Origin of the sequence: Oceaniradius stylonematis (assembly GCF_965223445.1) — a bacterium.
Classification (GTDB): domain Bacteria; phylum Pseudomonadota; class Alphaproteobacteria; order Rhizobiales; family Rhizobiaceae; genus Roseitalea; species Roseitalea stylonematis.
The window spans coordinates 2,176,330-2,231,965 of sequence record NZ_OZ244994.1 but is presented as its reverse complement, the minus strand read 5'-3'; the positions used below and the strand labels follow the sequence as shown (position 1 = coordinate 2,231,965).

General features: G+C 63.0%; 54 protein-coding genes and 1 tRNA gene (2 of these 55 running past the window's edge). 27 read left to right on the top strand and 28 right to left on the bottom strand.

What is annotated here, in order from left to right:
• The 6 genes from phoU to ACOQOU_RS10990 all read right to left on the bottom strand — a co-directional run.
• Positions 1-361, bottom strand: the 5' portion of a protein-coding gene (phoU, locus tag ACOQOU_RS11015; RefSeq protein ID WP_109766910.1) for a phosphate signaling complex protein PhoU. It extends 359 nt beyond the left edge of the window; 361 of the gene's 720 nt are visible here — the first part of the coding sequence; it begins with the start codon at positions 359-361; its stop codon lies beyond the left edge, outside the window.
• A 41-nt stretch (positions 362-402) separates the two neighbouring features.
• Positions 403-1,149, bottom strand: coding sequence for a phosphate ABC transporter ATP-binding protein PstB (gene pstB / locus ACOQOU_RS11010; protein ID WP_306026500.1), 747 nt, complete (start codon positions 1,147-1,149; stop codon positions 403-405).
• Between the two features lie 98 nt (positions 1,150-1,247).
• Entirely contained in the window at positions 1,248-2,570 is a 1,323-nt protein-coding gene (gene pstA / locus ACOQOU_RS11005) for a phosphate ABC transporter permease PstA (protein ID WP_306026491.1), read from the bottom strand.
• On the bottom strand, positions 2,567-4,054 hold the full coding sequence (gene pstC / locus ACOQOU_RS11000; RefSeq protein ID WP_109766912.1) for a phosphate ABC transporter permease subunit PstC: 1,488 nt from the start codon (positions 4,052-4,054) through the stop codon (positions 2,567-2,569). The genes pstA and pstC overlap by 4 nt, the downstream gene beginning before the upstream one ends.
• 165 nt (positions 4,055-4,219) lie before the next feature.
• A complete protein-coding gene (locus ACOQOU_RS10995; protein WP_109766914.1) occupies positions 4,220-5,254 on the bottom strand; it encodes a substrate-binding domain-containing protein in 1,035 nt (344 codons plus the stop codon).
• Between the two features lie 134 nt (positions 5,255-5,388).
• The gene (locus ACOQOU_RS10990; protein ID WP_306026492.1) at positions 5,389-6,765 is read right to left on the bottom strand and encodes an ATP-binding protein; all 1,377 of its coding nucleotides are present in this window, start codon (positions 6,763-6,765) and stop codon (positions 5,389-5,391) included.
• Positions 6,766-6,932: 167 nt separating this feature from the next.
• Here ACOQOU_RS10990 and ppk2 point away from each other — a divergent pair, with 167 nt between their 5' ends.
• On the top strand, positions 6,933-7,823 hold the full coding sequence (ppk2, locus tag ACOQOU_RS10985) for a polyphosphate kinase 2 (RefSeq protein WP_109766915.1): 891 nt from the start codon (positions 6,933-6,935) through the stop codon (positions 7,821-7,823).
• A gap of 10 nt (positions 7,824-7,833) precedes the next feature.
• On the opposite strand, the gene ACOQOU_RS10980 is transcribed toward ppk2, so the two are convergent.
• Complete coding sequence (locus ACOQOU_RS10980) at positions 7,834-8,943, bottom strand: hypothetical protein (protein WP_109766916.1); 1,110 nt, start codon at positions 8,941-8,943, stop codon at positions 7,834-7,836.
• Positions 8,944-9,219: 276 nt separating this feature from the next.
• On the opposite strand from ACOQOU_RS10980, the gene ACOQOU_RS10975 reads away from it, so the two are divergent.
• The 5 genes from ACOQOU_RS10975 to ACOQOU_RS10955 all read left to right on the top strand — a co-directional run bounded on the left by ACOQOU_RS10975 (position 9,220) and on the right by ACOQOU_RS10955 (position 12,356).
• Positions 9,220-10,176 carry an NAD(P)H-dependent flavin oxidoreductase gene (locus ACOQOU_RS10975; protein WP_306026493.1) on the top strand — a complete coding sequence of 319 codons (957 nt, stop codon included), beginning with the start codon at positions 9,220-9,222 and terminating at the stop codon, positions 10,174-10,176.
• A 105-nt stretch (positions 10,177-10,281) separates the two neighbouring features.
• Entirely contained in the window at positions 10,282-10,638 is a 357-nt protein-coding gene (locus tag ACOQOU_RS10970) for a hypothetical protein (RefSeq protein WP_120222634.1), read from the top strand.
• A gap of 63 nt (positions 10,639-10,701) precedes the next feature.
• Positions 10,702-11,274 carry a L,D-transpeptidase gene (locus tag ACOQOU_RS10965; RefSeq protein WP_196780271.1) on the top strand — a complete coding sequence of 191 codons (573 nt, stop codon included), beginning with the start codon at positions 10,702-10,704 and terminating at the stop codon, positions 11,272-11,274.
• Positions 11,271-11,966, top strand: a complete 696-nt coding sequence (locus ACOQOU_RS10960) for a L,D-transpeptidase (protein ID WP_109766919.1) — start codon at positions 11,271-11,273, stop codon at positions 11,964-11,966. Before ACOQOU_RS10965 ends, ACOQOU_RS10960 begins: the two co-directional genes overlap by 4 nt.
• A gap of 314 nt (positions 11,967-12,280) precedes the next feature.
• Positions 12,281-12,356, top strand: a tRNA-Thr gene (locus ACOQOU_RS10955).
• An 80-nt stretch (positions 12,357-12,436) separates the two neighbouring features.
• On the opposite strand, the gene ACOQOU_RS10950 is transcribed toward ACOQOU_RS10955, so the two are convergent.
• On the bottom strand, positions 12,437-12,691 hold the full coding sequence (locus ACOQOU_RS10950; RefSeq protein ID WP_306026494.1) for a helix-turn-helix domain-containing protein: 255 nt from the start codon (positions 12,689-12,691) through the stop codon (positions 12,437-12,439).
• Positions 12,692-12,783: 92 nt separating this feature from the next.
• Between ACOQOU_RS10950 and ACOQOU_RS10945 the strand changes: the two genes are divergently transcribed.
• Positions 12,784-13,113, top strand: coding sequence for a hypothetical protein (locus tag ACOQOU_RS10945; protein ID WP_306026495.1), 330 nt, complete (start codon positions 12,784-12,786; stop codon positions 13,111-13,113).
• 156 nt (positions 13,114-13,269) lie between these two features.
• Here the strand turns inward: ACOQOU_RS10945 and ACOQOU_RS10940 are convergent, their stop codons facing one another.
• The 4 genes from ACOQOU_RS10940 to ACOQOU_RS10925 form a co-directional block, all read right to left on the bottom strand.
• Positions 13,270-15,684, bottom strand: coding sequence for a bifunctional DNA primase/polymerase (locus tag ACOQOU_RS10940; RefSeq protein ID WP_306026496.1), 2,415 nt, complete (start codon positions 15,682-15,684; stop codon positions 13,270-13,272).
• The gene (locus ACOQOU_RS10935) at positions 15,677-15,961 is read right to left on the bottom strand and encodes a helix-turn-helix transcriptional regulator (protein ID WP_306026497.1); all 285 of its coding nucleotides are present in this window, start codon (positions 15,959-15,961) and stop codon (positions 15,677-15,679) included. Before ACOQOU_RS10935 ends, ACOQOU_RS10940 begins: the two co-directional genes overlap by 8 nt.
• A 285-nt stretch (positions 15,962-16,246) precedes the next feature.
• Positions 16,247-16,753, bottom strand: coding sequence for a hypothetical protein (locus tag ACOQOU_RS10930; protein WP_306026498.1), 507 nt, complete (start codon positions 16,751-16,753; stop codon positions 16,247-16,249).
• A complete protein-coding gene (locus ACOQOU_RS10925; protein ID WP_420578713.1) occupies positions 16,740-17,090 on the bottom strand; it encodes a hypothetical protein in 351 nt (116 codons plus the stop codon). Before ACOQOU_RS10925 ends, ACOQOU_RS10930 begins: the two co-directional genes overlap by 14 nt.
• A 59-nt stretch (positions 17,091-17,149) precedes the next feature.
• Between ACOQOU_RS10925 and ACOQOU_RS10920 the strand changes: the two genes are divergently transcribed.
• A protein-coding gene (locus tag ACOQOU_RS10920) for an IS3 family transposase (RefSeq protein ID WP_306026631.1) occupies positions 17,150-18,261 on the top strand; the annotation gives its coding sequence in 2 pieces (ribosomal slippage) (positions 17,150-17,402 and positions 17,402-18,261; 1,113 coding nt in all).
• 271 nt (positions 18,262-18,532) lie between these two features.
• Here ACOQOU_RS10920 and ACOQOU_RS10915 read toward each other — a convergent pair.
• On the bottom strand, positions 18,533-18,703 hold the full coding sequence (locus ACOQOU_RS10915; RefSeq protein ID WP_306026612.1) for a YegP family protein: 171 nt from the start codon (positions 18,701-18,703) through the stop codon (positions 18,533-18,535).
• 140 nt (positions 18,704-18,843) lie between these two features.
• Positions 18,844-19,098 (bottom strand): hypothetical protein, encoded by a 255-nt coding sequence (locus ACOQOU_RS10910; protein ID WP_306026620.1) that lies wholly within the window; start codon positions 19,096-19,098, stop codon positions 18,844-18,846.
• 160 nt (positions 19,099-19,258) lie between these two features.
• Here ACOQOU_RS10910 and ACOQOU_RS10905 point away from each other — a divergent pair, with 160 nt between their 5' ends.
• From ACOQOU_RS10905 to ACOQOU_RS10875, 7 genes are all read left to right on the top strand, one after another.
• Positions 19,259-19,891, top strand: coding sequence for a restriction endonuclease subunit S (locus ACOQOU_RS10905; protein WP_306026617.1), 633 nt, complete (start codon positions 19,259-19,261; stop codon positions 19,889-19,891).
• 7 nt (positions 19,892-19,898) lie between these two features.
• The gene (locus tag ACOQOU_RS10900; protein WP_306026618.1) at positions 19,899-21,494 is read left to right on the top strand and encodes a type I restriction-modification system subunit M; all 1,596 of its coding nucleotides are present in this window, start codon (positions 19,899-19,901) and stop codon (positions 21,492-21,494) included.
• Positions 21,484-22,725: a restriction endonuclease subunit S gene (locus ACOQOU_RS10895; RefSeq protein ID WP_346433282.1), complete on the top strand. Its 1,242-nt coding sequence runs from the start codon at positions 21,484-21,486 to the stop codon at positions 22,723-22,725. Before ACOQOU_RS10900 ends, ACOQOU_RS10895 begins: the two co-directional genes overlap by 11 nt.
• Positions 22,722-25,691 (top strand): type I restriction endonuclease subunit R, encoded by a 2,970-nt coding sequence (locus ACOQOU_RS10890; protein ID WP_306026613.1) that lies wholly within the window; start codon positions 22,722-22,724, stop codon positions 25,689-25,691. The genes ACOQOU_RS10895 and ACOQOU_RS10890 overlap by 4 nt, the downstream gene beginning before the upstream one ends.
• Entirely contained in the window at positions 25,688-26,428 is a 741-nt protein-coding gene (locus tag ACOQOU_RS10885) for a M48 family metallopeptidase (protein ID WP_306026614.1), read from the top strand. The genes ACOQOU_RS10890 and ACOQOU_RS10885 overlap by 4 nt, the downstream gene beginning before the upstream one ends.
• A gap of 7 nt (positions 26,429-26,435) precedes the next feature.
• A complete protein-coding gene (locus ACOQOU_RS10880) occupies positions 26,436-27,365 on the top strand; it encodes a DUF5655 domain-containing protein (protein WP_306026615.1) in 930 nt (309 codons plus the stop codon).
• 313 nt (positions 27,366-27,678) lie between these two features.
• Positions 27,679-28,398 carry a UvrD-helicase domain-containing protein gene (locus ACOQOU_RS10875; RefSeq protein WP_306026616.1) on the top strand — a complete coding sequence of 240 codons (720 nt, stop codon included), beginning with the start codon at positions 27,679-27,681 and terminating at the stop codon, positions 28,396-28,398.
• Positions 28,399-28,408: 10 nt separating this feature from the next.
• On the opposite strand, the gene ACOQOU_RS10870 is transcribed toward ACOQOU_RS10875, so the two are convergent.
• A protein-coding gene (locus ACOQOU_RS10870; protein WP_306026631.1) for an IS3 family transposase occupies positions 28,409-29,520 on the bottom strand; the annotation gives its coding sequence in 2 pieces (ribosomal slippage) (positions 28,409-29,268 and positions 29,268-29,520; 1,113 coding nt in all).
• A gap of 202 nt (positions 29,521-29,722) precedes the next feature.
• Here ACOQOU_RS10870 and ACOQOU_RS10865 point away from each other — a divergent pair.
• Entirely contained in the window at positions 29,723-30,814 is a 1,092-nt protein-coding gene (locus ACOQOU_RS10865) for a 3'-5' exonuclease (protein ID WP_306026301.1), read from the top strand.
• Between the two features lie 359 nt (positions 30,815-31,173).
• On the opposite strand, the gene ACOQOU_RS10860 is transcribed toward ACOQOU_RS10865, so the two are convergent.
• A complete protein-coding gene (locus ACOQOU_RS10860; RefSeq protein ID WP_109766931.1) occupies positions 31,174-31,878 on the bottom strand; it encodes a pyrimidine 5'-nucleotidase in 705 nt (234 codons plus the stop codon).
• Between the two features lie 68 nt (positions 31,879-31,946).
• Between ACOQOU_RS10860 and ACOQOU_RS10855 the strand changes: the two genes are divergently transcribed.
• The gene (locus tag ACOQOU_RS10855) at positions 31,947-32,861 is read left to right on the top strand and encodes an EamA family transporter (RefSeq protein WP_109766932.1); all 915 of its coding nucleotides are present in this window, start codon (positions 31,947-31,949) and stop codon (positions 32,859-32,861) included.
• Here ACOQOU_RS10855 and phhA read toward each other — a convergent pair.
• Entirely contained in the window at positions 32,858-33,715 is an 858-nt protein-coding gene (phhA, locus tag ACOQOU_RS10850) for a phenylalanine 4-monooxygenase (RefSeq protein WP_306026300.1), read from the bottom strand. The two genes, ACOQOU_RS10855 and phhA, sit on opposite strands and share 4 nt — an antisense overlap.
• Before the next feature lie 119 nt (positions 33,716-33,834).
• Between phhA and ACOQOU_RS10845 the strand changes: the two genes are divergently transcribed.
• Together ACOQOU_RS10845 and ACOQOU_RS10840 are read left to right on the top strand one after the other, a co-directional pair.
• Complete coding sequence (locus tag ACOQOU_RS10845) at positions 33,835-34,308, top strand: Lrp/AsnC family transcriptional regulator (RefSeq protein ID WP_109766934.1); 474 nt, start codon at positions 33,835-33,837, stop codon at positions 34,306-34,308.
• A 542-nt stretch (positions 34,309-34,850) separates the two neighbouring features.
• A complete protein-coding gene (locus ACOQOU_RS10840; protein ID WP_306026304.1) occupies positions 34,851-35,177 on the top strand; it encodes a GNAT family N-acetyltransferase in 327 nt (108 codons plus the stop codon).
• Here ACOQOU_RS10840 and ACOQOU_RS10835 read toward each other — a convergent pair.
• From ACOQOU_RS10835 to ACOQOU_RS10815, 5 genes are all read right to left on the bottom strand, one after another.
• Positions 35,140-36,540: an MmgE/PrpD family protein gene (locus tag ACOQOU_RS10835; protein ID WP_306026299.1), complete on the bottom strand. Its 1,401-nt coding sequence runs from the start codon at positions 36,538-36,540 to the stop codon at positions 35,140-35,142. The two genes, ACOQOU_RS10840 and ACOQOU_RS10835, sit on opposite strands and share 38 nt — an antisense overlap.
• Before the next feature lie 5 nt (positions 36,541-36,545).
• Positions 36,546-39,146 (bottom strand): dipeptide ABC transporter ATP-binding protein, encoded by a 2,601-nt coding sequence (locus tag ACOQOU_RS10830; protein WP_109766936.1) that lies wholly within the window; start codon positions 39,144-39,146, stop codon positions 36,546-36,548.
• An 11-nt stretch (positions 39,147-39,157) separates the two neighbouring features.
• Positions 39,158-40,369: an ABC transporter permease gene (locus tag ACOQOU_RS10825; protein WP_109766937.1), complete on the bottom strand. Its 1,212-nt coding sequence runs from the start codon at positions 40,367-40,369 to the stop codon at positions 39,158-39,160.
• Between the two features lie 18 nt (positions 40,370-40,387).
• On the bottom strand, positions 40,388-41,392 hold the full coding sequence (locus tag ACOQOU_RS10820; RefSeq protein WP_306026303.1) for an ABC transporter permease: 1,005 nt from the start codon (positions 41,390-41,392) through the stop codon (positions 40,388-40,390).
• Between the two features lie 151 nt (positions 41,393-41,543).
• On the bottom strand, positions 41,544-43,190 hold the full coding sequence (locus tag ACOQOU_RS10815; RefSeq protein WP_306026298.1) for an ABC transporter substrate-binding protein: 1,647 nt from the start codon (positions 43,188-43,190) through the stop codon (positions 41,544-41,546).
• A 259-nt stretch (positions 43,191-43,449) separates the two neighbouring features.
• On the opposite strand from ACOQOU_RS10815, the gene ACOQOU_RS10810 reads away from it, so the two are divergent.
• Positions 43,450-44,256 carry an undecaprenyl-diphosphate phosphatase gene (locus tag ACOQOU_RS10810; protein WP_109766940.1) on the top strand — a complete coding sequence of 269 codons (807 nt, stop codon included), beginning with the start codon at positions 43,450-43,452 and terminating at the stop codon, positions 44,254-44,256.
• A 3-nt stretch (positions 44,257-44,259) separates the two neighbouring features.
• Here ACOQOU_RS10810 and ACOQOU_RS10805 read toward each other — a convergent pair whose 3' ends face one another.
• From ACOQOU_RS10805 to ACOQOU_RS10780, 6 genes are all read right to left on the bottom strand, one after another.
• Entirely contained in the window at positions 44,260-45,003 is a 744-nt protein-coding gene (locus ACOQOU_RS10805; protein ID WP_245412762.1) for a sulfite exporter TauE/SafE family protein, read from the bottom strand.
• A 13-nt stretch (positions 45,004-45,016) separates the two neighbouring features.
• Positions 45,017-46,012, bottom strand: a complete 996-nt coding sequence (locus ACOQOU_RS10800) for a complex I NDUFA9 subunit family protein (protein WP_306026297.1) — start codon at positions 46,010-46,012, stop codon at positions 45,017-45,019.
• 166 nt (positions 46,013-46,178) lie between these two features.
• Positions 46,179-46,688: a peptidoglycan-binding protein LysM gene (gene lysM / locus ACOQOU_RS10795; protein WP_306026296.1), complete on the bottom strand. Its 510-nt coding sequence runs from the start codon at positions 46,686-46,688 to the stop codon at positions 46,179-46,181.
• Between the two features lie 103 nt (positions 46,689-46,791).
• Positions 46,792-47,229, bottom strand: coding sequence for an alternative ribosome rescue aminoacyl-tRNA hydrolase ArfB (gene arfB / locus ACOQOU_RS10790; RefSeq protein WP_109766944.1), 438 nt, complete (start codon positions 47,227-47,229; stop codon positions 46,792-46,794).
• A complete protein-coding gene (locus ACOQOU_RS10785) occupies positions 47,219-47,908 on the bottom strand; it encodes a nitroreductase family protein (protein ID WP_109767037.1) in 690 nt (229 codons plus the stop codon). The genes arfB and ACOQOU_RS10785 overlap by 11 nt, the downstream gene beginning before the upstream one ends.
• 100 nt (positions 47,909-48,008) lie before the next feature.
• A complete protein-coding gene (locus tag ACOQOU_RS10780; protein WP_306026295.1) occupies positions 48,009-49,619 on the bottom strand; it encodes a phosphoenolpyruvate carboxykinase in 1,611 nt (536 codons plus the stop codon).
• A 360-nt stretch (positions 49,620-49,979) separates the two neighbouring features.
• Between ACOQOU_RS10780 and ACOQOU_RS10775 the strand changes: the two genes are divergently transcribed.
• The 7 genes from ACOQOU_RS10775 to ACOQOU_RS10745 form a co-directional block, all read left to right on the top strand.
• The gene (locus ACOQOU_RS10775) at positions 49,980-50,687 is read left to right on the top strand and encodes a response regulator transcription factor (RefSeq protein ID WP_109766946.1); all 708 of its coding nucleotides are present in this window, start codon (positions 49,980-49,982) and stop codon (positions 50,685-50,687) included.
• A gap of 51 nt (positions 50,688-50,738) precedes the next feature.
• Positions 50,739-52,517 carry a sensor histidine kinase gene (locus ACOQOU_RS10770; protein ID WP_306026294.1) on the top strand — a complete coding sequence of 593 codons (1,779 nt, stop codon included), beginning with the start codon at positions 50,739-50,741 and terminating at the stop codon, positions 52,515-52,517.
• On the top strand, positions 52,514-52,978 hold the full coding sequence (locus ACOQOU_RS10765) for an HPr kinase/phosphorylase (RefSeq protein ID WP_306026293.1): 465 nt from the start codon (positions 52,514-52,516) through the stop codon (positions 52,976-52,978). The genes ACOQOU_RS10770 and ACOQOU_RS10765 overlap by 4 nt, the downstream gene beginning before the upstream one ends.
• Positions 52,979-53,118: 140 nt before the next feature.
• On the top strand, positions 53,119-53,520 hold the full coding sequence (locus ACOQOU_RS10760; protein WP_109766949.1) for a PTS sugar transporter subunit IIA: 402 nt from the start codon (positions 53,119-53,121) through the stop codon (positions 53,518-53,520).
• Positions 53,517-53,831, top strand: a complete 315-nt coding sequence (locus tag ACOQOU_RS10755; RefSeq protein WP_109766950.1) for an HPr family phosphocarrier protein — start codon at positions 53,517-53,519, stop codon at positions 53,829-53,831. Before ACOQOU_RS10760 ends, ACOQOU_RS10755 begins: the two co-directional genes overlap by 4 nt.
• 109 nt (positions 53,832-53,940) lie before the next feature.
• Positions 53,941-55,341 carry an adenosylhomocysteinase gene (gene ahcY / locus ACOQOU_RS10750; RefSeq protein WP_109766951.1) on the top strand — a complete coding sequence of 467 codons (1,401 nt, stop codon included), beginning with the start codon at positions 53,941-53,943 and terminating at the stop codon, positions 55,339-55,341.
• A 184-nt stretch (positions 55,342-55,525) separates the two neighbouring features.
• Positions 55,526-55,636, top strand: partial view of an ATP-binding protein gene (locus ACOQOU_RS10745; protein WP_306026292.1) — the 5' end (the start) only. The gene runs 2,418 nt beyond the window's last position; only the first 111 of its 2,529 coding nucleotides appear in the window; it begins with the start codon at positions 55,526-55,528; the stop codon falls past the right edge of the window.

Genomic DNA, 55,636 nt, shown 5'->3' with positions numbered 1-55,636 from the left:
CCAGGCGCACGCCATGCTTGCCTTCATTGATCGCCTCGACGCGCTTGGCGATGTTCTTGGCCAGATCGCCGATCCGTTCGAGGTCAGTGGAGATGCGGATGGCGGCGAAGACCTCGCGCAGATCGCTCGCCACGGGCTGGCGCTGGGCGATCACCAGCACCGACTTGTCGTCGATCAGCCGCAGCGCTTCGTCCAGCACCAGATCGTCGGTGACCACCCGGCGCGCCAGCTGCAGGTCGTTTTCGACCAGCGCGCGCACCGACTGTTCCATCATGCGCTCGGCGTGACCGCCCATCTCGGCAATCTTGTGAGCCAGGAAGCTCATGTCTTCTTCGAACGCGGTGACCGTGTGCTGGGACATGTTCTTGGTTCCGTTTCTGTTCGGAAGGCGGGTCGTGGCGATCAGCCGAAGCGGCCGGTGATATAGTCCTGGGTGCGCTTTTCGGACGGGTTGGTGAACATCGTCTCGGTGTCGTCCACTTCCACCAGCTCGCCCAGATGGAACATCGCCGTGCGCTGCGACACGCGCGCGGCCTGCTGCATGGAATGGGTGACGATCGCGATCGTGTAGTTCTGGCGCAGTTCGTCGATCAGTTCCTCGACGATGGCCGTGGCGATCGGATCGAGCGCCGAGCAGGGCTCGTCCATCAGGATGACCTCGGGCGAGACCGCAATGGCGCGGGCAATGCACAGGCGCTGCTGCTGGCCGCCGGACAGGCCGGTGCCGGGCTCCTGCAGCCTGTCCTTGACCTCATCCCAAAGGCCGGCGCCGCGCAGGCTCTGCTCGACGAGCGCCTCAAGGTCCGCCTTGGACCTGGCCAGACCATGGATGCGCGGTCCGTAGGAGACGTTCTCGAAGATCGACTTGGGGAACGGGTTGGGCTTCTGGAACACCATGCCGACGCGGGCGCGCAGTTCGACCACATCGATGGAGGGATCGTAGATGTCCTCGCCATCCATGGTGATCAGGCCGGTAACGCGGCAGCTCTCGATCGTGTCGTTCATGCGGTTCAGACAGCGCAGATAGGTGGACTTGCCGCAGCCGGACGGGCCGATCAGGGCGGTCACCTGGCGCTCGCGGATCTCCAGATTGACATCGAAGATGGCCTGCTTTTCGCCGTAGAAGACGTTGACGTTCTTGCCGTCCATCTTGACGGGAAACTCGTTGGAACCGGCCACCGCTGTCGCCGTGCCGTCGGCGAAGCCCTGCTGGGTATCGACTTTCATGTCCGTGGTCCTCATGTTCACTACCACCGCCGTTCGAACCTGCGGCGCAGGATGATCGCGGTGATGTTCATGACCGCGAGGAAAAGAAGAAGGATGATGATCGCGCCCGACGTGCGTTCGACGAATGCGCGCTCGGCCTGTCCCGACCACATATAAATCTGAACCGGCAGAGCCGTCGAGGGGTCGAAAGGCGTCGCCGGATAGTCGGCGACGAAGGCGACCATGCCGATCAGAAGCAGCGGCGCGGTTTCCCCGAGCGCCGTGGCCAGTCCGATGATCGTGCCGGTCAGGATGCCGGGCGCGGCAAGCGGCAGGACGTGGTGGAACACCATCTGCATTTTCGAGGCGCCAACGCCGAGCGCGGCGGCGCGGATCGAGGGCGGGACGGCCTTGAGCGCCGCGCGGGTGGCGATGATGATCGTCGGCAGCGTCATCAGCGTCAGTACCAGCCCGCCGACGACGGCGGCCGAGCGGGGCAGACCCGCAAAGTTGATAAAGACGGCAAGACCGAGCAGGCCGTAGACAATCGAGGGCACGGCGGCGAGATTGTTGATGTTGACCTCGATGACGTCGGTCAGGCGGTTCTTGGGGGCGAATTCTTCCAGATAGATCGAGGCGGCGACACCGATCGGCAGCGCCAGCACGAGGACGATCGCCATCATGTAGAAAGAGCCGATGATGGCGACGCCCATGCCGGCGGTCTCGGGGCGGCTGGACGCGCCGAACGTGAACAGGCCCGTATTGAACCGGCCTTCCATGACGCCGGCCTCTTCCAGCGTCTGCATGTAGCCGAGCTGCCGGTCGTTTACGCGGCGCCGCGACTCCTCGACCGTCAGGTCGAACTGGCCCTTGGCGGCGCTGTCGATGTCGCCATGGGCCAGCACCCAGACCGTGCGCGTCGTGCCGATGATCGACGGGTCGGAGACGACCATGTCGCGCAATTGCGTGCGCACGCCCTGGGAAAGGAGCGAATTGGCATCGCGCCGCGCAGCGCGGTCGTCGGGATCGACGCCGAGCTTTTCGTGAAGCGCGCGCTGGGCGAGGAGCGGATAGTTGGCCGTCAGCAGCACCATCCGGTCGCTGTCGCGGTTTCCATCAGGGTCGATCACCTCTTCATCGAATTCGATATCGAGCTGGATCGAGGTTTGCCAGAAGGCGGTGTAGCCCTGGGCGATCACCGAGCCGAGCAGCAGGAACAGGAAGAACAGGCCCAGCGCAACCGCCGCCAGACCATAGGCGCGGAACCGGCGCTCGGCGGCGTAGCGTGCCTTCAGCCCGATGTCACGCGTGTGGCTGCGCGTGCCGGTGGCGGTCGTTGCCGGCGTCAGCGAGGCATCGGTCATTCGTACTGCTCCCGGTATTTGCGCACGATGTAGAGCGCATAGACGTTCAGCGCGAGCGTGATGAAAAAGAGCGTAAGCCCCAGCGCGAAGGCGACCAGCGTTTGCGGCGAGGTGAATTCAAGGTCGCCCGTCAGCTGGCTGACGATCTTGACGGTCACGGTGGTCATCGGCTCGAACGGGTTGATCGACAGGCGCGCGGCAACGCCTGCGGCCATGACGACGATCATGGTCTCGCCGATGGCGCGCGAGGCGGTCATCAAAAGCGCGCCGACGACGCCGGGCAGCGCGGCGGGGAGGATCACCCGCTTGACCGTCTCCGAGCGCGTCGCGCCAAGACCCAGCGAGCCATCGCGCATCGATCGCGGCACGGCGCTGATGATGTCGTCGGACAGGGAGGAGACGAAAGGCACCAGCATGATGCCCATCACAAGACCCGCGGTGAGCACCGAGGTCGCGCTGATGAAACTGCTGACCTCGCCGGTGGCGATGCCGGCGATCTGCCCGGACAGGTCGCGCAGGAACGGCCCGACCGTCACAAGCGCGAAAAAGCCGTAGACAATGGTCGGGATGCCGGCCAGCACTTCGAGCAGCGGCTTGGCGATCGACCGGAACCGGGAACTGGCATATTCGGCCATGTAGATGGCAGCGAACAGCCCGATCGGCACGGCAACCAGCATGGCGACGAAGGCGATGTAAAGCGTCCCGGCGAGCAGCGGGATCAGACCGAACTGGCCGGCCGCATCGGGGTCCTCGGCATTGGCAAAGCGCGGATCCCAAACCGTTCCGAAGAAGAATTCCTGCGGGGGAACCGACGAGAAGAAGCGGCCGGTTTCCGAGATCATGGACAAGACGATGCCCACCGTCGTCAGGATGGCGACCGTGGACGCCAGGACCAGACCGGCGTGAATGACGCCCTCGACGCGGTTGCGGGCCCGCAACTGGGCGCGGATCTGCAAAAGGCCGGCGGTGAAGCCGACAATCGAAAGGCCGATCACGGCGATCGATTTCCAGATGATGTTGGTGTCGCGCAGCGCATTGAGCTGTTGCGCCGACGCGATCATCCAGTCTTCGCCATTGCCGGCCAGCGCCACGCCCTTGTCGGCAAGCAGCGGTCGGAGCAGCACGAAGCCGGCGGTCGCCTGCTGCAGTTCACGCTCATCGAGAAGCCTCAAGCCTTCGGCAATCGCTTCGACGATGTTGATCGACAGGTCTTGCTGGGTCGCGCTTTGCTCGGCGCGGACGCTCTCGGGAATGGTGTCGCGGACCTGGTTGTCGATCAGGACGGGTGCGAAGCTCGACCAGGCAACCAGAAGCAGCAGCGCCGGTAGCGTCGCCCAGATCAGAATGAAAGAGCCGTAATAGCCGGGGCGTGAATGGAGTTTTGCGGTCTCGCCGCCGACGACCATGCGGGCACGCGCCGCGCCGGCCAGATAGCCGACCGCACCGATCACCAGCACGATGGCAATGATGGTTGTGGCGCTCATTGTGCCTTTCCCCCGGGGTCGGCTTCCGCTTTTCCGTCACCTGCGGGGACGCAAAACGGCTCTTCTGGATCGACAAGGCGCACGGCGACCGCCAATCGGCCGGATCATGCGAACGGAGCGCGGCCGAAGCCGGCCGCGCCCCTCGATGGCAAAGCCGGTCGCGGCTTAAAGGGTTTCGCCGGCGGCGAAGCTGGCGCGGGTGGCTTCGCGCTCCTCGTCCGGGGCGGCAACCAGGCCGTATTCGGCCAGCGGGCTGTCGGGGCCGGTCATCGCGTCGGAGATGAAGAACTCGACATATTCCTTCAGGCCGGGGATGACGCCGAGGTGCGCCTTCTTGACGTAGAAGAACAGCGGGCGCGACACCGGATATTCACCGGCGGCGATGCTCTCGGTCGTCGGGGTGACACCCGACATGGTGGCGACCTTCAGCTTGTCGGTGTTGTTCTCGTAGAACGCCAGACCGAACACGCCCATGCCTTCCTTGTTGGCATCGATGCGGGCCAGCGTCTCGGTGTAGTCGCCGTCAATGTCGACCGACTTGCCGTCCTTGCGAACCGCGTAGCAGTTCTCCTCGGCGGTGTCCTCGTCCATGCCGGCATCCATACGGGCCTGCAGGTCGCCAGCGGCCTCACAGCCAACCAGAAGAACCTTTTCCTCGAAGACTTCGCGGGTGCCGTGCTTTTCGCCCGGAATGTAGGCGGCGATTTCCCAGTCCGGGAAGTCGGGGTTCACGTCGGCCCAGGTCTCATTGGGGTTGTCGACCAGTTCGCCGTCGACGACGATCTGGGCGGCCAGCGCCTGGTACATGTGGATCGGCTCGAGCGCGAAGTCCGGGCCGTTGATGTCCGAAGCGAAGACGATGCCGTCATAGCCGATGCGGATTTCCTGGATCTCGGTCACGCCGGCTTCGGCGCAGCTCGCCACTTCGCTGTCGCGAATGGCGCGCGAGGCATTGGCGATGTCGATGAACTCGGTGCCGACGCCGCGGCAGAATTCCTTCAGACCGCCCGAGGAACCGCCGGACTCAACGATCGGCGTGGGGAAGTCGGGGAAGGTCTCGCCGAAGTTCTCGGCGACGATCGTCGCGTAGGGCAGGACGGTGGACGATCCGGCGACAGACACCTGGTCGCGCGCGTGGGCGGCCGTGGTCAGCGCGGTCGCGCAGAGGGCTGCAGCAAGTGCAACTTTCAAGGATTTCATGGGGTAACTCCCGGTAGGGCTCGTGTCCGATTAGCCGCAGGGCGGCCGTGGGCGCCAGCAATGGCTGGCAGGACCGTTTCTAGCGGCCTGCCCTTGCCGCTTTTATGACAGGATGGAAACAGTTTTATGACAGTTCAAGTTTCTGTTTTTTCTTCTTTTTCCGGATTCTGGTCTACGTTGTCCGCGACCATTGCAGGGAAGATGACATACACCCTCGTCCCCTCGCCGGGCCGCGACCTTATCGTCAGCCGCCCCTCGTGCCGGGTGACGATGTGCTTGACGATGGCAAGGCCCAGTCCGGTGCCCTGCTTGCCCCGGCTGGTTTCCACATCGACGCGGTAGAACCGTTCCGTGAGCCGCGGAATATGCTCGCTCTCAATGCCCGGGCCATGGTCGCGCACCTCGATGGATGTCGCCGGCATTCCGCCCAGTTCGGCGGGCGTGGCGATGATCTCCACCCTGCCGCCGTCACCGCCATATTTGATGGCGTTCTCCACCAGGTTCTCGAAAAGCTGGATCAGCTCGTCGCGGCTGCCATGGATGAACACGCGGTCGTCGGGCAGGGCGGCGCGGTCGAGCGCGATGGCGATGTCGTTGCGGCCGGCCATGGGCTGGAAGGCGCCGACGACATGGACGAGGATGTCGATCAGGTCGACCCGCGCGAAGTCGGAGCGGCCGAGCGCCGTCTCGAAGCGGCTGAGCGACAACAGATCGTCGATCAGGCGCGACATGCGTTCGGCCTGTTCATGCATGATGGCCAGAAACCGGTCACGGGCGCCCTCATCGTCGCGGGCCGGGCCGGCCAGGGTCTCGATGAAGCCCGCCAGCGAGGCGAGCGGCGTGCGCAGTTCATGGCTGGCATTGGCGATGAAGTCGGTGCGCATGCGCTCGGCGCGGCGCAACTCGCTCAGATCCCTGAAATGAAGCAGGAATCCCCCTCGCCGGTCGGCGCCCGAGGCCAGCGCGGAGATCGACAGGAGAAACCAGTGCTCGCGCGGCGATCGTTCGAGAAACTCGACCGGGCCGGGGGCGCCGCCGGCCAGCGCCGACTGGATCATCTCCAGCACTTCGGGCGACCGGAAGCGGATCTGCACCGAGGCGCCGGGCCGCATCGCGCCCAGCATGCGCTGATATTGCAGGTTGGCGTGGCGCACCGCACCGCGCCGGTCGATCAACAGGACAGGATCGGGAATGCCGTCGAGGGCGGCAGCGAACGGTGCCGTCTCAAGCGCGCGAACGCCATCCGTTCCCGAGGCGGCGCGGCGACGTTCGGAGACCGTGCGGACAGGCGCGAGCAGGCATACGGCAAGCATCGCTGCCGAAAGCGCCAGGAACAGCGGCAGCGAGACATTGCCCCGGGCGACCAACATGCCGAACAGCACCAGGGCGGCCGCCAGCGGAAACCGGTGGGAGACAAGACGGCGACGCATTGCCGACAGGCGCATGGGCCACAGCCCCGTGTCTGCGCCCGGCAGGTCCTGGTCGGCCATGTCGCGTTCCGGCATTGTCATTGTCCCGCTCCGGCGCCCGCAGCGCCGCCTTCATGCTTATGGCGCCGCGCGGGCAAACGAAAGGCCGCGCGGCAAATCAGTTGTTTTCAATGCGCCCCGGGACGCGTTAGCTTCGCCCTAGCGGCACGATGACAACGCGGAGCAGGGCGGCCTTGGGGGAGACACAGATGGCATCTTTTGCGGCGGAGTACGGACGGGTTCTCGAACTGCCCGTCGACGGCGAAATGCGGCGTTTCGACATTGACGACCCGGACCTGCCCGACTGGGTCGACGACAATGTGCTTACATCCGGCGATTATCCCTATGACGAGCGCATGGATCGCGATGCCTATAACGACCAGTTGCGCGCTCTGCAGGAACAGCTGGTGCTGCTGCAAAGCCACATCGGGCAGTCGGGCGAGCGGATCATCGCTGTCTTCGAGGGGCGCGATGCGGCGGGCAAAGGGGGCACGATCAGCCGGTTCCGGCAGTATCTGAACCCGCGCAACGCGCGCGCGGTCGCCCTGCCAAAACCGTCGGACCGCGAGCGCGGTCAATGGTATTTCCAGCGCTATGTCGACCATTTTCCGACCGAAAGCGAGATCATCGCCTTCGACCGGTCATGGTATAATCGCGGCGGCGTGGAACCGGTGATGGGGTTCTGCACGCCCGAACAGCACACGGCCTTTCTGGGGGATGCGCCCAATTTCGAGCGCATCATCGTCGATGAGGGCATCCACTTTTTCAAGTTCTGGCTCAACATCGGCCGCGAGACGCAGCTCAAGCGGTTTCATGACCGTCGCCATTCCACGCTCAAGCACTGGAAGCTGTCGGATATCGACATTGTCGGCATGCACAAATGGGACGACTACACGCGGGCCCGCAACCGGATGATCGCCGCCACCCATACCCGGCATGCGCCGTGGACCGTGGTCCGATTCAACGACAAGCGGCGCGGCCGGATCGAGGTTCTGCGCCACATTCTGACGGCGATCCCGTTCGAGGGCCGCGACATGGCGCTGATCGGCGAGCCCGACCCCAGGATCGTCGGCGAGGGACTGGAAATGCTCGACGACTGAACGGCCGCGGTCAGCCCGGGTCGGCGCGGATGCGCGCCGACAAGAGGTTGATCGCCCGGCCGTCAGCCTCGATGTCGGACTGAAGGATCAGGAAACCGGGCTCTGACGGGGCGGCGCCCGCCGGCAGGTCCACATGGAACAGAAACTCTGCTTCCGACTGGCCGACATCGAAGCGGCGCCGGCCGCAATCGCCCAGCGGGCCGAAATCGCAGGTCACCGACATCTGCGTCGGCTCGCCATCGTCGGAGCGGGCGTTCAGGCTGATCTGGGCGCGGCTTCCGGCCAGCATCTGCAGCGTGCCGACGGGTACGTCGATATACACGCGGCCCTCGCCGGCGGGCGTGACCAAACGGGCGTAATCGCCGAACGGATCGGTCTCGATCGATGCCGTCGCGCCGCCTTCGAGACTCAGCGCGGCGGGATCGGCAGGCGTGAACAGGGTCACCCAATCGCCATCATCGAGTTGCGCGGCGGTGCGTGGCGCCGATCCCTCCCGTGCGCCGTCGCCGGCAAAATCCTCGTCGCGCAACTGGGCCGGCGGATTGGGTACGGAGGTGTCGCGCGCCTCCTCGCTGACGAACGCGCCCGAGGTAATGACCCACCACAGACCGCCAAACACCAGGGCGGCCGCGACAATGACGGCAAATCCGGTGGCGAACGGCCCGCGATCGATGCGCAGCGGCGAGCGGGGTACCGGCGGCTCGGTTTCGGCCCGCACCGCTTCGGCCTCGGCACGGGCGGCGTCGGCACGCGGCTCGACGTAAAGGCCGGCGTCCGGCCCCGCAGGCGATGACGGCGCATCGACGGCGGGAATGTCGGCGGTTGGCGAGACGTCCGGATCGGCGGCCACGGGCGGCACGTCCGGTGCCTCGGGCGCCGCTACATCGGGCGTCACAGGCGGGGCGGAAGGCGGCGGGGCAGCGGCGGATTGCGGTGCCCGCGTCTCGCGTTCAATCGCCTCGATCGCCTCGCTCAACCGGCTGGTCTGCGCGGCAAGGGCATCGGGCGTGACTTCCCCGCGCGCGGTCAGCGAGCGCTGCATCGCCGAGGCCGCGGCCTCATAGACGCGGCGCCGGAAGGCCGGATCATTGGCATCGCCCTTGGCGAGGGCCTTGCGCAATGCTGTCTCCAGAGAAGTCACCGCCCCGTTCCCCATCCGGTCCGGCGGCCCATGTTGATATGGCCGCCCTTGGCACGGGCATGGCACAATTGCACAAATGTGAAAAGCCCATGACCCTTTCCCGCGCCGGATGCCCTCCTTTGTCGACAGCAAAGTCGGTCTGCCGGCTCGGCCAGGAGGCGTTCCTCGCACCCAAGAGGCCCGCTTGCCGCTTGCGCCGGTGTGGAAACCTGCTAAATCTTACTTTTACGCAAACGTCAAAATTTTGAGCGACCGATGGCCCTTCCCGACATTTTGAAGACCGATCTGCGGCTGCCCGTCGTGGCCGCGCCCATGTTCATCCTGTCCCACCCGCCGCTGGTGCTGGCCCAGTGCAAGGCGGGCATCGTCGGCTCGTTTCCGGCGCTCAATGCACGGCCCGAAAGCCAGCTCGACGAGTGGCTGGCCCAGATCACCGAAGAGCTTGCGGCCCACAACGCATCCCATCCAGAGCGGCCGGCGGCGCCGTTCGCCGTCAACCAGATCGTGCACACCTCCAACAAGCGGCTCGAACACGATCTGACGATGTGCGTCAAATACAAGGTGCCGATCGTGATCTCGTCGCTGGGCGCCGTTCCGGAGGTCAACCAGGCGATCCATTCCTATGGCGGCATCGTGCTGCACGATGTGATCAACAACCGGCACGCCAATTCGGCAATCCGCAAGGGGGCCGACGGGCTGATCGCGGTAGCGGCCGGCGCCGGAGGCCATGCCGGCCCGCTTTCGCCGTTCGCGCTGATCCAGGAAATCCGCGAATGGTTCGACGGCCCGCTGCTGCTGTCGGGCTCGATCGCCACGGGGCAGGCGGTGCTCGCCGCCCAGGCGATGGGCGCCGACATGGCCTATATCGGCTCGCCCTTCATCGCGACCGAGGAGGCGCGCGCCGTCGACGACTACAAGCAGATGGTCGTCGACAGCGAAGCCAAGGACATCGTCTATTCGAACTATTTCACCGGCATTTCCGGCAACTATCTCAAGCCGTCCATCGCAAAGGCCGGCATGGACCCGGACGACCTGCCCGAAGCCGACGCCTCCAAGATGGATTTCTCCCAAGCCACCGGCGCCAAGGCGTGGAAGGACATTTGGGGTTGCGGTCAGGGGATTGGCGCGGTCAAGGCTGTGCGGCCGGTCGCCGACTATGTCGACCAGCTTGATGCCGAGTATGCGGCTGCACGCGCGGAAATCTGTGGCTGACGCGTTTGAGACCGGCACCGGCGGCTGTTGCGGCGCCGCAACACTCACGACCTCGTGAATGGGCGTTCATGGTGCATTCACCATGACTTGGCTAACAGTTGACCGATGCGTTTCGTGACCGCCCTATTGCTGCTCGTCTCAGTCCTGGCCACCCATGCGGCGGCGCTGGACCGTGCGGCGGGCAATACGCTGAGCTGTACCGGGACGACCATTGAGGCGACCGCGGCGCCGGCCCTGCCCGACATGTCCCAGATCGTAAAGACCGGCGATCGGATCGATGACACAGCGCAGGCGGCGTCGGAGGTGCAGGCGGGTCCCTGTCACGGGCATGGCGACTGTGTGTTCCTGATGCCGCAGCACCGGCTTGCGGCCAGCACGCTGATCCCCGCCGAAGCGGACGCTCCGCCCTGTCATGCAAGGGCCCATCATGGACGGTTGCCGAACAAGCCGCCGATCGCCTGACGCATCCGCCGCGACCGGGCGCGCGACCGTGCCCGACCGACCCATGCCGATCAGGAGTTTCCCATGATTACCAGACGTCTGTTTGCCGCCGGCGCCGCCGCGGGTCTGATGCTGACCACCGCGCCCGCGCTTGCCCACCATTCCAAACGTTATCGCGAGTTCAAGCTCGATCCGAAATTCGAGCCGCAACCGGTGCGCTTTACCGGCTATCCGGCCGGCACGATCGTCGTCGATCCGCGCAACCACTTCCTCTATCTTGTCGAGCGGCCGGGACGCGCGCGCCGCTATGGCGTCGGCGTCGGCCGGGCCGGCCTTGCCTTCCGGGGCGACGCGGTCATCCGCCGCAAGGCCGAATGGCCGAGCTGGCGGCCGACCGACAACATGATCCGCCGCAATCCTGCCCGATATGCCAAATATGCGAACGGCGTGCCCGGAGGGCCGGGCAACCCGCTCGGCTCGCGGGCTCTTTATCTATACAAAGGCAATCGCGACACCATGTACCGCATTCACGGCACCACCGAACCCTGGAGCATCGGGCAGTCCGTTTCCAACGGCTGCATCCGGATGATCAACGCCCATGTCGAGGACCTTTACGAACGGGTCCCGCTGGGAACGCGCGTGGTGGTGCTGGGATGACACGGACATCGTTGACACGACGCCGGTTTGCCGCAGGTGCGGCGAGCCTGGCCGGGCTCGGCCTTGCGGGCTGCACGACGGCAGGCCCGTCGCGCCGCGCCGCCGACATCGCCACCCAACCGCCGGCGCCCTCGCGGCCGTCCCCGACGGTCGTCGCCGCCTACGGCCCGATGCCAGGCGAGCGTTTTCCTCTGCCGGCGATCGACATCTCCAAGGTGCCGCCGCAATTCTGGCGCCAGCAGGTCGCCTATCCGACACCCGAGCCGCCGGGCACGCTGGTCGTCGACACGGCCAACTTCTTTTTGTACCTGGTGCAGGAAGCCGGCCAGGCGATGCGTTACGGCGTCGGGCTCGGGCGCGCCGGGTTTGAATGGTCGGGCCGCGGACGCGTCGCCTACAAGCGTCAATGGCCCACCTGGACGCCGCCGGACGAGATGATCGCGCGCCAGCCGGAACTCGAGCGCTGGAGCGTCCGCAATGGCGGCATGCCGCCGGGCCTCGACAACCCGCTGGGCGCGCGCGCGCTCTACATCTTCGACGATGGCGTCGATACGCTCTACCGGGTGCACGGATCGCCGGAATACTGGACGATCGGCAAGGCGGTGTCGTCGGGCTGCGTCCGGATGATGCAGCAGGATGTGATCGACCTGTACAACCGGGTGCCGACACCTGCGCCGATCGTGGTCGTCTGATCGCCGCGAAGGCTGAGCCCTTGCACCGGCAGCCGCGGCCGGGTCGTCACACCGAACGCGGCTTGCCGCCCGGGGAACGGCGCGGCGGGCCAAGACCCACTTGATCTTGGTCCGGCGCGCCGCTAAAGCGCTCGTCGGCGGACGGAACCGGTGATGCGCCGCGTCCCGTCCGCCCCGGCGCCGCTGTAGCTCAGTTGGTAGAGCACGTCATTCGTAATTAGCGGGTCCGCTAGAGAATGACGTTCGAAGCCAGCGGGTTGGCGGGGACATGAAGAACATAGTAGGGCGATAGTAGGTCGCTCTGCGTTTGGCAGGCCGCTTTAGCTCAGTTGGTAGAGCACATCATTCGTAATGATGGGGTCACGTGTTCGAGTCACGTAAGCGGCACCAGCCAACCCTCTGACTTTCAATCCACAATCCGAACAATAGGCAATTCCGAGCCTGCCGACTTGGTATCCTACTAGACCCTACTAATCCGGTATGGCGTCGAGCGCGGCAAGAAGCTGGTCAAAGACCGCTGTGGGATTCTCGTCCATCGCTTCGGCCAACGCCACGAACTCGACGACATCCAAACGCCGCTCCCCGCCTTCGACTTTGGCGATATAGGATTGCGGCTTTCCAAGCCGGTCAGCCACGTCCTGCTGCGTCATTCCGCTTCGCTTTCGCGTATCGATCAGGGTACGGAGCAAAGCTGTGTATTCAGGCGTATGCAGGCTTTTGGTCATGGCTTCCAATTCCAGAAGCCAGATCAATAATCCCAGTTTCGGATTATCCCATTTTAGGATATAATGGTTCTGCTGAACGGGAGCAGACCACATTGGAAAGCTACAATTTCTGGCAAGACTTGTTCGACACTTATCAGTCGCTGTCGGACTGGATGAAGACGCTGTGGCTGATCGTGCCTCCGGCCTTTGCGCTGGGTGCGCTTTGGCTCAGTCTCGATTACCGACTCAAGAGCCGGTCTGCAGCACCGACCGGGGACGGAATGCTCGCCTATACGGTGTTCGCCGATGAGACCGGCATCTGGCGAATCCATGCCCACGGGGGCGCGGAGAAGGTCACCGATGAGAGGCCCGAGGCAACCGTGCTGCCCCTGCCGGGCGCGCACCCCCACACCCTGCCCAAACCGCCCGCCTCGGACGTCTGAGGCGGCTCTGAGGGCACACTAAAAGCCCGGCAAGCGCCACGCCTGCCGGGCTTTGTGGTTTTGAAGGGTTAGGCGGGTTTGCAGCGGTAGCGCGCGGTTGGCGCAAACCCGCAATACCCTGTCAAACCCGGTTATGGTTTCCGGTTCCCGCCATCGTCAGAACGGCGATAGCTCGTCGTCCTTTCCGTCCCGCGCCGTCGCGCTGACATCTCGAACACGATAGGACTTCACGCCGGAGCCATCGGATTCTGACAGCAGCACCAGACCGCCGACAATCCGGTCGACATGCTTGGCCAGAAACCGCCCGACGCTGCGCGCGTTGAAGTGCTGGTATCGGGTGGTCGCGATCAGCTCCGCGACAAGATCCTGTGCCGGTCCCTTGCCCTGCTTGTCCGCCATTGTTGCCAGTTCAGCTAGGGTGACGGGACGGTCCTGCAAGGCCGACCGCCAGAGGCGAAGCAGATCGAGCAGCACCGCCTTGGCCGGATCGTCAGCAAGAATGCGCTCACGAGTATCAGCCGGATCATCGTGCCCGAGCCACAGAAGGGCTTCGCGCACAAGGTTCCAGGCTTCGAACGAACCGATTGTGTCGCGTGGCATCGGTCGTCCTGCCTCGATATAGGCGCGCAACACGGTCAGTCCCGCCATGACCAGTTCGGGGCGATTGGCCCGCGCTTCGACACGGGGATCAAAGCTGAACTGGCGCTGGTCCGGTCGTTCCATGCCGGGGTCCATCCGACAGATCAGCGCGCGCCGTGTGACGTCGCCGGAGAGGGTCAGATTGTTCCCGGTCGCCATGACGAGACAGCGTGTCGGCAGCGTCCTCATCTCCGATTTGCCGAGAATGCGCGGGCGCACCCGTTCTTGCGTCAACATGGAGCACAGGAAGTCGCCCTGAATGGGCCGGTCGCAATTGTCGATGATGATGACCTGATCGCCCGCCATCAGCACCAAGGACAGCCGCTTTTGATCCTCCTCGCCATTATAGCCCTGTGACAGCATCGCCGGCTTGTGCCCTGTCGCGATCACTCCAATTGTCTCTGCGAGCAGCGATTTGCCTGTCCCTGCAGTTGGCGCATCTATGGCGAACAGCGGGGCGGCCGGAAACATCGGCCTGACCAGCGCCGTCAGCACCGCGACGAGCGTTACACTTCTGTCCGCCTCGCTGGCAAAGCAGAAATCGCGGAACGGCTTGGCGAGGGCGGCGATGGCCTTTTCCGCGTCGGCCTTGGTCGGTGCTTCCGGGACCGCCGGAAATGCCACATTCCCCGGATCGTAGAGCAGAGCGGTAGCCGGGTCGTATCCCGGCTCCTGCAGCACCGTCCCGTCCGCCCGGAGCGTCGGGCTTTGAATCACACCCTGAAGGAACGGAACCCGCCAATCGCCCACACGGGCCAGATAGGCGATCGGCGCTTGCGCGGGCGGATCAACGCGCCTGACCGTGTCATCTTTCTCCTTGAGCCATCTCGATGTGAGCGCGAACTGCTCGCGGAGCCATGCCGCCACGACCGGCTGAAGGATCAAAGCGCCGCTGTCGCGACCCACGCCATCTTCCTGGGCGCTGACGGTCAGCCGGACAGGGCGCACAAGGCTGTCATAGCGCTGGTAGATCGGCACGCCCGCAGCAAGCAGAGCCGCTTCCGCTGCGTCGACCGCTTGCGGCAGGAAGCCGGGACGGACGAGGATGGCCGCGCCGTCTTCGACCGGTCCGTCACCGGAGATGCCAAACCATCCCCGGAGGGTGTCGGCCATCGGCTCGATACCGAGATGCTCGCAGAGCGCCGGTATGCCCCATACGTCTTCGCCCGCATTGAAGCGTTCGCGCGCCGCAGCGGCCTTGCCGCCGCGCTTGGCCGCTTCCTCGTCGCCAGCCAGCGTTGCGACATGCTCGACCCAGCGGTCAACGTCATCGTCACCCCAACCTGCACGCACGAGAACGCCAGTCAAGGCGAGACAGATATTGTCGCGGTTGCCCCGTGTCGCCGGATACTTGGACAGTATCACGGCGAGGGCGGCTGTCGCCCCCACCCGCCGCGATACGTCCTTGGGGTCCGCGTCAGAAACACTGCGCGGGTCATCGTGCCAGCGCACAGTTTCGCCGTTCGGGTGTACAGATGGCGGGACCATGGTCTGTAGCCCATCGCCGCGAAGCTCCAGGACAACAGACCGCTCCGCCTCGAACAGGTGGGCCGCGCTGGGCGGGATCTTAAATTGCCGGTTCTTCGGCAGCTTGCACCGGGCGAGGCGATGGCTCCGGGGGGATGTCGCCCGACCGAAGCTGGGCAAATCCGGCAAGACCGCGTCCGCGATCCGGGCCGCTTCCGGCCAGTCGAAGTCGAGATCGACCAGTCCGCCCGACCTGTCGCCCAGCGCAATGCCCACATTATTGGTCGCGCCGAACTTGCGTGAAAGTTCTTCGTCGGACAGGCGGGGCAGATCGCCCCATTTGCCTTTCGGCGCTTTCTTGCGCTCGGGGAGCACGAGCGGCTCCCAGCCGAGCCGATTATAAAAGACCGCCGCGCCGGAGGGCGAGACGAACTGCTGTTCCGCGGTGAGGCTGAAATCAGTCATGGCTGCCAGCCTCCGGGTCACAGACATTCCGCTCGACGTAGAGCAGGATGTCCGACCAGCGGTAGCGGATCGCGCCGCCTTTTTCCGAGGTCCCGAAACGGATGTATTTTGGTCCCCAGCCGTAAACCCGTCCCTTGCACAGCCACGACTCGCTCATAGTGGTGAGGGTCGCGACCTGACCGGTCGTCAGGAGCCGGTCGGGGTGGCGAGGTTGCGCCTGGATTGCGGGAATAAACGCGCCATCGGTGCGGGCGCGAGACAAAGCTGCGGTTTGCATAGCTGAATCTTTCGAGGTGGAGCGTGCGAGCACGCATTGGTTGAAGCCAATGCCTGAAATCTCGGCGATCGTTATCCACCTCGGCCGGGAGTTTCACCCGCAATCGGGGGCCATACTATAGGTCACCCACCGCAACCGGACGTGTCCGGCAGATGCTTGTGAGGGCATCTGAAGTCATGATGGCAGACCGGTCTGATGATTTCAATCTGAAGGGACGTTCCGCGAATGCCAGTCCAACGATTGGCTCCTAAACGGTTGGTCTCTCTGCGCGATGTGCCGCCTCGATCAGTAGCGCGCAGCAACACCCCATTCCTCTAGTTCCGCCAATATGCGCCCGACGGCTTCTTCTTCCAGCACTGCGGTGATGGAGTCAGGCACCATCGGGCGCGTCTGGTCGGACAGGCGGTAGCGCTGACGGAGATCGCGCGCAACGGCGCAAAGCTCGGCAGGTGTGGCGCAGCCCACGACCTTACGCGCCGCCGCTTCGGCCAGTTGCGCAATCGGACGGGCTGAGGTCGTAGCAGCCGCTCGGCTGGATGGTATCGCGGCCATTTCCGCTTCGCAGATGTCCCGCTGCCGCTCCCGCGCCATGTAGCGGACCGCCTGTTCAAGCTGCCGCTCGTAGTCTGTGACCGGCCCGATAAGCGCCGTCATGGCCGTGTCCAGCCGCTCTTGCTGATGGCCTTCGGTCACTAGTGTCGTGTGCGCTTTGATGATCGCCAGCAGGACGCGTTCCAGCACGCTTGATCCATCGCCGAACGGCGCGAGAAAAGTGGAGTCACTGCCTGACATCGGCCAACTCCAATATCCGCGCCGCAACCTGTTCCACCGGCCCGCGCAAGCGCTCGGCGTTCACGACGATATAGCCGCCCGTGACGTCGCCATTGGCGCGGTGGTTCAGCAGGCGCTTCAGCGCGTAATAGGGAACGTCGAGGCTTTCGGCGATGGTGATAAAGGTGCGCCGCAGATCGTGAAGCGTGAAGGTCACACCCGATCCGGCGCTGACGCGGAGCAGGAATTTCTTGGTTTCCATCAGGTGCCCGTTCTTGCCGGGACCGGGGAAGACATAGGGCGACTCGCCTGCCTGCTTCTTGCGCTCCGTCAGCAGGTCTACAAGGAAGGATGACATGCTCCCCTTAGATGTCCCCGTTTTTGGGTTAGCCTGTTCCCCAACGAAGGAGACAGGGCATGAAGCGATCACGGTTTTCGGAAGAGCAGATCATCGGCATTTTGAAGGAGCATCAGGCGGGCATGACACCGGCTGAGCTGTGTCGCAAGCACGGCATCAGTGACGCGACGTTCTACACGTGGCGCAAGAAGTATGGTGGCATGGACGTATCGGACGCCAAGCGGCTGAAGGCGCTTGAAGAAGAGAACGCGAAGCTGAAGAGGCTTCTGGCGGAGCAGATGATGGATGTATCGACGCTTCGTGAGATGCTGACAAAAAACTTCTGACGCCCGGCTCCAGGAGAAAAGCCGTGAGTTGGGCAATCGAGATGAAGGACTATTCGCAGCGGCGGGCCTGTGCCCTGGTCGGCATTGCGCCGCGCGTCTTCCGTTACCAGTCGAGCAGGCCGGACGATGCCGGTCTGCGACAGCGCTTGCGGGACCTGTCATCGGAACGGCGACGGTTCGGCTATCGCCGCCTGCACCTGCTGTTGAAGCGCGAAGGCGTGGCGGTGAACTGGAAGAAGCTCTACCGGATTTACAGGGAAGAGCGTCTGACGGTTCGAAAACGCGGCGGCAGGAAACGAGCCTTGGGTACGCGAGCGCCAATGGCCATTCCACAGGATCCAAACCAGAGATGGTCACTCGACTTCATGTCGGACACGCTGGTCGATGGACGCCGCTTCCGCATCCTGTGTGTCATCGACGACTTCAGCCGGGAATGCCTGGCGACCGTCGTGGACAACTCGATCTCGGGCGAACGTGCCGCTCGCGAACTGGATGCGATCGCCGAAAGGCGCGGCTATCCCTGCATGGTCGTCTCCGACAATGGCACCGAACTCACCTCGAATGCCATGCTCGCCTGGCAGCAGAACCGCAACGTCGAATGGCATTACATTGCGCCCGGAAAACCGATGCAGAACGGCCTCGTGGAAAGCTTCAACGGCAGGCTGAGGGACGAGTGCTTGAACGAGCATCTGTTCCGCAGCTACCGCCATGCCCGGCAGATCATCGAAAAATGGAGGATCGACTACAATCTCAACCGGCCACACACGAGCCTCGACGGGCTCACACCGAACGAGTTTGCAACCCGGTCCGCAATGGACCACAACGTGAACAGGGCTAACCTATGAATGGGTACATTCAGGGGAGCAGGTCAACTAGGCATGGTGAGACCTCCTTCCGGCCTCACCTCAAACTAACGTCAATAACGTGAAATTACTAGTGATATCAGAGACTTGTGACGCAAAAAGACATCCTGTCCATGACCGGGACTCCGTATCCAACACGCGCGCACGCGCGAGAGGGCGAACATGAGCGTCGGGAGTTTCAGTTTAGCCAAAGCTACAAAAATGGGCCTCGCAGTGTTCGCTGCGAGGCCCGTTCCTGGTAGCGCCGAAGGCGTTAGGTCCGGTCGTGGACCTGTGCGAGAGGCGCGACCTTCTTTGCCGCGTCTACGCCCGCCTGTGCGGACTGCTTGGAGGTGTAGACCTCGGAGTGGCACAGGGTTTCGCCGTTGGCGGCTTTCAGGCGCCAGAAGTATCCGCCTGCATTGGCGCGAAGAATTTCAAACATGTTGATGGCCCTCCTTGGGCCGGAAAATGAGACCCGTCCGAAGCGCCGGGTCATTGATCTTTAAGGAGGGGCCAGCTAGGGTAGTGTTGTTCAAGACATGCCTAGCGGGCTTCGGCCCCGGTATTCGGAAATCGGCTGGTTTACGAGGCCAGCCGGTTTTCCATCCAGTTTGCCTTCGGGGTCAGATACGGCCCTTTAGGCGGCAGTTCGTCGGGGCTCGCCGGCGGAACATCTGGAAACCGCTTTCCATCCTTTACCTCAGCGATCCGGCCCTGATTGAGGCCGAAGAACGCTGCGATATCGTGATGGCGGTCGCCCCGCTCGATCATTCCCCGAATAAGCGCTGCATCGCGCTCGGTGATTGTAAGGCCGCTCGGCCTCGCTCGTGTTCCCATATAGTTCTCCTTGGTTTCGATGTCGGAGTCTGGCCCGACAGTTCCTATATGAGCGAGATTCGCGGCGCCGTCAAGAGATAATCTAATTTAATGATATCGTAGCGTGCTACGGTTTTGACATACCTTGACATCGTAACGCGCTACGGACTATATGGCGCTCATGAGAGAACAAGCCGGTTTTATCAATCCAGCCACCACCCGAGCGCGCCTGATGGATGTCGCGGACGTCTTTTCCGGCGTTGGGGTGTCGCGCGAGGAAACAGTGGTCCGTCCGGGCGAAAGGCTGTCGGTTATCGGCGTGCGCGACCTTCAAGATGGCGCTGTAGCCGCGCGAGAAGCATTGGACACGGTGGGTTTTTCGTCCCCCTCCAAAGCCCTGACCTATGCGGTTCAAGCTGACGACGTGCTCGTTACCGGGCGCGGGACGCTGCTGAAATTCGGCCTTGTGGGGGATGAGACAACAGGCGCCATCGCCAGCGCGAATATCATCGTTGTTCGCCCTGGACCCGATGTGATGGGCGGCGCCTTGTTCGCGGTCCTGTCCAGCGAGGTGTTCCGTCCTAAGATCGAAGTCTTGCGGCGCGGGGCGACCACCCTTTTGTCTCTGTCGCCGAAGGATCTCGCCAAGCTCGAAATCAATCTGCCGTCACGCGACGAACAGAAGCGCATCGCCGCCCTCGTTAAAGAGACGCAGATCGCCTATCGCACCGCCCTGGAGGCCGCCGAAATCCGCCGCACGCTTGCGCGGCGTCTGATTGACGCGCGCCTGTTCGGCGGCAACCAGAACCATTGAGGGAAACATGGCCAAACTCACACGCGCCGAACTGGAAAACCATCTCTGGAAGTCCGCCGATATCCTGCGCGGCTCCATCGATAGTTCCGACTACAAGATATACATTTTTGGCTTTCTGTTCCTGAAACGGTTGTCTGACCGGTTTGAGGAAGAGGCCAAGGAGGCGATCCGTCAGGGTCTGCCGGAGGATGTCGCCTATAGCGATCCAGATGAGCATGAGTTCTTTCTGGTCGAGCGGGCGCGCTGGTCATCCATCAAAAAGCTGACCACCGGCATTGGCGATCACCTCAACAAGGCGTGCGCCGCGATTGAGGACGCCAATCCTTCCATTGAAGGCGTGCTGGCCAATATCGATTTCAACTCTGAATCGCGGCTGGGCGACGCCAAGAACCGCGAAGGCGTTCTGTCGCGCCTGATCGACCATTTCTCTCGCATCGACCTGTCCAATGCCTCCCTGTCCGAACCGGATATGCTGGGCCGCGCCTATGAATTCTTGATCGACAAGTTCGCGGACGATGCAGGCAAGAAGGGCGGCGAGTTCTACACCCCCCATCATGTCGTGCGGCTGATTGTCGAACTGCTGGACCCACAGCCGGGCATGCGTATCAGCGACCCCACCTGTGGTTCTGGCGGCATGCTGGTTCAGGTGGCCGAGCATGTGGCGAAGCTTGAAGGCAAGCGGCTGGGCGAAGCGCTCAACATCACCCTGCATGGCCAGGAAAAGAACCTTGGCACATGGGCCATCGCCAAGATGAACCTGCTGTTGCACGGGCTTCGCGATGCGCGGATTGAAAAGGGCGACACGATCCGCAATCCGCGCCTGCTCGACCAGGACGGCAACCTGTTCCTGTATGATCGCGTGATCGCCAACCCGCCCTTCTCCCTCGACAGCTGGGGCGCAGACGATGTCAAAGGCGATACCGAGAAGAAGGGCCATAACCGCTTCATCTATGGCATCCCGCCCAAGAATATGGGCGATCTGGCTTTCGTTCAGCACATGGTGGCGACCCTCAACGCCAAGGGCGTATGCGGGGTGGTGATGCCGCATGGCGTGCTGTTCCGAGGCTCGGGCGATGGGCGCATCCGCAAGGCGATGCTGGAGGCCGATCTGTTCGAGGCGATCATCGGCCTGCCCGAAAACCTCTTCGCTGGCACCGGCATCCCGGCGACCGTGTTGATCCTCAACAAGGCGAAAGCGCCCGAGCGCAAGGGCAAGGTGCTGTTCATCCACGGCGCGAAGGAGTTTGAGGAGCGGCCCAAGAAGAACATACTCGGCGAAAGTAACATCACGCGGATCGTTGATGCGTTTGAGGCGTGGGGCGACCACGCGGCGTTCAACGATAAAGCAGCTGACGCTGAGGAGGTTGACCAGCGCAAGAAGCTTTGCGAGCCCAACGACCGCTTCATGCGCGTGGTGGACATGGCCGAAATCGCCGAGAATGATTTCAACCTCAACATCTCCCGATACATCGACACGCTGGAGCCGGAAAAGCCGATCGATGTGCAGGCCGAACTCACCAAGCTCTGGGACGCTGAAAAGGCGCGCGACGAAGCAGCAGCCCGCATGAACGCCCTTCTCAAGGAGATGGGCTATGTCGGTTGAAGTGCCCAAAGGCTGGCGCGAGGTGCGCATCGGTCAAATCGCGCGCGAAGTTTCCACCAGAAACCACGGGGGCACGCATATCCCGGTCCTCAGCATGACAAAGCACCGAGGCTTCGTTCGCTCCAACGAGTACTTCTCAAAATCCGTACACAGCACAAACACCGGACAATACAAGATCGTGAACCGTGGGCAGTTCGCCTATGCCACAATTCATCTGGACGAAGGCTCCATCGACTATCTGAAGAACGAGGACATGGGCTTGATAAGCCCGATGTACACTGTCTTCGAGATCAACCCTGAAGACATCGATCCTGAAATCGCGCTCCGGAAATTCAAAAGATTTGCGCTAAGTGGTCGCTTCGATCCCTACAGCAACGGCGGGGTCAATCGTAGAAAGTCGATCCTGTTCAGGGATTTATCTGCATTCAAATTTGCGCTCCCGCCGCTCGCCGAACAGCGCGCAATTGCCGAGGTCCTGGGCTCGGTGGAGGCGGCTATCGCCAAGACGGAGGCGCTGATTGCGGCGCTCGTCAATGCGAAGAACGAAATTTTGGAAGACCGGCTGCAAGCCTCATCAGACAGAGGGTGGAAAACATCTCGATTGCGCGATGTCGCAACAATTCGAACCGGGATATCCAAGAGCAAGGAACGAAAACTCAAAAATCCGCTTTCAGTCCCGTACCTGCGCGTCGCCAATGTTCAGGATGGATATCTTGATCTGGCAGAGATCAAAACGCTTTTGATCGAACGGGACCAGTTGGAGCGCTACTCTCTTAGAAAAGGAGATGTTCTCTTCAACGAGGGCGGCGACTTCGACAAGCTCGGGCGAGGTTGTGTTTGGAATGGTGAGATATCCCCCTGCGTTCACCAAAACCACGTGTTTGCGGTCCGATGCAAACCTGCGCTTAAGCCAGAATTTCTTGCATTGCTGGCCGCGAGCCGAAAGGGCAAGGCTTACTTCCGGCTTTCATCGAAGCAAACAACAAATCTCGCGTCGATAAATACCAGCGATCTGCGCTCATTCCCCGTTCTTTTACCTGAGGTGAACGAGCAAATTGAAATTGCCGCCATCGCAAAGACCTTTGATGAGAGAATTGCTGCGGAGAAGGCAAGCCTTGCGTTTGTAAATCAATCCCGCACCGCCCTCGCCCAGGAACTCCTCTCCGGCCGCATCCGGCTGCCAGACAGCCTGATCTCGCGTCATCGCGGCAAAACCGGGCAGGCCGCATGACCCAAGCGAATGACCAGTTCGAGCGCGACTGGGTCGAAGAACCAGCGGCGGACCTGCTGCGAGTCCTATTCGACTATAAGCCCTTGCCTGCAGACGAGGTGCGTCGCCTGCGCGACGGGCTTTCGACCGAGCCGGTTCTGACAGTGCGTCTGGCCGAATGCCTCAAGCGCCTTAATCCATGGCTGGACGAGGACGGCGTGCGCCGCGCGGTCGCCGCCGTCACGCGCGTTTCCGCTGTCGATGTGATGGAGGCCAATGAGGCCGCCTATACGGCGCTCACCTATGGCGTGACCGCCGCCCATACCGAAGGCGGCAGGCGGCAGGACCGCACGGTTCGGTTCTTCGATTTCGATGATCCCTCGGCCAACACGTTTGAGTTCGCCCGGCAGGTCGCGATCAAAGGCCCGCGACAGGAAATCATTCCTGATCTCATTGTTTATGTGAACGGCCTCCCGCTGGCGGTGATCGAGTGCAAATCGCCCTCTCTGGCTGATCCGATGGGCGAAGCGATCCGCCAGTTCCGCCGCTATGAAAGCAGGGACGAGTTCTCAGGCCTTGGGGCACCGCGCCTGTTCGAGACGGCGCAGATTTCCATCGCGCTCGCCCGCGACACGGCGAAATTCGGCACGACGCTGACCCCGGTGCGCCATTGGGCGGAGTGGAAGGATTCCTATCCGCTGACGCTCGATGCGCTCTCCGCGCAACTGGGCCGGACGCCAACCGGGCAGGATATCCTGCTCGCCGGGCTTCTCTCTCCGGCCAATCTGCTCGATCTCGTCCGCAACTTCGTCATCTTTGAGACCATCGACGGGCGACGGATCAAGAAGATCGCGCGCTATCAGCAATTCGTCGCCGTCGGCAAGGCGATCGAGCGCATCCGCACCGCAAGCAATCCCCAGCGCCGGGGCGGCGTCATCCATCACACCCAAGGTTCGGGCAAATCGCTGACCATGGTGTTTCTGGCGACCAAGCTGAGACGGCTGCCCGAAGCCGAGAACCCGACCCTCGTCATCGTTACGGACCGGACTGATCTTGATGACCAGATCACCGGGCAATTCCAGCGCTCAGGCTTCGCCAATCCCATTCAGGCGGAAAGCGGGGCGGCCCTGCGCGAAGCTCTGTCGGGCGGGGCGGGGACGACTGTGCTGACGACCGTTCACAAGTTTCACAGTGCCGTGCCGAAAGGCTCATCTGTCATTTCCAAAGCGCGCAACGTCTTCGTCATGGTCGATGAAGCGCACCGGACCCAGTATGGCGCTTTGGCCGCCCGCATGCGTGCCGGACTGCCCAATGCCTGCATGATCGCCTTCACCGGTACGCCCATCGACAAGAAGGACCGCAACACCCGCGAGGTCTTTGGCGATTACCTGCACCGCTATCTCATCGATCAGGCTGTGAAAGATGGCGCCACCGTCCCGATCTTCTACGAAATGCGCGACGCGCAACTCCGGATCGACGGACGCGATCTTGAACGGGATATCCGGGCGGCCTTTCCCGAACTGACTGACGAAGAGATTGAGAAGCTCAAACGTGGTATGCGGCTGCAGGAGAAGCTGGCCGGAGCCGAGGTTCGCGTTGAGGCCATCGCCAAGGACATCCTCGCGCACTATCGAAGCACCATCGAACCGAACGGGTTCAAGGCGCAGATCGTGACGGTGAGCCGTGACGTCGCCGTGAGCTATGTCGAGGCTTTGAGAAAATTTGGCGCGCCTGAGTGCGCGCTCATCATGTCCACCTCGAACAATGACAGCGCCCGGCTCCAAGCCCATCACCTGTCCAAGAGCGAGCGCGACACCTTGATTGGCCGCTTCAAGAAGCGCGATGATCCGCTGAAGATACTTGTGGTGTGTGACATGTTGCTGACCGGTTTTGATGCGCCGGTTGAACAGGTTCTCTATCTCGACGCGCCGTTACGCGAGCATACGCTGTTGCAGGCGATAGCCCGCGTCAACCGCACCGCTGAGGGTAAGACCTATGGGCTGGTCGTCGATTATTGGGGCGACAACAAGCGCATCGCGGATGCCCTGGATATGTTCTCCGAAGAGGATGGCATAGCGAACGCGCTCCGTCCGCTGTCCGAGAAAATCCAGCTTCTTGAAAGTCGCCACAGAGCCGCGATCCGGCTTTTCGAAGGGCTTGACCGTCAGGACGATGCAGCATGCGTCGACCTGCTGCGCCCCGATGACATCCGCGCCAAATTCGAGCTCGACTTTTTGCGCTTCGCCGAAGCCATGGACATGGTCTTGCCGGACCCCAAGGCCTTGGAAGAGCCTTATCCGTCCGACCTGAAATGGCTGTCGCGCATTCGCGTTCTCGCCCGCCGCGCCTATCACGAGGAGCCGTTTGATCCCAAGGACTATGGCGCGAAGGTGGGAGAGATCATCACCAGCCATCTGTCCGTGTCGGGTGTCGAACAGTTGTTGGTGAAGTTCGACATTCTCGACCCCGCCTTCCGCCCGCATCTGGACAGCCTGCGGTCAAGCGACGCGAAGGCGGCCGAGATCGAGCACGCCATCCGTCAGGAAATCCACGTCCACCGCGAGGAAAACCCTACGGCCTACGCCTCGCTCTGGGAGCAACTTGAGCGGATCGTCAACGACAGACGGGAATCGCGCGTCTCTGCCGCCAGCGCCTTGTCCCATCTTGAAGCCATGGTCGGGAAAGCTGCAGAGCTTCGTTCTGGCTCAGGCGGCAGAAGCGACGGTCTTACCGGAACGGCTGCCGCCATTCTGCCTTTCATTGATGCCGACATTCCAGACGCCGAACGCTCCCAGAGCGCAGCCGCTATCACCACAGCGCTCGAAAACTATGCCGAGGTTGTCGACTGGCATCAGAAAGAGGACGTGCAACGTCAGATGCGCCGGTCGATCAAGGAGCAATTGCGCAGCTTGGGGCTGGATGCGCACAAGGTCGAGGCTGCGACGGCAAAGATCATGGATGTCGCCCGCGCGAGGTATGCGGGATGACGGACGCGGCGCGGCACTCCATCGTCTTTGGCGGCGAAACCTTCGCTTTCCAGATCGAGCGGACCGCCCGCCGGAAAACCGTGGCGATATCGGTTGGCTTCGATGGAGTGCGCGTGCTCGCACCGTCAGACCTCAACGATGAGCGTGTGCTCCGCATTGTGCGCAAGAAAGGCGCGTGGCTACTCCGCAAACAGGCTGCGTATCGGGAGCTCGGTGGACAGCCCGTCGCCAAGGAGTTTGTGAGCGGCGAGACCTTCCACTATCTCGGTCGCCAGTACCGGTTGAAGCTTATTGCCGACGAAACCGCCGTCACCACCCGGATTGCCGCGAGGGGCTCGACCCTTGTCGCTCCGGTGCTGCCGAATGGACATCCATCAGTCCAACGCGCCGCAGTCCGCAGTGGTCTCAGGCACTGGTATCGGGCCCATGCAATTCAGCATTTCCCCGTCCGCGCGCGTATGCTTGCAGAGATGCTTGGCATTCCCACACCGACCGTCAACGTCGTTGACCAGTCCAAGCGCTGGGGAAGTTGCGACGCCCGAGGGCGGATCCGCCTGAATTGGCGCTTGGTGATGGCGCCAATGCCGTTGGTTGATTACGTTATCGCCCATGAGGTGTGTCACGTTCTTGAGCACAATCATTCACGGCGGTTTTGGCGTTCACTGGAAACCATCATGCCGGACTACGAGGAACGCCTGAGAAGACTTGATCGGATGGGGCACCAGTTCATCTGGTGATTATTATATGAGCGATATTAAACTCTTTCGCACGGACAGCGCATCAGTCACCGAACTTCGCGGCAGTGCGGTTGCGCTAGAAAAATCGCTCCAGACCCTCATTGAACGCAACATGGAAGCGTTTCTTGGCGTGCGGTTTCTTGCCTCCGAGTTCTCAACGAGCAATGGCGGGCGCATGGACTCGCTCGGCATCGACGAGAACGGTTCGCCGGTCATCGTTGAGTACAAGCGGGCCAGCAACGAGAACGTCATCAACCAAGGCTTGTTCTACCTCGACTGGCTCATGGATCACCGCCGCGATTTCGAATGGCTTGTTCTGGAGCGCTTCGGCGCCGAAGAGGCCAAAGCCGTCGATTGGACAACGCCCCGGCTGATCTGCATCGCCGGCGATTTCACCAAGTATGACGCTCACGCGGTCAACCAGATGAACCGGAATATCGCGCTGGTCCGCTATCGCCGCTTTGGTGACGAGCTTTTGCTGTTCGAACTGCTGACCTCGACATCAGAGCGGTCCGCGCGCGAAAGCCCTGTCAGTAGTGATGCCCAAGGTGAGCCTGCGGCAACCCGACCACGATCTCGCCAGAAGACCGTTACGCAATACCTCGCAGACGCTGACCAAGAGCTTGTCGATCTCTACGAGGCGACAAAGGCGTACCTGCTGGCGCTGGGCGACGATGTCGAGCTGAAGACCCTCGACAACTATGTTGCCTTCCGCCGCCTGAAGAACTTCGCCTGTGTCGAGGTCAAACCGCAGATCAGGCACCTCAAGGTTTTCGTCAAGGTCGATCCGGATACCGTCGATCTTGAGCCCGGCTTTACCCGTGACGTACGCAACATCGGCCACTTCGGAACGGGCGACCTTGAAATCATCATCACTGATGTCGCCACGCTGGAGAAGGCGAAGTCACTGATGGACCGCAGCTATGACGGTGCGTAGTAATCTGAGGGAGTGAACGTTGCCGAAGCTTGATCTACACGCATTTGTTAGCAGGGGCGCTAATACTGGCGAGCTACTTTTTCCGCATCAGCACGAAGACGGCAGCTATGTCGTGTCGAAGACTCGTTTTGAAGATGATTACGTCCGGCTAACTCGTCCGGCAGAAATCCTACCTTGGCTCGAAAAGGGCTACGGGCTGCGCATGTCCAATCCGGCGAAGGGCATCAACGCTCCGAGCCTAATAATGCCAGAATCGATATTTCGGCCGGTGCTGATTTAGAATTTGACGACGACTATTATGGGGGAGAACTTTATGCCTTGGAATGACGGCCTTGCCATTGGAACGCCAGCTTATGCCATTGCCTCTTCGGTGAATGCCCGCATCCGCGTGGTAGCTGGACCCGGAACTGGCAAGTCATTTGCGATGAAGCGCCGCGTTGCACGGTTGCTTGAGAACGGCGCGGACCCTGCCATGATATTACCTGTGACGTTTACTAGAATTGCGGCTGAGGACCTTCACCGGGAACTCGTCGGTATGGGGGTTCCTGGGTGCGATGACCTTGAAGGCGTGACGCTCCATAGCCTCGCCTTGAGGATGTTGATGCGGAATCACGTTCTGATTGCGACAGGACGAGTGCCGCGTCCCCTCAATGAGTTTGAACTTGAACCTCTAGTTTGCGACCTGATGGCTCAGCATGGGGGCAAGAGGGCGGTGAAGAGGCTTCGGATGGCCTACGAGGCCGCGTGGGCTCGTCTTCAGCAGGAACAGCCGGGCTATGCATTGAGTGCGGAAGATGCGGCATTTCAGGCGGACTTGCTATCTTGGCTCCGTTTCCACGAGGCCATGTTGATCGGGGAGGTTATCCCTCAGCTATATAGCTATTTGCATTCGAATCCTGCGGCAGCAGAGAGAAGCGAGTTTGCGCACATTCTGGTCGACGAGTACCAGGACCTCAACAGAGCTGAGCAGGGTGTCATCGCGCTTTTGTCTGGTGCTGCCGAAGTCTGTATCGTCGGTGACCTGCTCCCCTGAATGTACCCATTCATAGGTTAGCCCTGTTCACGTTGTGGTCCATTGCGGACCGGGTTGCAAACTCGTTCGGTGTGAGCCCGTCGAGGCTCGTGTGTGGCCGGTTGAGATTGTAGTCGATCCTCCATTTTTCGATGATCTGCCGGGCATGGCGGTAGCTGCGGAACAGATGCTCGTTCAAGCACTCGTCCCTCAGCCTGCCGTTGAAGCTTTCCACGAGGCCGTTCTGCATCGGTTTTCCGGGCGCAATGTAATGCCATTCGACGTTGCGGTTCTGCTGCCAGGCGAGCATGGCATTCGAGGTGAGTTCGGTGCCATTGTCGGAGACGACCATGCAGGGATAGCCGCGCCTTTCGGCGATCGCATCCAGTTCGCGAGCGGCACGTTCGCCCGAGATCGAGTTGTCCACGACGGTCGCCAGGCATTCCCGGCTGAAGTCGTCGATGACACACAGGATGCGGAAGCGGCGTCCATCGACCAGCGTGTCCGACATGAAGTCGAGTGACCATCTCTGGTTTGGATCCTGTGGAATGGCCATTGGCGCTCGCGTACCCAAGGCTCGTTTCCTGCCGCCGCGTTTTCGAACCGTCAGACGCTCTTCCCTGTAAATCCGGTAGAGCTTCTTCCAGTTCACCGCCACGCCTTCGCGCTTCAACAGCAGGTGCAGGCGGCGATAGCCGAACCGTCGCCGTTCCGATGACAGGTCCCGCAAGCGCTGTCGCAGACCGGCATCGTCCGGCCTGCTCGACTGGTAACGGAAGACGCGCGGCGCAATGCCGACCAGGGCACAGGCCCGCCGCTGCGAATAGTCCTTCATCTCGATTGCCCAACTCACGGCTTTTCTCCTGGAGCCGGGCGTCAGAAGTTTTTTGTCAGCATCTCACGAAGCGTCGATACATCCATCATCTGCTCCGCCAGAAGCCTCTTCAGCTTCGCGTTCTCTTCTTCAAGCGCCTTCAGCCGCTTGGCGTCCGATACGTCCATGCCACCATACTTCTTGCGCCACGTGTAGAACGTCGCGTCACTGATGCCGTGCTTGCGACACAGCTCAGCCGGTGTCATGCCCGCCTGATGCTCCTTCAAAATGCCGATGATCTGCTCTTCCGAAAACCGTGATCGCTTCATGCCCTGTCTCCTTCGTTGGGGAACAGGCTAACCCAAAAACGGGGACATCTAAGGGGAGCATGTCATCGGCGATGACGACCAGTCGATTTACAGCTTCAAGCACGCTCATCCGGACGGGATTCGCGAGTGGCTGAACATAAATGCGGGTGCAGATGATCTGGGCCTGGACGACTGCCGGCGATGCCCGACAAGGGTTGTGCAAATGGCAAACAATCTCATCGGTCACAATATCTTGCGTCCGGTGCCACGACCTTTGGTGCCGATGCCTGCAAACGGCGTCGGAGATGTCCGCATTGTGCAGTACCAGACCATTGCACAAGAGGTTGCGGGCGTCTCGACTCTCGTGTCGGGGATGATCGCAAACGGGACGCCAGCGGGTGACATACTGGTTCTCACGCAGAGCCGAGCATTCGGAAATCCTCTCTACGAGGCACTCGTTGCTCAGGGTGTTCCGACGAAGTCCTACTATGCGGAATCTGAGCTCAACCACATGCTTGCAAAGCGTTCGTTTGCGCTGATCAAACTTTTCGCCAATCGACAGGACAGGGTCGCTCTACGATGGCTCATCGGTATCGACGGCAACAATTGGCACGCGGCGGGATATCGTCGTGTTCGAGAACACTGTGAAAACACAGGGACAACTCCATGGGATGCCTTGGTGCAGCTTGAGAGCGGAGCGCTGCACCTTCCCCATACCGGCGCTATCGTGCTGTCGTTCCGAGAAATTCTGCAAGCGTTGGCCGCGCTTGAAGCGCTGCCAGACCTTAACGCGGTCGTGGATCACCTCTTCCCACAAGGGCAGAACGAAACTCGCGATATTCGAGAACTCGCAGTAGCCGTCCTTGCCGATATTGAAGATGGTGATCGGGAAGCATTTGTTCGAGAACTTGCCATAGCTATCAGCCAGCCAGAAATCCCGACAGAGATTCAAGATGTCCGCATAATGAGCTTGCACAAGAGCAAGGGGCTCAGTTCCCCGATAACTATCATTGCGGGCTGCGTACAGGGACTACTCCCGCGACCCGCGGACGCTGACCTGACGCCAGCCGAGCAGGCGCAGCATCTTGAGGAGCAGCGTCGGCTATTCTACGTCGGCATCACCCGGGTCAAAGCTGTGCCGCATGATCAGAAGCCCGGAACTCTTATTCTCACTTACTCGCAACGGATGCCCCTTGCCGACGCGCTCGGTGTCGGCATAGCGCCCGCCCAGCAGGTCTATGGAGAAGCTATTCTGCACGCTAGCCAATTTATTCAAGAGCTTGGTCCTGTAGCACCAGCGCCAATTGCCGGTTAGAATCCGAGGAAACCGTGACATCCCGACATCCACCCGTTCCGCTCCCCGGCCCGAATGATGAGCGCCGTTGATGGGGGGGAGGTCCGGGGGGCGGGGGTGCAGATTGCCGATTAGTAGGGCGGATCGGGATTAGTAGTTTGCGAGTAGGGCAGCGAGGTAAACCGGGTGGCAACCCGATGACACCCTGTGCTACTTCTCAACTCCGAAAGCAGAGTCAGCCCAACGGGTTGTCCAATAAGGTCCAACAGAATGGTAGGGCGTCTAATTATCTGAAATTATTAAGAAATACAATTCGTAATGATGGGGTCGTAGGTTCGAGTCCTATCAGCGGCACCATTCTTGTTGGCCAGGCAGCGCCGTCAAAGGCCCGGCAGGATGGCCCTCAAAAAACCGGCCAGATCGTCGGTGACGTGGTCGACCTGATCGTCGACATCGTCCCGCTCCCAGATCTCGGAGAAAGCCGCCTCGAAATTACGCGGAACGATCAGCACGGTCTTCATGCCCAATTGCTTGGGAACCGTCAGGTTGCGCGCCAGATCCTCGAACATGGCGGCGCGTGTGCAATCAACACGGTGGAGCGCGCGGAACTTGTCATAGGTCGCGCCGGCCGGCTTGGGCACCAGATCGGCGGCGACGATGTCGAAGATCTCGTCGAAATGGTCGAGAATGCCAAGTTGGCGCGCGGCGCGCTCGGCATGGCCCTTGTCGCCATTGGTGAAGATGAACTTTCGCCCCGGCAGCGCGCGGATGGCATCGCCAAGCGCCGGATCGGGATCGAGCCACGAATAGTCGATATCGTGGACCTTCTCGAGAAAATCGTCCGGGTCGACATCATGGCGCTGCATGAGGCCGGCCAGCGTCGTGCCATACTGTTTGTAATAGTCCTTCTGGACCTTGCGCGCCTCGTCGCGCGGCACCTGCAACAACTCCGACACATAGCCGGTCATCGCCACATCGATCTGCGAAAACAGGTTGGAATGGTGCGGGTAGAGCGTGTTGTCGAGATCGAAAACCCATTCACGGACATGGGCGAAATCGGAGGGTTTCGGAGCATGGACGTTCATGGCCGTGTTATGGCACAGCCGGTCACGGCCCGAAACAAAAACCGGCGCGGCAGCGCTCGCGGGGACCCATGGAACTCTGGATACCGATCACGATCGCCGCAGCCTTCGTGCAGAACCTTCGCTCGGGGCTGCAGCGCCATCTGCGCATGCAGATGGGCACGACGGGGGCGACCTTCGTGCGTTTCGGCTTCGGCCTGCCGGTCGCGTTCGCGCTACTCGCCCTCGCCCTGTGGCTGACCGCAAGCGCGCTTCCGGAGACGAAACCCGCCTTCTGGCTCTGGGTCACGGTCGGGGCGTTCGCGCAGATCTTCGCGCAGGCGCTGCTCGTCATCATGTTCACCCGGCGCAGTTTCGCCGTCGGCTCGGCCTATTCGAGGACCGAGCCGGTGCAGGCGGTCATCTTCGGGCTCGTCCTTCTCGGTGAACGCGCGCCGGCGTCGGTTCTGATCGCAGTGGCCATTTCGGTCGGCGGCGTGATCGCGCTGACCTTTGCGCGGCAGCCCGTCGGCGAGATGGCGCGCAGCCGGTCGCCGCTGGCGCTTCTGGCCTCGCCGACGGCCCTGATCGGCCTCGCCTCGGGCACGTTCTTCGGACTTGCGGCGGTTGCCTTTCGCGCCGCCTCGCTCAGTCTTGCCGGTCCGAACTTTCTGGTGCAGGCGGGGCTGACGCTGTGCGTGGCGATCACCATCCAGACCGCCGTCATCCTTGTCTGGATGCTCGTCCGCGACCGGGCGGAACTGCGCCGCATCGCCGACGCCTGGCGGGTCGGTACGCTGGCGGGACTGGCCGGCGCACTGGCCTCGTTCGGCTGGTTTTCGGCGATGACGCTGCAGCAGGCGGGCGCAGTCAAGGCGCTCGCGCAGATCGAAATGCTGTTTGCCTATGCAACGACGGTTCTGATCTTCCGCGAACCGGTGAACCGGGCGGAAATCGCCGGCTGCGCGCTGGTCGCCGCCGGCGTGATCGTGCTCGTTCTGGCCTAGGCGGCTGCCTTGCGTGCCGGCAGAGCCGCCGGATCGAGCGGCGCCTCATCCTTGTAACGCCTGACGATGGCGGCAAGGTCGCTTTCGGCCATCTGGCGGTTGAGCGCCTCGAACGATGGCAGGACGAAATAGGCGCGCTGGAAGGCATCGATCTCGTAGCCGGTGCGCATGATCGTCTCGATGTCCATCGGCACGCGGTTGGCCTTGCCGCTTTCGGCGGCGAACTGCAGCTCGGAAAAGGACGACATCAGGCCGGCGCCGAACACTTTCAGATCCTGACCCGGCTCGCGGATCAGACCGAACTCTGCGGTGTACCAATAAAGCCGCGTGACCATGCGGTCGCCGCCCAGCGGGATCAGCTCCAGCGCCTTTTCGCCATAACGCTGCATGAAGTCGGCGAAATCGGGCTGGGTCAGGATCGGCACGTGGCCGAAGAAATCGTGAAACATGTCCGGTTCGACGATGTAGTCGAGTTCGTCCATCGACCGCAGCCAGTTGGTCACCGGAAAGCGACGATTGGCGAGATGATCGAAAAAGGGTTCGGCGGGGATGAGGCCCGGCACGGCGACCAGCGTCCAGCCGGTCATTGCCGAAAGCTTCGCGCTGACCGTCTCAAAGTCCGGCACGCGGTCGATGAGGCCGAGCGCGGCGACACCGTCGAGATAGGAATGGTGCGCATGGCGCTCGGTCAGCTTCGTCTGCCGGTCGCACAGCGTGCGCCACACCGCCTGGTCGGCTTCGGAATAGACGCCGTAGTCCTGCGGCACGGTGAAATCGGCGCGGCAGCGGGTATAGTCGCCCCGCATGCCCTGGGCGGCGCATTCGGCGGCATATTGCGATACGGTCACGGACATGGCGGCCTCCTCGAGGGTTTACGCCCTATTCTACCAGCGGCAGCGACGGCGAATTGACTTAATCGACCCGCCCATGCAAGGAATTCGGTGACTTTCTCCCAATTTGAGGGAATTTCGAGATGATTTCACTCGATCCATTCGAGGTGGCGATGCTCGACGTGCTGCAACGCGACGGCCGCCGGACGATCACCGATCTGGCCGCCGATGTCGGCTTGTCGGCGACGCCATGCGCCCGGCGGTTCGACCGGCTGACCGAAAGCGGCGCCATCCGCGCCATCGTCGCGCGACTCGACCGGCGCGCGCTGGGGCTGGAGGTGGAGGTGTTCGTGCAGGTGCGCCTTGGCAGCCATGCGGACGATACCCCTGAACGGTTCATCGCCATGGTCGGGCGGCTCGACGAAGTCGTCGCCTGCTGGTCGCTGACGGGCGATTTCGACTTCATGCTCCAGGTCGTTGTGACCGATGTGGAGGCGCTGAACGATTTCATCGGCGGCACCCTGCTGAAGTTCGATGGCGTGCGCGACGTGCGGACCAACCTGGTCCTGAAGAACCACAAGGGACCGGCCAAGCTGCCGCTGGGGCATTTGACATGAGCGACGGGGAACAAGGCGCGCCGCCGACACCGGTGCTCATGGTCGGTGGGGCCGCAGATGCGCAGGCCCTGTTCCAGACAATTGAGGCGACACTGCTCGGTGCGAGAGACGTCATCGTGCGAACCGCACATCCGGATGCCATCGCCGAAGCTGCCGGCCTGACTAGCTGGATCGCGGAATCAGTTGGCCGCGACGCCGCAGACCGTGCGATCATCATCGCCCACGGCCGGGAGGCCGACATGGTCATCGCGTGGTTTGCGCCGTCCGTGCCGGACGGTCCGGTGGCGCTGCTGCACCCGCTCGCGCCAACCGACACCATCGCGCCGGACGGGATCGAGGGTCGTGCCGTGCTGATCACCGCCGGCGCGACCGATCCCGAGACGCCACCGGCGGCCATCGGCGCGCTCGCCGATGCGCTGGACACGGCCGGCGCGAAGACCGATGTCTTCTGGAACCGTGGCGGCGCGGAGATCACAGAGGAAGAAACCCAGCGCATCATCGCATGGCTCAATGCGGCACGCGGCGCGCTTGTCGACCCCCGTATGCTGCCCATCACGGTCGAAAAGGATGGGCCCAAGGGCCGCTACTTCATCGAGGCGCCGGGCGGCGTGACGGCGGAGATGACGTTTTCCCAGTCCAGCGACACGCTGATCATCATCGACCATACCGAGGTGCCGGACACTTTTCGGGGCACTGGAACCGGTGTCCGTCTTGTCGAGGCGCTGATCGCGGACGCGCGTGCATCGGGCACGAAGATCATTCCGCTGTGCCCGTTTGCGGCGGCGCAGTTCAAGCGCCATCCGGAGTGGAGCGACGTTCTGGAGACGAAAGTCAGGATGAAGCCGAACAGCAGGCGACCAGATCGCTGACCGTGGCCGGTGTGGCGTCGCCGGCCATGATCATGTCCTCGATCCGGGTAGCGCGATCGCCATAGCCGGCCTCGTCCATCAGGGCGTGGAACTTCGAAGAAATCTCGGCGTCGGAAAGGGGCGCGTCGGCATCGCCCCGCGCGGTCAGCGGCTTTGATGCCAGCACGCGTCCGCCGGTCAGTTCAAGCTCCACCTCCGCCCAGCGCTCGGCCGGGAAAAGATCGTTGAAGGCGGCGCGTTCGGACAGTTCGACCCGCTCCGCCAGTTCTAGAACGGTCGCGTCCCGCAATCCTTCGCCGGCGATCTGCGCGACGCCGAGGCGGCCATGCACGAGCGCGGCGGCGACCGGAAACGGCAACGCGTACTGCGCCTGTTCGGTGTCGGCCGGCGATACCGTCGCCAGCCTGATCGCCTCGTGAAATGTGCGCACCCGGATGCGCGCAATCATGTCGGGCGCCACACCATGTTCGGACCTCAGGCCGAGGGCCGCCTGGACGGCCGGCTGCGCCCAGCGGCAGACCGGCCAGGGTTTGAAGTACTGCTCCATGATGCGCCAGCACGTGCCGAGATCGGACCAGATGCCGGTGACGGCGGCTTCTTCCACGGTCAGCGCCGGCGCGCCGGTGAACCCGGACCGGGCGAGCATCAGCGCGGACATGCCGGCCATCGCGCCCCAGCCCGAGCCGTCCTTGAGCATGGTGGGGTGGTCGATGCAGCGCATCATCTGGCTGCGCGGTCCGTGATATTCGGCGATCCCCGCCGCATGGCGCACAATCTCGGAGTTCGCGCCGGTCATCAGCGCACCCGACATTGCCACGCCCACCGCGATCCATGCGCCGGAGGTGTGGTAATCGGGCGCCGTGGCATGCAGGGCGATGCCACAGCGGATGGCGATCTCGTAGCCGATGGCGAGGTGGGCGACAAACTCGTCCAGCGGCATGTCCGGCGCTTCGGTCTCGGCGATGGCCAGAAGCGCGGGGAAAAGCCCGCACCCGGCATGGCCCTTGGTCAGCGGGTGACCGTCATGGGCGTCGATGGCATCGATCGTCATCCCGCCGGCGAGCGCCGCGCCTGCGGCGGACGCGCTGCGCGCACGGCTGTCGAACAGGATGGTTGCGGTGTCGACTCCGGGCCCGGCTCCGAACTGGGAGGATGCATGGCCTGCGATCAGGCCGGCCAGTTCGGTGCGGCTGCCGGCGGCAGCAACACCGATGAGATCAAGCAGGCAACGCCGCGCCTGATGCACGACCGGGGCAGGCAATGCCTCTTGAGCGGTGTAGATCCGGTGGAACCGGGCGAGCGCCTCGCACCGGCCAACCGGCCCGTCCGGCAACGCAGCGGTATCGGCAACCGCCGCCCCCATCGCCGTCAGCCCCCGGTCTTCTTTCTGGCCAGCGCCTTGGCCTGCTTGACCCAGCCGTCCCGGTCGATCCGTCCCTTGAAGCTCAGATAGCTGTCGACCCAGTCACGCTGAGGCTTCTTCCAGGCCGCGACCTGCTCGAACGTGTAGATGCCGAGCCCGTTCAGCGTGCCTTCAAGCTTCGGGCCGACCCCGGAGATCTGCTTGAGATCGTCGGGCACGTCCGGACGTTCCATGGATGACGGACGGTCGGGATCATCGAGCGAAGACTTGCCGCCCCTGGACTTGCCGCCCCTGGACTTGGCCGCCTCGGCTTTCGCTCGCTTGGTCTTCTTGGTCGCTTTGGTCTTTGCCGACCCCGTGTCGCCGGTATCCGCGACGGCGGCGACGGCCTTGTCGCGCCTGGCATCGGCCTTCTTCTGCACGGGCGCCTTCTTGACCGCGTCCAGATCGACGATCTTGGAGGCGTCCTCGACCGAGTCCTCCTTTGCCTCGAAAGAAATCACCGGCTCCATGGACTCAAGTTCGTCGCGGGACAGGTGGCATTTCATGAAGTGGCCTTCGCCCCATTCCACGTAACCCGGCACTTCGGTTTCGCACTTGTTGCCGGAGACGCGCTCCTTCCAGCGGCAGCGCGTCTGGAACGGGCAGCCCGGAGGCGGATTGAGCGCCGAGGGAATGTCGCCGTCCAGAACGATGTGCTTCTTCTGGACCGACGTGTCGGCGATCGGAATGGCCGACAAGAGCGCCTCGGTATAGGGATGGTAGGGCGGCGAAAAGATCTGGTCGGTCGTGCCCTGCTCGACGATGTGACCGAGATACATCACCACCACGCGGTCGGCGATGTAACGCACGACGGACAGGTCGTGGCTGATGAACAGCATGGTGGTGCGCGACTCGCGCTGAATGTCCATCAAGAGCTCTGTGACGGCCGCCTGGACCGACACGTCGAGCGCCGATACCGGCTCGTCGGCGACGACAACCTTCGGCCCGCCGGCAAAGGCGCGGGCAACGCCGATGCGCTGTTTCTGGCCGCCGGAAAGCTGACGCGGCATCCGCGTTTCGAAGGCGCGCGGCAGCTTGACCAGATCGAGCAGTTCCAGCATGCGCTCGCGCCGCTCCTCGGTCGAGTTGCCGAAATTGAACTTTTCGAGCGTGCGGATGATCTGGCTGCCGACCGAGTGGCTGGGATTGAGCGTGTCGAACGGGTTCTGGAAGACCATCTGGATCGAGGAGACCAGATCGGCGCCGCGGTTCTCGACCTCGATGCCCTGGATCTCCCGGTTGCCGAGCGTCACGGTGCCTTCGGTTGCCGTTTCAAGCCCGAGCAGAACCTTTGCAAGCGTCGACTTTCCGCAACCCGACTCGCCGACGATGGCGACGGTTTCCGCCTCCCGCGCGGTGAACGAGATCGTCTCGTTGGCCTTGACGGTCCGGGTTTCTCCGCCGCCGAAGATCGCGTTGGCGGCCACGTCGTAATATTTCTTCAAATTGTCGATCTGCAGCACGGGCGCGCCGGGCTCGACCGGATCGTTCTGCGCGATGCCGTCGGGCATCGCCTTCCAGTCGATCTCGTCGAACCGGACACACCGGCTGTTGTGATCGTGATGACCCTTGACCGGAATCATCGAGATCGGACCGGCATCGCACTCGCCTTCCACGAAGTGATGGCAGCGCGGGCCGAAATTGCAGCCATGGGGTCGCTCGTGCGGCAGTGGCAGCTGGCCGGGAATGGCGATCAGCGGGCGCGAATTCTTGTCCGCGCCGGGCAAAGGGATCGATCGGAACAGGCCCTGCGTATAGGGGTGGCGCATCCGGTCGAACACATCGGCGACGTCGCCCGTCTCCACGGCCTCGCCCGAATACATCACCGAGATGCGGTCGCAGGTCTCCAGGATCAGGCCCAGATTGTGCGAGATGAACAGCATCGACATGCCGTATTTCTTGCCCAGATCCTTGACCAGCTCGACGATGCCGGCCTCGACCGTCACGTCGAGCGCGGTGGTCGGTTCGTCCAGAAGCAGAAGTTCGGGGTTGGACAGGAGTGCCATGGCGATGACGACACGCTGCTGCTGGCCGCCGGAAATCTGGTGCGGATAGGAGCTCATCACACGCTTGGGATCGGGCAGGCGCACCGCTTCGAGCATCTCGATGGAGCGGTCATAGGCCTGCTGCTTGGAAACGCCCTCATGGACGATCGGCACTTCCATAAGCTGCTGGCCGATCTTCATCGCCGGATTGAGCGACGCCATCGGCTCCTGGTAGATCATGGCGATCTTCGATCCGCGCAGGTCGCGCAGTTCGGCATCGCTCATCTCGCCCATGTCACGGCCCTTGAAGCGGATCGTGCCGGACTTGATGTGTCCGCGGTTGCCCATGTCGCGCATGATGCCGAGCGCGACCGTCGACTTGCCGCAGCCCGATTCGCCGACAATGCCGAGCGCCTCGCCCGGCATGACCTTGCACGAATAGTCCATGACGGCGGGAATTTCGCCGGCACGGGTGTAGAACGAGATGTGCAGGTTCTCGATCTCGAGGATCGGGGTCTGGTCGGTGGCGGGCGCCGGAACGCCGCCGGTTGCGGGAGTGATTTCAGTGTTGGCTGACATTGTTCCCTCCCTCAGTCTTTCAGCGATTCTTCACGCAGCGCGTCGGCGAGAAGATTGAGGCCGAGCACGAAGCTCATCAGCGCGACGGCGGGCACCAGCGCCGGCCAGACGTAGAGCCGCAGGAGCTGCGAGCCGTCCTTGATGGCCGTGCCCCAGTCGGGGCTTTCGGGCGGCATGCCGAGCCCGAAATAGCCCAGCGTGCCCAGCAGGATCGTCGTGTAGCCGATGCGCAGACAGGCATCGACGATCAGCGGGCCGCGTGCGTTGGGCAGCACTTCCCACAGCATGATGTACCAGGGGCTTTCGCCGCGCGTCTGGGCGGCGGCGACATAGTCGCGCGTCTTGATGTCCATGACGAGACCCCGCGTGATGCGGAACACGCCGGGTGACGATGCGAAGACGACGGCGACGAAGATGTTGAGCTGGCCCGGTTCGATCGAGATGATCTTGAAGACCGGCAGGTCGAAAAACGCCCCGACAAAGCCAAGCCCGTTGTTGCGCAGCGCCTGAACGATGAAATCGTTGGAAACGAGCGAGATCCAGATCCATGTGCCCAGGACTATGGTCACTGCGATGGCAGGCCACATGAATTGCGGACGCGCCTGATAGCGCGTGTAGAAGAGCGTGACGAAGAAGATGACCGGGAAGATGAAGAACAGGCCGGCCAGCGTGTAGGGGATCGGCGTCTCGGTGATGCCCGGCGTGACCAGCAGATAGAACAGAAGGATCACCGGGAAGGCCAGGACCAGGTTGGCGATGAAGGACAGGACGTTGTCGACCTGTCCGCCGTAATAGCCCGCCGGCAGGCCCAGCGTGATGCCGACCATCAATGCGAAGGCGGTGGCGGCCGGCGCGATGATCAGAACAATCTGGGAACCGTACACCATGCGGCTGAACACGTCGCGGGCCAGCTTGTCGCCGCCCAGCAGGAACGCATTGCCGGATTCAGGGTCGATGGTGCCGGGCACCGCGTTCTTGAGGATCGGCACCACCCCGATCGGGTCGAACGGCGCGATGATCGACGCGAACAGCGCCGAGAACAGCCAGAAGCCGATAAAGACCAGGCCGGCGATCCCGACGCCGCCATCATAGAGCTGGCCGTAAAGGCCGAGCCGGTCCCGATACATGTAGCTCAGGGTGCCGATGATGATCATCGCGGCCCAGACCGGCCAGAAACGCCAGATGATCTGGATGACGATTTCGAATGTGGACAGAGTTTCCATTGTGCGCCCCCTATGCGCTCACGAGACGCGGATGCGCGGATTGAGGAAGGCGTAGCCGACGTCGCTGAGCAGCTGGGTGACCAGAACGACGACGACGGAAACGAGCGCGCAGGCGAGCAGCAGGTCGATATCGTTGTTCGACGCTGCTTCGACCAGCGTGAAGCCAAAGCCCTGATAGCGGAACATCGCCTCGACGATGACGACGCCGGTCAAAAGCCACGGGAACTGCAGCATGATCACGGTGAAGGGCGCGATCAGCGCGTTGCGCAGCGCATGCTTGATGACGACCGATGAGAAGGTCAGCCCTTTCAGGCGCGCCGTGCGGATATATTGCGCGGTCATCACCTCGGCCATCGACGCGCGCGTCATGCGGGCAATGTAGCCCATGCCGTAGATCGCCATGGTCATGACCGGCAGGGTAAAGTTGGAAAAGGTGATGCCCTCGCGCGTCGCGGTCGCGGCCGACCCGTTCAATATGCCGAGCCAGGACGCGAATATGACGGTGAAGATGACGCCGGACACATACTCGGGCGTCGCCGTCGATGCGATCGAAGCCACCGACAGACTTCGGTCGGTTCGTGACCCTTCGCGCATGCCGGCAAAAATGCCGACGAGTAGCGCTCCGGGCACCATGACGAGCATGACATAGAACATCAGCCAGCCGGTGGCCTGAAGGGCTGGCACAAGGCGTTCGGAAACCGGCACCTTGAAGCGTGTCGAACAGCCGAAATCGCCCTGGATGACGCCGGAAAAGCGCGCCTCGGCCGGCTCGTCGCAAAAGCGGAAGCGCGGTGTCGCCTCGCCGGTTTCAGGATCGACGAGGGGTTGCTTCTGGACGACGCCCAGCCACTGGCCGTAGCGGACGAAGAAATTGTCGCGATAGCCGTTGCGCACAAGCCAGCTTTCGATCTGCGCATCGGAGGCGCGCATGTTGGTCTGGCTGATGGACAGCTTGCGCAGATTGGGTTCGAGATTGACGAGGAAAAACACGACGAGTGTCAGGCAGAGCATGGTCAAGGCCATGATTCCCAGACGCCGGACAAAGAACGAGATCAAGCTGCTTCTCCCCAAGACGCGCGATGGCGCGAGACGTGCAGACGGCTTCTTGCGGCCGCCTTGCCCCTGTAGCGAAAAGGCGCAGCCGGTTCCGGCTGCGCCCTGGTTTCAGGCCCCGTCAGGTGTCGAGCCAGACATCGGCCAGATCCAGCTCGTAGGTCGGATGCTGGTAGTAGTTCTGGACGGTTGCGTCGTTGAAGTTGAACAGCGAACGCCAGTAGGGCTGGATGATAATGCCCGATTCCTGCAGCATCCGCTGGATATCGACCATCAGTTCACGCCGCTGGTCGGCGTCGGCGATCGCCAGGGCCTGGGTCAGCTTCTCGTCGAACTCCGGGTTCGAATAGCCGGCTTCGTTCCAGGCTTCGCCGGACCGGTAGGCGAGCGCAAGGATCTGCACGCCGAGCGGGCGGTGGTTCCAGTTGGTGGACGAGTAGGGATATTTCGTCCAGTCGTTCCAGAAGGTCGAGCCGGGGAGCACCGTGCGCTTGACCTTGAACCCGGCCTCGCGAAGCTGGGCCGCCACCGCATCGGTGGTGTTCTTGCGGTAGTCGTCGTCGATCGAGATGATCTCATGCTCGAAATCCATCTGGCCGGCTTCTTCCATCAGCGCCTTTGCGGCGTCGATGTCGCGGCTGATCGGCGGCAGTTCGGCATATTCGGGGTGGATCGGTGCCACGTGGTGGTTCTCGGCCACCGTGCCCTGACCGGCAATGCCAAGCTGCAGAACGACATTGTTGTCGACGGCGAGCTGGAGCGCCTGACGCACGCGCTGATCGTCATAGGGCGGGTTGTTGACGTTGGTGCGGACGACAACGGTCGCGCCGGTGACGGCTTCGTTCTTGGTCAGACCAAGGCCCTCGAAAATGTCGACGAAGTCGCCGGTCACCTCGTAGTTGGCCTGTACCTCGCCCGACTCGAACGCGGAGACCTGGGCCGACTGGTCGGTGCCGTAGTCGACGAAGACCACCTCGTCGAGATGCGCCTCGCCGCCCCACCAGGCACCGTCCTCGCGGCGCTTGTACTCGGCACGGTCGCCGATCGAGAACGAGACCAGTTCGAACGGACCGGTGCCGATCGGATTGTCGACCAGTTCGCCCGTGTCCGCATAGGAGGGGTGAACGACCAAGGCCGGATAATCGGCCATGCCGGCGATCAGCGTGATGTCCGGCTGCGGCAGCATCAGCTTGACGGTGAAATCGTCGACCCGGACGATTGCGCCCTCGGCGGCCTTGCCGGTCTCGTCGTCGATGATCGCCGCAAAGCGCGCGGCCATCGAATTGCCCTCGACGTCGCGTTCGCACCAGCGCTCGATGTTGAAGATAACGTCGTCGGCGTTGAAGTCGTCGCCATTGTTCCACTTGACGCCCTGCCGCACGCGCAGCGTGTATTCGGTGGCGTCGTCGTTGATCTCCCAGCTTTCGAGCAGCATCGGCTCGAAGGTGAAGTCGACGGTGTATTTGACCAGCGGCTCGAGGAACTGACGGCCCAGATTGCCCATTTGCGACCAGTCGAAGGTGCGCGGATCCTTCAGTTCGCGCACGTCCATGGCGATGGTCAGCACGCCGCCTTTCTTGGCTTCCTGCGCCAACGCCCTGCCCGGCGCTGCGATGCCGATCATCGAATAGGCGGCGGCGGTGGTGGCGCCGAACGTCGTTGCCAGGGCGAGGAATTCGCGCCGATCCATCTTGCCGACCTTGGTGTCCGCGGCCAGCTTCTCGATGTGCTCGGGCATACGCTCGCCGTTGCGTTTGAAAAATGCCATACATGCCTCCCGGGGTTGTAGCATTGCGTGCCCTAACTTCGGACACGGCAGCACGCTTGTCAAAGCGCTTACAAAAATTTTCGTTTCTGCGACCTCATCAAACGCCGTGGCGACCCCGGCGGGTTTCCGTCAAGCGACATGCATTTGCGAAGCGGCGTCAACAATGGCGGAAAAAACGCCGTCGGACGGGGTTTTTTTAACCGCAATCGGTGTATAGGCCGGCACGACCCGCTTCACACGATCGCCGCAGAAAGCCTCCATGACGGACCAGACAATCGTTGCAGCCGCCCTTCTGGGCGTTCTTGAAGGGCTGACCGAATTCATACCGGTCTCGTCCACCGGACATCTGCTGCTTGCGGGACACTTTCTGGGCTTTGAATCCACCGGCAAGACGTTCGAGGTGCTGATCCAGCTGGGCGCGATCGGCGCGATCGTCAGCGTCTATGCGGCGCGGCTGTGGCAAATGGCCACGCGCCTGCCATCGGACCCGCAAACACAAAGGTTTGTTCTGGGCATCCTTCTGGCATTCCTGCCGGCGGTCGTGGTCGGCGTGCTGGCGCACGGCTTCATCAAGACCGTCCTGTTTGAATCGCCGATGACGATCTGCATCGTGCTCATCGTCGGCGGGTTCATCCTGCTGTGGATCGACCGGCTGCCGCTGAAACCCAGATATACCGATGTGATGGACTATCCGCCATCGCTTTGCCTGAAGATCGGCCTGTTCCAGGTGCTGGCGATGGTACCGGGCACTTCGCGCTCGGGCGCGACGATCGTCGGCGCATTGCTGATGGGCACCGACAAGCGCTCGGCGGCGGAGTTTTCCTTCTTCCTCGCCATGCCAACCATGGCGGGCGCGTTCGCCTATGACCTGTTCCAGAACCGCGCGCTTTTGACGATGGACGATGCGGTGATCATCGCCACCGGTTTCATCACCTCGTTCATCGTCGCCGTCATCGTCGTGCGAATGCTGCTGGACTATGTCTCGCGCTACGGCTTCGGCCTGTTTGCCTGGTGGCGGATCATCGTCGGTTCGGCGGGGCTGGTGGGCCTGTGGCTGCTGGGCTGACGGTCACAGCAGCGCGCGGCGGATCAGGTCGAGTGCCAGAAGGGTCAACAGAAGCTTGAAGACGCGCCGAAAGACACGCTCCGGAACGACCGACAGGATGCGCGCGCCGGTGATCGTACCCAGATAGCCGGTGGCGATCATCGCCGCGATCACCGGCACCCATTTCCAGAACGCAAAGCCCAATGCGCCGAACGCGGCCACCTTCAGCCCGTGCTGAAAACTCATGGCGAGCGCGGCATTGGCGACCAGCTTTCCGCGATCGGCGAACGAACGCGCGAACAGGGCGTTGACCAGCGGCCCGGTGGCACCAACGAACATGGTGGCAAACGTGCTGGCAAGGCCGCCAATGGCCATGACACCCGGCGAGGCGAAGGCGAGCGCCGGGAGCTTCAGCCAGGTGACGGCCAGCACGAACAGGCCGAGGATAAGCTTGAGCGCCGTGTCAGGCAATTCGACGACGAGCAGCGCGCCCAGAAATGCGCCGGCCAGACTGCCGACCAGGAACGGCACGAGGATGGGAGGGGCGGCCAGCCGCCGCATGTGCCAGGCGCGGCCCGCATTGGAGCCGAGCTGGACGACGCCGTGCACGGGAATGAGCGCGGCAACAGGAACGACCGGTCCCATGAGGGCAAGAAGCGTCACCCCGCCGCCGATACCGAACGCGGCCGTCATGGCGGACGTGAAGTAGCTGGCGGCGATCAGAAAGGCCGCCTCAAGCCCTTCCAGGCCGGGCGGCAGGAGGGTCAAGGCCGGCGGTCCGTCAGCCTTCGCCCTTCTCGGCGGCGACATTGTTCCGGAACTGCCCGGTCACGCGGAAGCGCCACAGATAGGTGGGCAGGATCGCCTCGACGGTCGACGCATCGATGCCGATGCCGTCCAGCGTGCGCCTATCATCGACGGCCGCTTGCGAGACGACGTTGTCGGTGCGCAGCAGGCGCACCTGGTCTTCGGTGATGAGCGGCGTGCCGGGCATCATCTGGAAAAAGCGGCCCTGCATGGAGGCCGCCCACCACGGAATACTCACAAGGGCGCGCTTGCGCTGGATGACTTGCAGCATCTCTTCGAGGCATTTGCGGAAGCTCATCACTTCCGGGCCGCCCAGCTCATAGGTTGCGCCGCCCCTGAGCCGGCCGTCGATTCCGCGCGCGATCGCCTCGGCGACATCGCCCACATAAACCGGCTGGAATTTCGTCTCGCCGCCGCCGATCAGCGGCAGGAACGGCGAGTAGCGCGTCATGGAGGCGAACTGGTTGAAGAAATTGTCTTCGGGCCCGAAGATGATGGACGGGCGCATGATGACCGCATTGTCGCCCAGCGTCTCCGACACCCATTGCTCGCCGCGGCCCTTGGACCGGGCATATTGCGACTCCGAATCCGGGTCGGCGCCGATGGCGGACACATGGACCAGCGGAATGCCGGCCTTGTCGCAGCTTTCGGCGACGTAGCGTGCGCCATATTCCTGCACGGCGTCAAAGCCCTGCTTGCCGCCCTCGAACAGGATGCCGACGAGATTGATCGCCGCATCGGCGCCTTCGACGGCGCGCTCGACCGACCATTTGTGGCGCAGATTGGCCTGGATGGCGGCAATCTGGCCGACATCGCCGAGCGGCTGAAGATGGAACGCCAGATCGGGCCGGCGCACGGCGGCGCGCACGCGGTAACCGCGCTTGGCCAGCGCCCGCGTCACATGGCGGCCGAGAAATCCGGATCCGCCGAAGACGGTGACGACTTTGGGCATGTTCGACAGGGTGGTCATCGTCGCTTTCACTCCGCGCTGCACCTTTGCGCCGGCGCCCGTGCGGGCGCGGCGTCTGGCCGGTTCTCTATTCGCTTATGGCGTTGCCGAAAAGGGGGTCATTGGACGCATGAAGCGCCAAGACGAAGGGCAGCGCCGGGCCGCCCTTCGTGCCGGCCGGCCGGTCTCAGGCCTCGGCTATGTCGGGAATGCGCAGCACCTGGCCGGGATAGATCTTGTCCGGGTGGGTCAGCATCGGCTTGTTGGCCTCGAAGATGAGCTCGTATTTGGAGCCGTTGCCATAAGCCTTCTCGGAGATCGCCCACAGCGTGTCGCCTTTTTCCACGGTGTGGAACTTCGGCTCGGCGGCCGGGGTCGCAGCGGCGATGATCGCGTTCATGTCGGCGCCGGCGTCCAGCTTCAGACCGCTTTCGGGCGGCACGACCTTGAGTTCGGACGCCTCGACCTTCGAGATGCCGAGCGTGTTGCCGACGGCGACGACGGCCTTTTCGAAGATCGACTGATCCTCCACGGCGCCGCGAATGACCGCCGTGTCGCCCTTGACCTCAACCTGCACCGCGTCGGTGCCAAGGCCGTGCGAATCCAGTTCGCGCTTGAGTTCCTCGGCATTGGCTTCATCATCGTCACCGAAACCGAGCCGCTTGCCGGCGCTCTTCACAAAATCGAAAAATCCCATTTCCCCATCTCCCTCGATAGAAGTGTTTGCGCGACGTGTATTGCACCTGTCGCATGACAAATCCAAGTCATTTGCTCGGCAGCCGCTTCGGCGCGCCGGTCAGCTATTCGTCGTCATGCACCGAACCGCGCATCTTCTTGATCGCCGAACGGCCGGCCTTGGCCTTCAGACGCCGTTCCACCGAACCGCGGGTCGGGCGCGTCTTGCGGCGCGGCGGAGGGGGTGGCTGCAGCGCCTTGTCGACCAGCGCCGCGAGCCTCTCGCGCGCGTCCTGCCGGTTGCGTTCGCGCGTGCGGTATCGGCTCGCCTCGACGACGATCTCGCCGGCCTTGGTGGCGCGCCGGCCAGCCAGCCGCATCAGTCGCGCAAACTGGGCATCGGTGAAGACACCGGAGCCCCTGGCCTGAAAGCGCAGTTGCACGCTTGTCGCCACCTTGTTGACATTCTGGCCGCCCGGGCCCGACGCATGGATGAAGGCCTCCGTCAGCGTCCAGGCGGGAAGCTCCGCGCCGTTCGCCAGCCGGAGCGCATCACCGGCCATCGCCACCGATCCATGTGGTGACATCTTCGAGGGGCTTGCGGGTGATGGCCGGAACGCTCGCGCCCTCAGCGGGTCGGCCGGCGACCAGCAGGATGACCGGCTTCTCGTGCGCGGGGCGCCCGCAAATCTCCGACAGGAAGCCCATCGGCGACGGCGTATGGGTCAGCGTCGCAAGGCCTGCATTGTGCAGGGCGGCGATCAGAAGGCCGGTGGCGATGCCGACCGATTCGGGCACGTAATAGTGCTTGACGCGCTCGCCGGCCGCATCGATGCCATGGCGTTCGGCGAAGATGACGATGAGCCAGGGCGCGGTTTCCAGAAACGGCTTGTGCGCGTCCGTGCCGAGCGGCGCCAGCGCCGACAGCCATTCATCGCCGGCGCGGCCTTCATAGAAGGCGCGCTCCTCGGCTTCGGCCGCCTGACGAATGCGGGCCTTGGTCTCCGGGTCGCCGATCGCAACGAAATGCCATGGCTGCTGGTTGGCGCCCGACGGCGCGCTCGCCGCCGTCCGCAGGCAGTCCTCGATCACCGACCGGGGCACGGGTTCGGGCGAAAAGTCGCGCACCGTGCGCCGGCGGGTCATCAGGTCGGCGAAGGCGCCGGCCCGTTCCGTCATCTCATCGGCGGATCGATGCTGAAAATCGAGCTGGATATGCGACGATTGCGCGGATCGGTTCATGACGGCCTCCGCGCGCACCATGCACATCCACGCGCCAAAATGAAAAGGGCGACCGCGTACGGCCGCCCCTCATCGGATCATGTCTACAGGTTGTGGCCGCTTATTCGGCGGCCTCAAGAAAAACCGGCGCCGCGTCCATCACCTCAAGATCGACATGGCCTTCGAACTTGTCGAAATTGTCGCGGAACATGGACGACAGGCGGGTCGCTTGCGCATCGTAGGCCGCCTTGTCGGCCCAGGTCGAACGCGGATCGAGGATCGAGGAATCGACACCAGCGACCGCGACCGGCACGGCGAAACCGAAATTGGGATCGGTGCGGAATTCTGCGGCGTTGAGCGAACCGTCGAGCGCGGCGCGCAGCAGGGCGCGGGTCGCCTTGATCGGCATGCGCTGGCCGACGCCATAGGCGCCGCCGGTCCAGCCGGTGTTGACCAGCCAGCAATCGACGCCATGCTCGGCGATCAGTTCGCGCAGCAGATTACCATATTCGGAGGGATGGCGCGGCATGAAGGGCGCGCCGAAGCAAGTCGAGAAGGTCGCTTCGGGCTCGGTCACGCCCTTTTCGGTGCCCGCCACCTTGGCGGTGTAGCCCGACAGGAAGTGATACATGGCCTGCGCCGGTGTGAGCTTGGCAATGGGCGGCATCACGCCGAACGCATCGGCGGTCAGCATGATGATGTTGGCCGGATGGCCCGCATTGCCGGTGTCGCTGGCATTGGGAATGAAATGCAGCGGATAGGCGCAGCGCGTGTTCTCTGTCAGCGAGCCATTGTCGAAATCGGGCTTGCGGTCGGCGTCGAGAATGACGTTTTCCAGAACCGTGCCGAAGCGCTGGGTCGTGGCATGGATCTCCGGCTCGGCCTCGGCGCTCAAACGGATCGTCTTGGCGTAGCAGCCGCCTTCGAAATTGAAGATGCCGTCCGGGCCCCAGCCGTGCTCGTCATCGCCGATCAGCGTCCGTTCGGGATCGGCCGAAAGCGTCGTCTTGCCGGTGCCCGAAAGGCCGAAGAAGACGGCGGCGTCGCCGTTCGGCCCGACATTGGCCGAACAATGCATCGGCATGACGCCCCGGCCGGGCAGCAGATAGTTCAGCGCGGTGAAGACCGACTTCTTCATCTCGCCGGCATAGGAGGTCCCGCCGATCAGCACGATCATCCGCGTCAGGTCGACGGCGATCACCGTTTCGGTGCGGCAGCCATGCTTGACCGGGTCGGCCCTGAAGGAGGGCAGGTCGATGATCGTCATCTGCGGAGCGAAGTTCTTCAGCGCCGCCCGATCCGGCCGGATCAGCAGATTGCGGATGAACAGCGAGTGCCACGCCTTTTCCGTGACCACGCGTACATTGATGGCGTGCTCGGCGTCGGCTCCGCCCGTCAGGTCCTGCACGAACAGTTCCTTGCCGTTGGTTGCGGCGAGCATGTCGGTGTAGAGCCGCTCGAACGCATCGGGCGCCATCGGCTTGTTGTTGTCCCACCAGACATGATCTTCGACAATGCCGTCGCGCACGACGAACTTGTCCTTGGCCGAGCGTCCGGTGTGCTCGCCTGTGCGCGCGACAAGCGCGCCGCCCGCAGCCAGTTCGGCTTCGCCACGCGACAGGGCGTATTCGTACAATTGCGGCTCGGACAGGTTGTAATAGACGGCGGACGCGCCTGCGATACCGTTCTTTTCCAATCCCTGGGCCGTATTGAATACGCCGTGTGCTTTCATGACTGTCACCGGTTTTCAGTTCGAAACGAGAGCCGCCCCGAGGCGGCGCCACTTGCCTGATTGCAAGAGGGTGCGCAGCGTGAAACAGAATTGCCAAACAATCTCAAACCATTAATCGTTTTAAAAGTTTGAAAATCGTTTCAACCGTTTGAATCAGGCCCATTCTTTACGCATTATTAACTATGCCGGCTAAGAAATCGGCGCGCCAGACGCTTTGCGCTAAATGGCGGGCACGCCGCGAACCATGACAGGCTCGTCGATTCGTGCCACATTTTGTCCCCTGTTTGCGGGGAAAGCCTTCCGTCACCACATGCATGCACAACGGAAGGGTCGCGGGTCATGTCCGGGGAGAGTTTCAACATGCAGACGATTGCGCTTGTCGACGACGACCGCAACATTCTGACGTCGGTGTCGATCGCGCTGGAAGCCGAGGGGTTCCGCGTCGAGACATACACCGATGGCGCTTCGGCACTGGACGGGCTTCTGGGCAAACCGCCGAACCTGGCCATTTTCGACATCAAGATGCCGCGTATGGACGGGATGGAACTCTTGCGCAGGCTGCGGCAGAAATCGGACCTGCCGGTGATCTTCCTGACGTCCAAGGACGACGAGATCGACGAACTGTTCGGGCTGAAGATGGGCGCCGACGACTTCATCACCAAGCCGTTCTCGCAGCGGCTCCTGATCGAGCGGGTGCGTGCGATCCTGCGCCGGACGGCGGCGCGCGAGATCGCGGTCAAGCCCGGCGCGGCGGGCGCCAACAGCACGCTGGTGCGCGGTCATCTGGTGCTCGACCAGGAACGCCATACCTGCATGTGGAAGGAAAAGCCGGTGACGCTGACCGTTACCGAGTTCCTGATCCTGTTCTCGCTCGCCCAGCGCCCCGGCGTCGTCAAGAGCCGCGATGCGCTGATGGATGCGGCCTATGACGATCAGGTCTATGTGGACGACAGGACGATCGACAGCCACATCAAGCGGCTTCGCAAGAAATTCAAGGGGGCCGACCAGGATTTCGACATGATCGAAACGCTCTACGGCGTCGGCTACCGGTTCCGCGAGGCGGCGTAAGCGGACGCATCAGCAGCGGCGCCATGGCTGGCGCCGCACGAGGACCATTCAATGGCGGTCGAAACCGACCACATGCCGGCGACGAAATCACGCCGCGACGGGCGGCGGGCGGCGGCCCGCGCCGGATCGGTGCAGGGGCTGACCGGCCTGCGCCGGCTGTTCGGCCGGCACCTGTTCTCGTCGATCACGCGGCGCATCCTGATCCTCAACCTCGCCGCGCTCGGCCTTTTGATGTCGGGCATTCTCTATCTGAACCAGTTTCGCGACGGGCTGATCGATGCGCGCGTCGAGAGCCTGATGACGCAGGGCGAAATCATCGCCGGCGCGATCGCCGCCTCTGCAAGCGTGGAAACCGACGCGATCCTGATCGACCCGGAAAAACTGCTGGAACTGCAGGCCGGCGAGAGCATCGTGCCCAGCGTCGACGGGTTCGACAGCCTCGATTTTCCGATCAATCCCGAGCGCGTTGCGCCCGTCCTGCGGCAATTGATTTCGCCGACCCGGACGCGGGCGCGCATCTACGACCAGGACGGCAACCTGATCCTCGACAGCCGTCATCTTTACTCGCGCGGCCAGATACTGCGCTACGATCTGGACCCGCTCGACGCGCCGGAAACGACCATGGCCGAAGAGATGCGCAACCGCATTGCGCGGTTCTTCCGCCGCAACGACCTGCCGCTCTACCGGGAGCAGCCCGGCGGCACCGGCACCGCCTATCCCGAAGTGATGCAGGCTTTGGCCGGCGACCGGCGGCAGATCGTGCGCATCTCCGAGCAAGGCGAGATGATCGTGTCGGTCGCCGTGCCGGTGCAGCGTTTTCGCGCCGTGCTCGGTGTCCTGCAATTGTCCACGCAGGGCGGAGATATCGACAAGATCGTCGAGGCCGAGCGCTTCGCCATGTTCCGCGTGTTTGCCGTCGCGGTTCTCGTCAACATCATCCTGTCCTTCATGCTGGCGGGCACGATCGCCAATCCGCTGCGGCGGCTGTCGGCGGCGGCGGTGCGGGTGCGCCGCTCGATCCGAAACCGCGAGGAAATTCCCGATTTCTCCGACCGGCACGACGAGATCGGCAATCTGTCGGTGGCGCTGCGCGACATGACCAATGCGCTTTATGCGCGGATCGACGCGATCGAGAGCTTTGCCGCCGATGTCAGCCATGAGTTGAAGAACCCGCTGACCTCGCTGCGCAGCGCGGTCGAAACGCTGCCCCGGGCCCGCACGGACGATGCCCGCGCGCGGCTGCTCAACGTCATCGAACATGACGTGCAGCGGCTGGACCGGCTGATCACCGACATCTCCGACGCCTCGCGGCTCGATGCGGAACTCGCGCGCGAGGATGCGGGGCGCGTCGATGTCGCGCGGCTGCTCCAGAACATGATCGGCATCTGGTCCGACGGCCACATGGACCGCATCGCGCCGAAGCTGACCATCGACCGGCAGCAGGGCGGCCGCGCACTGATGGTCGCCGGCCATGAATCGCGTCTCGGCCAGGTGATCACCAATCTGGTCGAAAATGCGCGCTCCTTCGTCCATCCCGGCACCGGCCGGATCGACATCCGCCTGTCGGGCAATGCCAAATGGGTCGAAATCCGGGTCGAGGACAACGGGCCGGGCATTCGGGCCGAAAATGTCGAGACCATCTTCAAGCGCTTCTACACCGACCGTCCCGGCGCGGACGATTTCGGCCAGAATTCCGGGCTCGGTCTTTCGATCTCGCGGCAGATCGTCGAGGCCCATGGCGGCACACTGACCGCCGAGAACATCACCCGTCCGAACGACACCGAAACCGTTCTGGGCGCGCGTTTCATCGTCCGCCTGCCGCGCGAATGAGCCCGGACGACTCCGACACCCCGCCGCACGGCACATGCGTTGCGATCGACGGCAAGGGCGTTCTGATCACCGGCGCCTCGGGCGCGGGCAAGACCGCGCTGGCACTGACGCTGATCCGGCGCGCCAGCGCCGGCGGCATCGAAGCCGGGCTCGTCGCCGACGACCGGGTGATCCTTGAACCCGATGCAAGCGGTATAATCGCCCGGTGTCCCGCGCCGCTCGCCGGCAAGATCGAAGTTCGGGGCTGGGGCATCGCCGATGTCTCGGATATCGCCGTGCCGTCCGTCCGGCTTGCGCTGCTGGTCCGTCTGGTCGCGGCTGGAGACGCACTGCGTTTTGCGCAGGAACACCGCGAAACGGTGGAAGGGCACGGCTTCCCGTGCCTCAGACTGCCGACAGGGCCGACCGCCCCGGCACCGGCGGCCGTGTTGGCCGCGCTTGGCCTTCCGGTGTGGCTTTGACCCCACAGCGTGACGGTTTGGCCGCGTTGAAGCCGGCGCGGGCATGCCAACGCCTTGAAATGGACCGTGTTTGCTGATCAAGATGGTGCCCTTGCGGAGGTGGGCACGATAAGCGGACCCCGGACGGGAGTTGGTGACAGATGATCGGTGTCGTGCTGGTGACGCATGGCGCTCTTGCCGACGCATTTTTGCGCGCCGTCGAACACGTCGTCGGCCCGCAGGAAGCGTTCGAGACGGTGTGCATCGAAGCGGACGACAATATGGAGCGGCGGCGCGAGGATATCGTGGCGGCCATCGACCGCGTCGACACCGGCCAGGGCGTCATCGTCGTCACCGACATGTTCGGCGGCACGCCGTCCAATCTGGCGATTTCCGTGATGGCGCCGGACCGCACCGAAGTGATCGCAGGGGCCAATCTGCCGATGCTGATCAAGCTGGCCAAGGCGCGCGAAAGCGCCGACATGGCGAGCACGCTCGAACAGGCAAGCCAGGCCGGCCGGAAATACATCAATGTCGCAAGCCAGATCCTGGCCGCCAAATGAGCGATGCCACGCAAGCGGACAGGGGGGATGACGGACGTAACCACCGGCAGGCCGTCTTTACCATCACCAACAAGCGCGGCCTTCACGCGCGCGCCTCGTCTAAGTTCGTCCAGCTCGCGGAAGGCTACGGCGCCTCCATCACCGTGGCCAAGGACGGCACGCGCGTCGGCGGCACATCGATCATGGGGCTGATGCTGCTCGCGGCGGGACCCGGCAGTTCGATCGAAGTGACGGCGGAGGGACCGGACGCCGGCGCCGCGCTTGATGCGATCGGCGCGCTGATCGCCGACCGGTTCGGCGAGGGCGAATAGACAGTCGCCCTTTCATATACGGACATAAAGATTTCTTTATATTGCCGTTGCGTGCCGTGGTTCAGTCTGTTAGGAGCCGCGCCAAATCCAATTGCCAACGGAGCCCCTGATGGCTGACCCCAAAGACTACGTCGTTGCCGACATCTCGCTGGCCGAATTCGGCCGCAAGGAACTGGACATCGCCGAAACGGAAATGCCCGGCCTGATGGCGCTGCGGGCCGAATATGGCGACGCCAAGCCGCTGACCGGCGCACGCATCGCCGGCTCGCTGCACATGACGATCCAGACCGCCGTGCTGATCGAGACGCTCAAGGAACTGGGCGCCGATGTGCGCTGGGCCTCGTGCAACATCTTCTCGACGCAGGACCATGCCGCTGCGGCGATCGCGGCCACGGGCACGCCGGTCTTCGCCGTCAAGGGCGAGACACTGGAGGAATACTGGTCCTACACCGACCGCATCTTCCGGTTCGAAGAGGGCGGCGCCAACATGATCCTCGACGATGGCGGCGATGCCACGCTCTACATCCTGATGGGCGCGCGCGTCGAAGAGGGCGAGGACGATCTGATCGCCAATCCGACCAATGAGGAAGAAGAGGCCCTGTTCGCCCAGATCAAGAAACGCATCGCCGAGACGCCGGGCTGGTTCGTCAAGCAGCGCCACATGATCAAGGGTGTCACCGAAGAGACGACGACCGGCGTCAACCGCCTTTACCAGATGATGGAGAAGGGCCACCTTCCGTTCCCGGCCATCAACGTCAACGACTCGGTCACCAAGTCGAAGTTCGACAACAAGTATGGCTGCAAGGAATCGCTGGTCGACGGTATCCGGCGCGCCACCGACACGATGATGGCCGGCAAGGTCGCCGTCGTCTGCGGCTATGGCGATGTGGGCAAGGGTTCGGCCGCATCGCTGCGCGGCGCCGGCGCCCGGGTGCAGGTCACCGAGATCGACCCGATCTGCGCGCTGCAGGCGGCGATGGACGGCTATGAGGTCGTTACGCTCGATGAAGCCGCGCCGAACGCCGACATCGTCATCACCACGACCGGCAACAAGGACGTCATCACGATCGACCACATGCGGTCGATGAAGGACATGGCGATCGTCGGCAATATCGGCCACTTCGACAACGAGATTCAGGTCGCCGCCCTGCGTAACCTGAAATGGACCAACATCAAGCCGCAGGTGGACATGATCACCTTCCCGGACGACACGCGGATGATCCTCCTGTCGGAAGGCCGGCTTCTGAACCTGGGCAACGCCACCGGCCACCCCAGCTTCGTGATGAGCGCCTCGTTCACCAACCAGGTGCTCGCCCAGATCGAACTGTGGGCGCATGGCGACAAGTACGGCAATGAAGTCTATGTGCTGCCCAAGCACCTGGACGAGAAGGTCGCGCGCCTGCATCTCGAAAAGCTCGGCGTCAACCTCACCCAGATGAGCGACGAGCAGGCCGCCTATATCGGCGTGTCGCCGCAGGGCCCCTACAAGGCAGAGCACTACCGCTACTGATCTGTCCGCCGTCAACGAAAGAAGCCGGTGCCGCGATGCGGCGCCGGCTTTTTTGTGCGCGAGGCTTCACGGCGATTCCGGCGCCAGCTATGGTGCGGTGATTCGTGTGTCGGGGTGCTTCGTTTACGTGCGCGGTAACGGCCCGTGCACGACGCCCCTTGCGCGGAGGCAAAAGGGGACCCGCATGCCGCATGATGGCAGAACGCCCGGAAATCGGCGCGTCTCAAATCCGTTTATTCGGCTGACACGCCTTCCGGCGCTTCTCGGCGGCAGCGCGCTGGCCAGCCTTTGGGCC

Excerpts from the sequence above, each read along its gene's own strand:
- pstB (WP_306026500.1), bottom strand. The coding sequence starts at position 1,149 with ATGGACGGCAAGAACGTCAACGTCTTCTACGGCGAAAAGCAGGCCATC.
- pstA (WP_306026491.1), bottom strand. The coding sequence starts at position 2,570 with ATGACCGATGCCTCGCTGACGCCGGCAACGACCGCCACCGGCACGCGC.
- pstC (WP_109766912.1), bottom strand. The coding sequence starts at position 4,054 with ATGAGCGCCACAACCATCATTGCCATCGTGCTGGTGATCGGTGCGGTC.
- ACOQOU_RS10995 (WP_109766914.1), bottom strand. The coding sequence starts at position 5,254 with ATGAAATCCTTGAAAGTTGCACTTGCTGCAGCCCTCTGCGCGACCGCG.
- ACOQOU_RS10990 (WP_306026492.1), bottom strand. The coding sequence starts at position 6,765 with ATGACAATGCCGGAACGCGACATGGCCGACCAGGACCTGCCGGGCGCA.
- ppk2 (WP_109766915.1), top strand. The coding sequence starts at position 6,933 with ATGGCATCTTTTGCGGCGGAGTACGGACGGGTTCTCGAACTGCCCGTC.
- ACOQOU_RS10975 (WP_306026493.1), top strand. The coding sequence starts at position 9,220 with ATGGCCCTTCCCGACATTTTGAAGACCGATCTGCGGCTGCCCGTCGTG.
- ACOQOU_RS10970 (WP_120222634.1), top strand. The coding sequence starts at position 10,282 with ATGCGTTTCGTGACCGCCCTATTGCTGCTCGTCTCAGTCCTGGCCACC.
- ACOQOU_RS10965 (WP_196780271.1), top strand. The coding sequence starts at position 10,702 with ATGATTACCAGACGTCTGTTTGCCGCCGGCGCCGCCGCGGGTCTGATG.
- ACOQOU_RS10960 (WP_109766919.1), top strand. The coding sequence starts at position 11,271 with ATGACACGGACATCGTTGACACGACGCCGGTTTGCCGCAGGTGCGGCG.
- ACOQOU_RS10950 (WP_306026494.1), bottom strand. The coding sequence starts at position 12,691 with ATGACCAAAAGCCTGCATACGCCTGAATACACAGCTTTGCTCCGTACC.
- ACOQOU_RS10940 (WP_306026496.1), bottom strand. The coding sequence starts at position 15,684 with ATGACTGATTTCAGCCTCACCGCGGAACAGCAGTTCGTCTCGCCCTCC.
- ACOQOU_RS10935 (WP_306026497.1), bottom strand. The coding sequence starts at position 15,961 with ATGCAAACCGCAGCTTTGTCTCGCGCCCGCACCGATGGCGCGTTTATT.
- ACOQOU_RS10930 (WP_306026498.1), bottom strand. The coding sequence starts at position 16,753 with ATGTCAGGCAGTGACTCCACTTTTCTCGCGCCGTTCGGCGATGGATCA.
- ACOQOU_RS10925 (WP_420578713.1), bottom strand. The coding sequence starts at position 17,090 with ATGTCATCCTTCCTTGTAGACCTGCTGACGGAGCGCAAGAAGCAGGCA.
- ACOQOU_RS10915 (WP_306026612.1), bottom strand. The coding sequence starts at position 18,703 with ATGTTTGAAATTCTTCGCGCCAATGCAGGCGGATACTTCTGGCGCCTG.
- ACOQOU_RS10910 (WP_306026620.1), bottom strand. The coding sequence starts at position 19,098 with ATGGGAACACGAGCGAGGCCGAGCGGCCTTACAATCACCGAGCGCGAT.
- ACOQOU_RS10905 (WP_306026617.1), top strand. The coding sequence starts at position 19,259 with ATGAGAGAACAAGCCGGTTTTATCAATCCAGCCACCACCCGAGCGCGC.
- ACOQOU_RS10900 (WP_306026618.1), top strand. The coding sequence starts at position 19,899 with ATGGCCAAACTCACACGCGCCGAACTGGAAAACCATCTCTGGAAGTCC.
- ACOQOU_RS10895 (WP_346433282.1), top strand. The coding sequence starts at position 21,484 with ATGTCGGTTGAAGTGCCCAAAGGCTGGCGCGAGGTGCGCATCGGTCAA.
- ACOQOU_RS10890 (WP_306026613.1), top strand. The coding sequence starts at position 22,722 with ATGACCCAAGCGAATGACCAGTTCGAGCGCGACTGGGTCGAAGAACCA.
- ACOQOU_RS10885 (WP_306026614.1), top strand. The coding sequence starts at position 25,688 with ATGACGGACGCGGCGCGGCACTCCATCGTCTTTGGCGGCGAAACCTTC.
- ACOQOU_RS10880 (WP_306026615.1), top strand. The coding sequence starts at position 26,436 with ATGAGCGATATTAAACTCTTTCGCACGGACAGCGCATCAGTCACCGAA.
- ACOQOU_RS10875 (WP_306026616.1), top strand. The coding sequence starts at position 27,679 with ATGCCTTGGAATGACGGCCTTGCCATTGGAACGCCAGCTTATGCCATT.
- ACOQOU_RS10865 (WP_306026301.1), top strand. The coding sequence starts at position 29,723 with ATGGCAAACAATCTCATCGGTCACAATATCTTGCGTCCGGTGCCACGA.
- ACOQOU_RS10860 (WP_109766931.1), bottom strand. The coding sequence starts at position 31,878 with ATGAACGTCCATGCTCCGAAACCCTCCGATTTCGCCCATGTCCGTGAA.
- ACOQOU_RS10855 (WP_109766932.1), top strand. The coding sequence starts at position 31,947 with ATGGAACTCTGGATACCGATCACGATCGCCGCAGCCTTCGTGCAGAAC.
- phhA (WP_306026300.1), bottom strand. The coding sequence starts at position 33,715 with ATGTCCGTGACCGTATCGCAATATGCCGCCGAATGCGCCGCCCAGGGC.
- ACOQOU_RS10845 (WP_109766934.1), top strand. The coding sequence starts at position 33,835 with ATGATTTCACTCGATCCATTCGAGGTGGCGATGCTCGACGTGCTGCAA.
- ACOQOU_RS10840 (WP_306026304.1), top strand. The coding sequence starts at position 34,851 with ATGCTGCCCATCACGGTCGAAAAGGATGGGCCCAAGGGCCGCTACTTC.
- ACOQOU_RS10835 (WP_306026299.1), bottom strand. The coding sequence starts at position 36,540 with ATGGGGGCGGCGGTTGCCGATACCGCTGCGTTGCCGGACGGGCCGGTT.
- ACOQOU_RS10830 (WP_109766936.1), bottom strand. The coding sequence starts at position 39,146 with ATGTCAGCCAACACTGAAATCACTCCCGCAACCGGCGGCGTTCCGGCG.
- ACOQOU_RS10825 (WP_109766937.1), bottom strand. The coding sequence starts at position 40,369 with ATGGAAACTCTGTCCACATTCGAAATCGTCATCCAGATCATCTGGCGT.
- ACOQOU_RS10820 (WP_306026303.1), bottom strand. The coding sequence starts at position 41,392 with ATGGCCTTGACCATGCTCTGCCTGACACTCGTCGTGTTTTTCCTCGTC.
- ACOQOU_RS10815 (WP_306026298.1), bottom strand. The coding sequence starts at position 43,190 with ATGGCATTTTTCAAACGCAACGGCGAGCGTATGCCCGAGCACATCGAG.
- ACOQOU_RS10810 (WP_109766940.1), top strand. The coding sequence starts at position 43,450 with ATGACGGACCAGACAATCGTTGCAGCCGCCCTTCTGGGCGTTCTTGAA.
- ACOQOU_RS10800 (WP_306026297.1), bottom strand. The coding sequence starts at position 46,012 with ATGACCACCCTGTCGAACATGCCCAAAGTCGTCACCGTCTTCGGCGGA.
- lysM (WP_306026296.1), bottom strand. The coding sequence starts at position 46,688 with ATGGGATTTTTCGATTTTGTGAAGAGCGCCGGCAAGCGGCTCGGTTTC.
- arfB (WP_109766944.1), bottom strand. The coding sequence starts at position 47,229 with ATGGCCGGTGATGCGCTCCGGCTGGCGAACGGCGCGGAGCTTCCCGCC.
- ACOQOU_RS10785 (WP_109767037.1), bottom strand. The coding sequence starts at position 47,908 with ATGAACCGATCCGCGCAATCGTCGCATATCCAGCTCGATTTTCAGCAT.
- ACOQOU_RS10780 (WP_306026295.1), bottom strand. The coding sequence starts at position 49,619 with ATGAAAGCACACGGCGTATTCAATACGGCCCAGGGATTGGAAAAGAAC.
- ACOQOU_RS10775 (WP_109766946.1), top strand. The coding sequence starts at position 49,980 with ATGCAGACGATTGCGCTTGTCGACGACGACCGCAACATTCTGACGTCG.
- ACOQOU_RS10770 (WP_306026294.1), top strand. The coding sequence starts at position 50,739 with ATGGCGGTCGAAACCGACCACATGCCGGCGACGAAATCACGCCGCGAC.
- ACOQOU_RS10765 (WP_306026293.1), top strand. The coding sequence starts at position 52,514 with ATGAGCCCGGACGACTCCGACACCCCGCCGCACGGCACATGCGTTGCG.
- ACOQOU_RS10760 (WP_109766949.1), top strand. The coding sequence starts at position 53,119 with ATGATCGGTGTCGTGCTGGTGACGCATGGCGCTCTTGCCGACGCATTT.
- ACOQOU_RS10755 (WP_109766950.1), top strand. The coding sequence starts at position 53,517 with ATGAGCGATGCCACGCAAGCGGACAGGGGGGATGACGGACGTAACCAC.
- ahcY (WP_109766951.1), top strand. The coding sequence starts at position 53,941 with ATGGCTGACCCCAAAGACTACGTCGTTGCCGACATCTCGCTGGCCGAA.